Source organism: Fluviicola sp. (genome assembly GCF_029266855.1).
Lineage (GTDB): Bacteria > Bacteroidota > Bacteroidia > Flavobacteriales_D > Crocinitomicaceae > Fluviicola.
Genome location: NZ_JAQSWB010000006.1, coordinates 173,014 through 230,684, shown reverse-complemented (window position 1 = coordinate 230,684; position 57,671 = coordinate 173,014). Strand labels below are relative to the sequence as shown.

61 protein-coding genes (2 of these 61 only partly in view) are annotated in these 57,671 nt (G+C 39.8%); 50 read left to right on the top strand and 11 right to left on the bottom strand.

All coding sequences use genetic code 11. The annotated features are described in order from the left end of the window. Nucleotides 1-585, top strand: partial view of a helix-turn-helix transcriptional regulator gene (locus tag K0S23_RS13715; RefSeq protein WP_300358427.1) — the 3' portion only. 288 nt of this gene lie to the left of the window's left edge; 585 of the gene's 873 nt are visible here — the last part of the coding sequence; its start codon lies off the left edge, out of view; it ends in the stop codon at nucleotides 583-585. A 100-nt stretch (nucleotides 586-685) separates the two neighbouring features. Here K0S23_RS13715 and K0S23_RS13710 read toward each other — a convergent pair whose 3' ends face one another. After that, complete coding sequence (locus K0S23_RS13710) at nucleotides 686-1,675, bottom strand: NAD(P)H-dependent glycerol-3-phosphate dehydrogenase (protein WP_300358424.1); 990 nt, start codon at nucleotides 1,673-1,675, stop codon at nucleotides 686-688. Nucleotides 1,676-1,803: 128 nt separating this feature from the next. Here K0S23_RS13710 and K0S23_RS13705 point away from each other — a divergent pair, with 128 nt between their 5' ends. From K0S23_RS13705 to K0S23_RS13695, 3 genes are read left to right on the top strand one after another with little or no spacing between them, the layout of a single operon-like run. Continuing rightward, entirely contained in the window at nucleotides 1,804-2,238 is a 435-nt protein-coding gene (locus K0S23_RS13705) for a Rid family hydrolase (protein WP_300358421.1), read from the top strand. A gap of 8 nt (nucleotides 2,239-2,246) precedes the next feature. Continuing rightward, nucleotides 2,247-2,828 (top strand): DUF2892 domain-containing protein, encoded by a 582-nt coding sequence (locus K0S23_RS13700; protein WP_300358419.1) that lies wholly within the window; start codon nucleotides 2,247-2,249, stop codon nucleotides 2,826-2,828. Nucleotides 2,829-2,836: 8 nt separating this feature from the next. Continuing rightward, complete coding sequence (locus K0S23_RS13695; protein WP_300358417.1) at nucleotides 2,837-3,688, top strand: class I SAM-dependent methyltransferase; 852 nt, start codon at nucleotides 2,837-2,839, stop codon at nucleotides 3,686-3,688. Between the two features lie 7 nt (nucleotides 3,689-3,695). Here K0S23_RS13695 and K0S23_RS13690 read toward each other — a convergent pair whose 3' ends face one another. From K0S23_RS13690 to K0S23_RS13670, 5 genes are all read right to left on the bottom strand, one after another. Then, nucleotides 3,696-3,899: a LuxR C-terminal-related transcriptional regulator gene (locus tag K0S23_RS13690; protein WP_300358414.1), complete on the bottom strand. Its 204-nt coding sequence runs from the start codon at nucleotides 3,897-3,899 to the stop codon at nucleotides 3,696-3,698. Nucleotides 3,900-4,449: 550 nt separating this feature from the next. Continuing rightward, nucleotides 4,450-5,133 (bottom strand): response regulator transcription factor, encoded by a 684-nt coding sequence (locus tag K0S23_RS13685; protein WP_300358412.1) that lies wholly within the window; start codon nucleotides 5,131-5,133, stop codon nucleotides 4,450-4,452. Further along, nucleotides 5,109-5,903 (bottom strand): ATP-binding protein, encoded by a 795-nt coding sequence (locus K0S23_RS13680; RefSeq protein ID WP_300358410.1) that lies wholly within the window; start codon nucleotides 5,901-5,903, stop codon nucleotides 5,109-5,111. Before K0S23_RS13680 ends, K0S23_RS13685 begins: the two co-directional genes overlap by 25 nt. Continuing rightward, nucleotides 5,876-6,523 carry a hypothetical protein gene (locus K0S23_RS13675; protein ID WP_300358407.1) on the bottom strand — a complete coding sequence of 216 codons (648 nt, stop codon included), beginning with the start codon at nucleotides 6,521-6,523 and terminating at the stop codon, nucleotides 5,876-5,878. Before K0S23_RS13675 ends, K0S23_RS13680 begins: the two co-directional genes overlap by 28 nt. 2 nt (nucleotides 6,524-6,525) lie before the next feature. Next, the gene (locus tag K0S23_RS13670; RefSeq protein ID WP_300358405.1) at nucleotides 6,526-6,846 is read right to left on the bottom strand and encodes a hypothetical protein; all 321 of its coding nucleotides are present in this window, start codon (nucleotides 6,844-6,846) and stop codon (nucleotides 6,526-6,528) included. Nucleotides 6,847-7,074: 228 nt separating this feature from the next. On the opposite strand from K0S23_RS13670, the gene K0S23_RS18575 reads away from it, so the two are divergent. Next, on the top strand, nucleotides 7,075-7,278 hold the full coding sequence (locus K0S23_RS18575; protein WP_366944317.1) for a DUF3606 domain-containing protein: 204 nt from the start codon (nucleotides 7,075-7,077) through the stop codon (nucleotides 7,276-7,278). 82 nt (nucleotides 7,279-7,360) lie between these two features. On the opposite strand, the gene K0S23_RS13665 is transcribed toward K0S23_RS18575, so the two are convergent. Then, nucleotides 7,361-9,289 carry a YgiQ family radical SAM protein gene (locus K0S23_RS13665; RefSeq protein ID WP_300358404.1) on the bottom strand — a complete coding sequence of 643 codons (1,929 nt, stop codon included), beginning with the start codon at nucleotides 9,287-9,289 and terminating at the stop codon, nucleotides 7,361-7,363. A gap of 266 nt (nucleotides 9,290-9,555) precedes the next feature. Between K0S23_RS13665 and K0S23_RS13660 the strand changes: the two genes are divergently transcribed. The 13 genes from K0S23_RS13660 (at nucleotide 9,556) to K0S23_RS13600 (ending at nucleotide 25,818) form a co-directional block, all read left to right on the top strand. Beyond that, a complete protein-coding gene (locus K0S23_RS13660; protein WP_300358402.1) occupies nucleotides 9,556-10,509 on the top strand; it encodes a hypothetical protein in 954 nt (317 codons plus the stop codon). Nucleotides 10,510-10,631: 122 nt separating this feature from the next. After that, nucleotides 10,632-14,525 carry a hypothetical protein gene (locus tag K0S23_RS13655; protein ID WP_300358401.1) on the top strand — a complete coding sequence of 1,298 codons (3,894 nt, stop codon included), beginning with the start codon at nucleotides 10,632-10,634 and terminating at the stop codon, nucleotides 14,523-14,525. Nucleotides 14,526-14,684: 159 nt separating this feature from the next. Continuing rightward, the gene (locus K0S23_RS13650) at nucleotides 14,685-15,143 is read left to right on the top strand and encodes a MarR family transcriptional regulator (protein ID WP_300358398.1); all 459 of its coding nucleotides are present in this window, start codon (nucleotides 14,685-14,687) and stop codon (nucleotides 15,141-15,143) included. A gap of 67 nt (nucleotides 15,144-15,210) precedes the next feature. Further along, nucleotides 15,211-16,056 carry a DUF4349 domain-containing protein gene (locus K0S23_RS13645; RefSeq protein ID WP_300358395.1) on the top strand — a complete coding sequence of 282 codons (846 nt, stop codon included), beginning with the start codon at nucleotides 15,211-15,213 and terminating at the stop codon, nucleotides 16,054-16,056. Nucleotides 16,057-16,316: 260 nt separating this feature from the next. After that, complete coding sequence (locus tag K0S23_RS13640; protein WP_300358394.1) at nucleotides 16,317-17,714, top strand: M17 family metallopeptidase; 1,398 nt, start codon at nucleotides 16,317-16,319, stop codon at nucleotides 17,712-17,714. Between the two features lies 1 nt (nucleotide 17,715). Next, on the top strand, nucleotides 17,716-18,834 hold the full coding sequence (gene pdxA, locus K0S23_RS13635; RefSeq protein WP_300358391.1) for a 4-hydroxythreonine-4-phosphate dehydrogenase PdxA: 1,119 nt from the start codon (nucleotides 17,716-17,718) through the stop codon (nucleotides 18,832-18,834). Nucleotides 18,835-19,016: 182 nt separating this feature from the next. Further along, nucleotides 19,017-19,646, top strand: a complete 630-nt coding sequence (locus tag K0S23_RS13630) for a YceD family protein (RefSeq protein ID WP_300358388.1) — start codon at nucleotides 19,017-19,019, stop codon at nucleotides 19,644-19,646. A 21-nt stretch (nucleotides 19,647-19,667) separates the two neighbouring features. Next, the gene (gene rpmF / locus K0S23_RS13625; RefSeq protein ID WP_013686016.1) at nucleotides 19,668-19,859 is read left to right on the top strand and encodes a 50S ribosomal protein L32; all 192 of its coding nucleotides are present in this window, start codon (nucleotides 19,668-19,670) and stop codon (nucleotides 19,857-19,859) included. A 33-nt stretch (nucleotides 19,860-19,892) separates the two neighbouring features. Continuing rightward, complete coding sequence (gene plsX / locus K0S23_RS13620; protein ID WP_300358385.1) at nucleotides 19,893-20,834, top strand: phosphate acyltransferase PlsX; 942 nt, start codon at nucleotides 19,893-19,895, stop codon at nucleotides 20,832-20,834. Nucleotide 20,835: 1 nt separating this feature from the next. After that, entirely contained in the window at nucleotides 20,836-21,825 is a 990-nt protein-coding gene (locus tag K0S23_RS13615; protein WP_300358382.1) for a beta-ketoacyl-ACP synthase III, read from the top strand. Between the two features lie 33 nt (nucleotides 21,826-21,858). Further along, the gene (gene accB / locus K0S23_RS13610; RefSeq protein WP_300358380.1) at nucleotides 21,859-22,341 is read left to right on the top strand and encodes an acetyl-CoA carboxylase biotin carboxyl carrier protein; all 483 of its coding nucleotides are present in this window, start codon (nucleotides 21,859-21,861) and stop codon (nucleotides 22,339-22,341) included. Between the two features lie 52 nt (nucleotides 22,342-22,393). Then, nucleotides 22,394-23,728 (top strand): acetyl-CoA carboxylase biotin carboxylase subunit, encoded by a 1,335-nt coding sequence (gene accC, locus K0S23_RS13605; RefSeq protein WP_300358378.1) that lies wholly within the window; start codon nucleotides 22,394-22,396, stop codon nucleotides 23,726-23,728. A gap of 140 nt (nucleotides 23,729-23,868) precedes the next feature. After that, nucleotides 23,869-25,818 carry a SpoIIE family protein phosphatase gene (locus K0S23_RS13600; RefSeq protein WP_300358376.1) on the top strand — a complete coding sequence of 650 codons (1,950 nt, stop codon included), beginning with the start codon at nucleotides 23,869-23,871 and terminating at the stop codon, nucleotides 25,816-25,818. On the opposite strand, the gene K0S23_RS13595 is transcribed toward K0S23_RS13600, so the two are convergent. The 3 genes from K0S23_RS13595 to K0S23_RS13585 form a co-directional block, all read right to left on the bottom strand. After that, nucleotides 25,808-26,239 (bottom strand): energy transducer TonB, encoded by a 432-nt coding sequence (locus K0S23_RS13595; protein WP_300358373.1) that lies wholly within the window; start codon nucleotides 26,237-26,239, stop codon nucleotides 25,808-25,810. The genes K0S23_RS13600 and K0S23_RS13595 overlap by 11 nt on opposite strands. A 29-nt stretch (nucleotides 26,240-26,268) precedes the next feature. Further along, entirely contained in the window at nucleotides 26,269-26,730 is a 462-nt protein-coding gene (locus K0S23_RS13590) for an energy transducer TonB (RefSeq protein ID WP_300358370.1), read from the bottom strand. A 327-nt stretch (nucleotides 26,731-27,057) separates the two neighbouring features. After that, entirely contained in the window at nucleotides 27,058-27,504 is a 447-nt protein-coding gene (locus K0S23_RS13585; RefSeq protein WP_300358368.1) for a hypothetical protein, read from the bottom strand. Between the two features lie 138 nt (nucleotides 27,505-27,642). Between K0S23_RS13585 and K0S23_RS13580 the strand changes: the two genes are divergently transcribed. The 10 genes from K0S23_RS13580 to K0S23_RS13535 all read left to right on the top strand — a co-directional run bounded on the left by K0S23_RS13580 (nucleotide 27,643) and on the right by K0S23_RS13535 (nucleotide 40,367). After that, a complete protein-coding gene (locus K0S23_RS13580) occupies nucleotides 27,643-28,128 on the top strand; it encodes an RNA polymerase sigma factor (protein ID WP_300358365.1) in 486 nt (161 codons plus the stop codon). Continuing rightward, nucleotides 28,125-29,174, top strand: coding sequence for a hypothetical protein (locus tag K0S23_RS13575; protein ID WP_300358364.1), 1,050 nt, complete (start codon nucleotides 28,125-28,127; stop codon nucleotides 29,172-29,174). The genes K0S23_RS13580 and K0S23_RS13575 overlap by 4 nt, the downstream gene beginning before the upstream one ends. 193 nt (nucleotides 29,175-29,367) lie before the next feature. Continuing rightward, complete coding sequence (locus K0S23_RS13570; protein ID WP_300358361.1) at nucleotides 29,368-31,290, top strand: stage II sporulation protein M; 1,923 nt, start codon at nucleotides 29,368-29,370, stop codon at nucleotides 31,288-31,290. Next, complete coding sequence (locus K0S23_RS13565; RefSeq protein WP_300358359.1) at nucleotides 31,283-32,158, top strand: hypothetical protein; 876 nt, start codon at nucleotides 31,283-31,285, stop codon at nucleotides 32,156-32,158. Before K0S23_RS13570 ends, K0S23_RS13565 begins: the two co-directional genes overlap by 8 nt. Continuing rightward, a complete protein-coding gene (locus K0S23_RS13560) occupies nucleotides 32,158-33,846 on the top strand; it encodes a hypothetical protein (protein WP_300358356.1) in 1,689 nt (562 codons plus the stop codon). Before K0S23_RS13565 ends, K0S23_RS13560 begins: the two co-directional genes overlap by 1 nt. Further along, nucleotides 33,843-34,961, top strand: a complete 1,119-nt coding sequence (locus tag K0S23_RS13555) for a MoxR family ATPase (protein WP_300358355.1) — start codon at nucleotides 33,843-33,845, stop codon at nucleotides 34,959-34,961. The genes K0S23_RS13560 and K0S23_RS13555 overlap by 4 nt, the downstream gene beginning before the upstream one ends. After that, nucleotides 34,961-36,292: a DUF58 domain-containing protein gene (locus K0S23_RS13550; protein WP_300358353.1), complete on the top strand. Its 1,332-nt coding sequence runs from the start codon at nucleotides 34,961-34,963 to the stop codon at nucleotides 36,290-36,292. Before K0S23_RS13555 ends, K0S23_RS13550 begins: the two co-directional genes overlap by 1 nt. Before the next feature lie 50 nt (nucleotides 36,293-36,342). Beyond that, entirely contained in the window at nucleotides 36,343-36,891 is a 549-nt protein-coding gene (locus tag K0S23_RS13545; RefSeq protein WP_300358352.1) for a hypothetical protein, read from the top strand. Between the two features lie 171 nt (nucleotides 36,892-37,062). Next, nucleotides 37,063-39,081 carry a Piwi domain-containing protein gene (locus tag K0S23_RS13540; protein WP_300358350.1) on the top strand — a complete coding sequence of 673 codons (2,019 nt, stop codon included), beginning with the start codon at nucleotides 37,063-37,065 and terminating at the stop codon, nucleotides 39,079-39,081. Next, nucleotides 39,081-40,367: an SIR2 family protein gene (locus K0S23_RS13535; protein WP_300358348.1), complete on the top strand. Its 1,287-nt coding sequence runs from the start codon at nucleotides 39,081-39,083 to the stop codon at nucleotides 40,365-40,367. The genes K0S23_RS13540 and K0S23_RS13535 overlap by 1 nt, the downstream gene beginning before the upstream one ends. A 50-nt stretch (nucleotides 40,368-40,417) precedes the next feature. On the opposite strand, the gene K0S23_RS13530 is transcribed toward K0S23_RS13535, so the two are convergent. Continuing rightward, nucleotides 40,418-40,687 (bottom strand): hypothetical protein, encoded by a 270-nt coding sequence (locus tag K0S23_RS13530; protein WP_300358345.1) that lies wholly within the window; start codon nucleotides 40,685-40,687, stop codon nucleotides 40,418-40,420. 82 nt (nucleotides 40,688-40,769) lie between these two features. Between K0S23_RS13530 and K0S23_RS13525 the strand changes: the two genes are divergently transcribed. The 22 genes from K0S23_RS13525 to K0S23_RS13425 all read left to right on the top strand — a co-directional run. Next, on the top strand, nucleotides 40,770-40,985 hold the full coding sequence (locus tag K0S23_RS13525) for a helix-turn-helix transcriptional regulator (RefSeq protein WP_300358343.1): 216 nt from the start codon (nucleotides 40,770-40,772) through the stop codon (nucleotides 40,983-40,985). A gap of 110 nt (nucleotides 40,986-41,095) precedes the next feature. Beyond that, nucleotides 41,096-41,554, top strand: coding sequence for a DUF2750 domain-containing protein (locus K0S23_RS13520; RefSeq protein WP_300358340.1), 459 nt, complete (start codon nucleotides 41,096-41,098; stop codon nucleotides 41,552-41,554). A gap of 449 nt (nucleotides 41,555-42,003) precedes the next feature. Continuing rightward, on the top strand, nucleotides 42,004-42,492 hold the full coding sequence (locus K0S23_RS13515; protein WP_300358338.1) for a hypothetical protein: 489 nt from the start codon (nucleotides 42,004-42,006) through the stop codon (nucleotides 42,490-42,492). 135 nt (nucleotides 42,493-42,627) lie between these two features. Then, nucleotides 42,628-42,915 (top strand): hypothetical protein, encoded by a 288-nt coding sequence (locus K0S23_RS13510; RefSeq protein WP_300358335.1) that lies wholly within the window; start codon nucleotides 42,628-42,630, stop codon nucleotides 42,913-42,915. A 1-nt stretch (nucleotide 42,916) separates the two neighbouring features. Then, nucleotides 42,917-43,168 carry a type II toxin-antitoxin system RelE/ParE family toxin gene (locus K0S23_RS18570; protein WP_366944318.1) on the top strand — a complete coding sequence of 84 codons (252 nt, stop codon included), beginning with the start codon at nucleotides 42,917-42,919 and terminating at the stop codon, nucleotides 43,166-43,168. A gap of 182 nt (nucleotides 43,169-43,350) precedes the next feature. After that, nucleotides 43,351-44,304, top strand: coding sequence for a gliding motility-associated C-terminal domain-containing protein (locus K0S23_RS13505; protein WP_300358332.1), 954 nt, complete (start codon nucleotides 43,351-43,353; stop codon nucleotides 44,302-44,304). 202 nt (nucleotides 44,305-44,506) lie between these two features. Then, nucleotides 44,507-44,917, top strand: a complete 411-nt coding sequence (locus K0S23_RS13500; protein ID WP_300358331.1) for a hypothetical protein — start codon at nucleotides 44,507-44,509, stop codon at nucleotides 44,915-44,917. Between the two features lie 445 nt (nucleotides 44,918-45,362). Then, nucleotides 45,363-46,079, top strand: coding sequence for a hypothetical protein (locus K0S23_RS13495; RefSeq protein ID WP_300358329.1), 717 nt, complete (start codon nucleotides 45,363-45,365; stop codon nucleotides 46,077-46,079). Nucleotides 46,080-46,511: 432 nt separating this feature from the next. Further along, complete coding sequence (locus tag K0S23_RS13490) at nucleotides 46,512-47,084, top strand: hypothetical protein (RefSeq protein WP_300358327.1); 573 nt, start codon at nucleotides 46,512-46,514, stop codon at nucleotides 47,082-47,084. A 252-nt stretch (nucleotides 47,085-47,336) separates the two neighbouring features. Next, on the top strand, nucleotides 47,337-47,876 hold the full coding sequence (locus tag K0S23_RS13485) for a hypothetical protein (RefSeq protein WP_300358325.1): 540 nt from the start codon (nucleotides 47,337-47,339) through the stop codon (nucleotides 47,874-47,876). A 120-nt stretch (nucleotides 47,877-47,996) separates the two neighbouring features. Beyond that, entirely contained in the window at nucleotides 47,997-48,599 is a 603-nt protein-coding gene (locus tag K0S23_RS13480) for a hypothetical protein (RefSeq protein ID WP_300358323.1), read from the top strand. Nucleotides 48,600-48,637: 38 nt separating this feature from the next. Continuing rightward, the gene (locus K0S23_RS13475; RefSeq protein WP_300358321.1) at nucleotides 48,638-49,150 is read left to right on the top strand and encodes a GNAT family protein; all 513 of its coding nucleotides are present in this window, start codon (nucleotides 48,638-48,640) and stop codon (nucleotides 49,148-49,150) included. Nucleotides 49,151-49,455: 305 nt separating this feature from the next. Next, the gene (locus K0S23_RS13470) at nucleotides 49,456-50,424 is read left to right on the top strand and encodes an NAD(P)-dependent alcohol dehydrogenase (RefSeq protein ID WP_300358318.1); all 969 of its coding nucleotides are present in this window, start codon (nucleotides 49,456-49,458) and stop codon (nucleotides 50,422-50,424) included. Between the two features lie 103 nt (nucleotides 50,425-50,527). Continuing rightward, nucleotides 50,528-51,268, top strand: coding sequence for a hypothetical protein (locus tag K0S23_RS13465; protein ID WP_300358315.1), 741 nt, complete (start codon nucleotides 50,528-50,530; stop codon nucleotides 51,266-51,268). A gap of 219 nt (nucleotides 51,269-51,487) precedes the next feature. Then, a complete protein-coding gene (locus K0S23_RS13460; RefSeq protein ID WP_300358313.1) occupies nucleotides 51,488-51,880 on the top strand; it encodes a DoxX-like family protein in 393 nt (130 codons plus the stop codon). After that, nucleotides 51,877-52,611: a DUF2071 domain-containing protein gene (locus tag K0S23_RS13455; protein WP_300358311.1), complete on the top strand. Its 735-nt coding sequence runs from the start codon at nucleotides 51,877-51,879 to the stop codon at nucleotides 52,609-52,611. Before K0S23_RS13460 ends, K0S23_RS13455 begins: the two co-directional genes overlap by 4 nt. After that, nucleotides 52,602-53,354 (top strand): methyltransferase domain-containing protein, encoded by a 753-nt coding sequence (locus tag K0S23_RS13450; RefSeq protein ID WP_300358309.1) that lies wholly within the window; start codon nucleotides 52,602-52,604, stop codon nucleotides 53,352-53,354. The genes K0S23_RS13455 and K0S23_RS13450 overlap by 10 nt, the downstream gene beginning before the upstream one ends. After that, nucleotides 53,354-53,749: a hypothetical protein gene (locus K0S23_RS13445; protein ID WP_300358306.1), complete on the top strand. Its 396-nt coding sequence runs from the start codon at nucleotides 53,354-53,356 to the stop codon at nucleotides 53,747-53,749. Before K0S23_RS13450 ends, K0S23_RS13445 begins: the two co-directional genes overlap by 1 nt. A 131-nt stretch (nucleotides 53,750-53,880) precedes the next feature. After that, on the top strand, nucleotides 53,881-54,618 hold the full coding sequence (locus tag K0S23_RS13440) for a hypothetical protein (RefSeq protein WP_300358303.1): 738 nt from the start codon (nucleotides 53,881-53,883) through the stop codon (nucleotides 54,616-54,618). A gap of 44 nt (nucleotides 54,619-54,662) precedes the next feature. After that, the gene (locus K0S23_RS13435) at nucleotides 54,663-56,138 is read left to right on the top strand and encodes a hypothetical protein (RefSeq protein WP_300358301.1); all 1,476 of its coding nucleotides are present in this window, start codon (nucleotides 54,663-54,665) and stop codon (nucleotides 56,136-56,138) included. 14 nt (nucleotides 56,139-56,152) lie between these two features. Beyond that, nucleotides 56,153-56,641, top strand: coding sequence for a hypothetical protein (locus K0S23_RS13430; protein WP_300358298.1), 489 nt, complete (start codon nucleotides 56,153-56,155; stop codon nucleotides 56,639-56,641). Nucleotides 56,642-56,716: 75 nt separating this feature from the next. Further along, nucleotides 56,717-57,671 carry the 5' portion of an aldehyde dehydrogenase family protein gene (locus tag K0S23_RS13425; RefSeq protein ID WP_300358295.1) on the top strand. The gene runs 602 nt beyond the window's last position, so only the first 955 of its 1,557 coding nucleotides appear in the window; its start codon is at nucleotides 56,717-56,719; its stop codon lies beyond the right edge, outside the window.

Genomic DNA, 57,671 nt, shown 5'->3' with positions numbered 1-57,671 from the left:
GAAGATTTTTACAAGTTATATGTCACCCATTTCGAATTGTACCAATGGCCCTTTTTCCAATCAAGGGATTCCAATCCGAAACTGGATATTCCGGAAGAAGCCGCCCGCATGCTGCAACAGCGTTTTCAGGAAATGATGATCGAGTATAAACAAAATACAAGACATTCATTTTTGAAGATCGCCAGCCTAAGTCAGCTTGTTTACGCGGACCTCTCCAGGATTTACGCCGAACAAACCACAACTTTTACTCAAAAAAACACCTTATACCAGGATCATTTTCACCGCTTCGCAAAATTGCTGGATGAAAATTATACGCTGCAAAAAAATGCCTCGTTCTATGCATCAGAAATGGCAATGAGCACAAAGCACCTACACCGGATCTGTTTATCATGCACAGGGAAAAGCACCACTCAGCTTATTGCCGAACGCCTGATCCTGGAAGTAAAGCGAAAATTAGTCAGTGACTCGAAAAGTATCCAGGAAATTGCAGATGAGCTGGGATTTGAGAATTATCCTTATTTCCATTTGTTCTTTAAGAAACATGCCGGGGAAACGCCGAAACAGTTTAGGAAGAGAAACTTTTAATATAAGTTCAACAAGGGATTATTCCTTATTCCGGTTGCAAGTTCGCGATATCGCAAACAGCCTCTATTCTTATTGGGTTTCAATGTAAAAATGCGATGGATTAAGTCAACTTATCACAAAGAATTTTCATCTCAATCACCGGAGATATTTTCTCGTACAAGATATTGTAAACCGCTTCCAAAATCGGCATTTCAACCTGGAATTTCTTGTTGATCTCCTTGACACATTTCGTTGCGTAATATCCTTCGGCGATCATCTCCATTTCAAGCTGGGCCGTTTTCACCGAATACCCCTTCCCGATCATAAAACCGAAAGTTCTGTTCCGCGAAAATTTAGAATAGGCAGTCACCAATAAATCGCCCAAATAAGCAGATGATTTCACATCCCGGTGGATCGGACTTACTTCATCGATAAAGTTTTCAATCTCCTGGATAGCATTTGCAATCAAAACCGACTGAAAATTATCTCCATAGCCTAACCCAGAGCAGATCCCGGATGCGAGTGCATACACATTCTTTAAAACCGCCGAAAGTTCCGTCCCGAATAAATCGTCTGAAGTAGTCGTTTTAATATAACGGCATGCCAGCATACGGGCCATTTCCGCTGCAATTGCTTCGTATTGACAGGCAACCGTAAGATAAGACAGACGCTCCAATGCCACTTCTTCCGCATGACACGGTCCGCAGATGATTCCGATATCCTTGTAAGGAGTTCCGAAGGTCTTATGAAAAAAACGGGCAGGAATAGCATTGTATTCCGGAACAATTCCCTTTACAGCAGAGAAAACAATTTTCCCTTTGAATAGTTCCGGAGTTGTGTCCTTAAACAGATCAACTAAAAAAGCTGATGGTGTTGCAACAATTAAGACATCACATCTACTGATAATTGCTTCCAGATCATTGGAAACATGGATCTTATTCAGGTCAAACTCAACCGACTGTAAATAAGTCGGATTGTGTTTGTATCTCAGAATGTGAGCTACCTGATCTTCCCTGCGAACAAACCAATTTACCTGTGCAAAATTATTACACAATATCTTCACCAAAGCAGTAGCCCAGCTACCTCCTCCAATGACACCAACGGTTTTCATTCGCTTATTCATAGACTTGGCAAATGTACATATAATTCTCTTCGTTGCATTCAAAGCTCCTCTTTCGGATCCTGAAAATAATTCGTTATGCAATCTAACAGAAAGCACTATCTTTGCTAAAAAAATTTATGGCAGAAGTTTCACGTATTTCTACAAACAAGGCTCCGAAACCGGTTGGAATGTATCCTCATGCACGCAAAGTTGGCAATCTTCTCTTTTTATCGGGAGTTGGACCAAGAGTAGCAGGCTCTGACGATATTGATTCGGCAGTTCCGGGACTAAAGTTGGATAAAAACGGGAATTTTATTGAGTTTGATTTTGAAGCGCAGTGCCGAAGTGTATTCGACAATGTGCGCGTTATTTTGGAGGAATCCGGATCAAGCTGGGACCAACTTGTAGATGTTACCGTATTCTTGGTAAATATGAAACGTGATTTCCACGTTTACAATCGTGTTTATGCAGAATACTTCAAAGACAACCTGCCTTGCAGAACAACGGTTGAGATCAATTCGCTTCCAACTCCTATCGCCATTGAATTAAAGTGTATCGCAACAATTGACTAAATAAAATTATGATCGGATTTGCTATTCGCAGTTTAATCGCTGCAGGTATGTTATTCTTAACAGTTTATTCTTTTTACACCGGATACTGGGGTTGGGGAATTTCCCTTATTATCCCACTGGCCCTGGTAATTCTTTCTTTCATTTACAATGAAAACCTGGCTTTCACACTGAATCACATGCGCAGTGGAAACCAGGATAAAGCTCAGCGGGCAATTAACCGGATTACATCTCCGCAATTCTTGCCAAAACGTCAGAGAGCGTACGTCATTTATATGCAGGCTCTTTTGAATGCGCAGGCGCTTCCTCATGCGAAGGTAGAAGGAATGTTACGCCAGGCAATTCAACTTGGATTGAAAAGAGGTCATGACAAAGCAATGGCGCGAATGCACCTAGCTGGTATCTGTGTTCAAACCGGCAGAAGACAAGAAGCCGTAACACTTTTGGCGGAAGCAAAGAAAATGGATGACAGCGGTATGCTGAAAGACCAGATCAAAATGATGCAGGGCCAAATGCAGAATGCTCCTTCCAAGAATCAGATGCGCATGGCACAAATGATGGGTGGACGCAAGAAGATGCCTAAAATGCGTTAATTCAACGGATGAAATTATTTGCCGATTTTCCGGAAAACTACGAGCTCATTGATGCAGGTGGCGGAAGAAAATTGGAACGCTGGGGAACTGTAACAACGATTCGCCCGGAACACCAGGCATATTTCGGAGCTGTCCTATCCAAAAAGGAGTGGCATGACTCCGCCGACTGGGAATTCATTCCAAAGTCAGAAGGTTCACTTCAGGGTGCCTGGAAAAAATTAAAGCCACAAGCACCGGAAGAATGGCTTTTCTCATCTGCCGGACTGGTATTCAATTTAAGAATCACAAACAACAAACACCTCGGATTATTTCCCGAGCAACAAATCAATTGGGAATTTCTTTCTGCGAATCTGAATGCTTCAAAACGTTTCCTGAATGCCTTCGCTTATACCGGAGCTGCTTCATTATTCGGCAGGAAAACAGGAGCTGAGGTTATCCATTGTGACAGCGTAAAACCAATGCTCGACTGGGGAAGACAAAACCAACTGGAATCCGGTTTAGATGGAATTAAATGGGTTCATGAGGACGCTTTAAAGTTTATCCGGCGAGAGGTTAAAAGAGGAAACAAATACGATATTCTTCAACTCGATCCACCAGCCTGGGGCCTTGGAGCAAAAGGCGAAAAATGGAAACTGGAAGAGTTATTGGGAACTTTAATCTCAGAAGCTGTTCAGTTATTGAATAAGCAAGGAGTTCTGATCTTAAACACCTACTCACCAAAGGTCGACAGTAATTTTATTCGGAAAATCACTTCGGAACTGGAAATTCCAAACAAACAGGTGGAGAATTCCGAATTGTGGTTTAAAACAAGCAGCGGAAAAGAACTGTACTACGGGATCCTAACAAGGATCTATAAATAAATTTAAGCTACTTTGTTTTTTGATTGACCATTCCATTCTGAATAGCATACATTACCAAACCTACAACATTTCGTGCCCCGATCTTGTTCATCATCATTGTCCGTGCACTTTCAATGGTACGTGGGCTTTTAAACAATTTGTCGGCAATTTCCTGCGTGGTCATTTCGTTGCAGATCAATTCCAGAATCACCAGTTCGTTTTCACTAAACATACTCGTGGAATTCGTTTCAAAAACCGGTTGAATCTTTCCTCGATGAACCATTTTAGCAATGCGTTATAATTTGCTATCTCTTTTTTTTACAAAGTTGATTGCTTCAATCGACATAGCTCATTCTTCTTTGTCCCAAATAACTATATTATTCAGACATTTTTATATTTTTAATCATGAATTTTCCACGGTTTCCAATTGATGAATTTGATGAAAATGGCTTATTAAAGGCTTTTACGTGAATCGCTTTCCGCAACATTTAAAAAATATCATTCAGACATTACCCATCCTCACAACATGATTTCTATCTGACAGTATTTTTTGAAAAGGGGAAAACACCTATTCCCCCAAAAGTTGACAGTACGTTCATTCAAAAGATCACGAAGGAATTAGCTATTCCAAACAAATTGAGAATTCCGAATTGTGGTTTAAAACCACTAGCGGTAAGAACTCTATTACGGGATAGTGACAAGGATTTATAAGTAAGTTCAAACAAGGTTCAAAGGTGTTTAAGTAAATCTATATTGAACTATTGAATCCACTGCGGCGGAAACTATTGAACTTTTTTCTGGTTCACCATTCCATTCTGAATAGCATACATTACCAAACCAACTACATTTCGTGCCCCGATCTTGTTCATCATCATTGTCCGTGCACTTTCAATGGTCCGTCTGCTTTTAAACAATTTATCCGCGATTTCCTGGGTTGTCATTTCATTACAGATTAACTCCAAGATCACCATTTCATTGTCATTGAAAATCTGGGTGGAATTCATTTCGAAAACAGGCTGGATCTTCCCGGAATGCACCATTTTCGCAATAAACATCTTAGAAGTCCGGTCATTCAGATAATACCCTGTTTCCACTGCAGACTTGATTGCCAATTGAATTTCCTCCGCATCGTCATCTTTAGACAGATACCCGTTAGCCCCGTTTTCAATTGCCAACTCAACAAATTCCACATCGTCATACATGGAAAGCAGCAATACTTTTACATCCGGAAATTTCTCACGAACCTCCTTTGTAGCCTCAATTCCGTTTTTCACGGGCATTCGAAAATCGATCAGTGCCAGGTCAACCGGTGTGGTTTCCAGCGCATCGATCAGTAATTGGCCATTTTCAACTGCTAAAACCACTTCAAATCCCTGGATGTCATTGAGCAATTTTGTCAATCCGTTTCTAAAAATAGACTGATCTTCCGCAATTGCAATTCTTATACCTGTTCCTTCGGCTCCCATACTAAAATAACTTTTGTTCCAGGATCCATTAACTGATATTCGATTTTTGCATCAATTTGCTGGCTCCTGCTTTCAATATTTTTCAATCCCAAACTCTGGGATTTCAGCTTGTCTTCTTTCGTTGGGACAAAACCATTCCCATCATCAATTATAATTAACCGGATCCCACCCTCATTCTGCTCCAGTGTAATTTGAATGCTGGTTGCTTCCGCATATTTCAGAATATTGTTTACCAATTCCTGCAATATACGATAAACCGCCAAACTTACCTCCCTGGTTTGAGATTCATGTTTCGGATCATTAACAGCAATGATGGAAAAACGGATATAATGAATTTGCTGAGCCAGGGTATTGATCAGGCTTTTAACTGCCGGAACAAGTCCGAGTTCTTCCAAAATACTTGGCAATAAACGGTTAGATAAACTACGCACTTTTCCGATCGTGATTTGCACCCCCTCATTTAATAGCTTCCGGTCTTCTTCTCCTATTGGAAGCGAGGCAAAGGAAAGCTTTAATGCGGTAAGTGAAGACCCTATATCATCATGTAATTCGATGGCGATCCTGCGCTGTTCAATTTCTTTGGCTTCCAAAGTAGCCTGGACCATTTCATTTTTGTAATTCAGTTCCAGCTGGATCATTTCCTGCTTCTTGCGGCGCATTTTTTGCTGATACAACACCGCAAACATAATGATGCTTAACGACATGATAAACATTACCAGAGTGGCAATGATCAATAATAGTCCTAAGCTTGATGGGGTCTGCTGATCCATAGTGCGTATGAATATAATACATTATAAAATACAATCAAGCCCATATTTACTCCGTCTAAAATATGATTCAATTCTAATCCAAAATACCCCATAATTACATAATCATAAAGCACATTATATAACAAGGTTGAGGAATAACCCAATAGCAATACCCCTCCAACTACAAAATATACATCCTTAAAGGGATTAAAAACTTTCTCTAGTTGAAACATTTCCACAAAATAACTAATGATAATGAATGCAATACAAGCAAATGTGATCACTGTTTGTATAGAAGCATAGCTTTGCCAATTATCAAATATATTTGTAAGAGTAGTTAGTATAATTGCAGATATAGATACAATTAAAAGTGAAACCTTGCTTTTTCTTTTCGAAAACCGGTTAAAGAAAAAAATGACTGGGAATACCAATTCGGAATACAAATATATGCGGTACAACCATAGATTATTAACTCCTTTGAAAGCTAAAATTGTACCTCCAATTTCAATAGAGAGGGTAAACAATAAAAAAGACCATAACAATAGTCCAGAGAAAGAAAGGCGCTTTTGTTTCAAAAGCGCCCCTCCAATTCCTATAGGTATTATGTAGGATGAAAGAACAAAATACCTCCAGATTCCCATTACTATCTTTTCAAATCACTATTCAGTGGATTGGTACTTCCACATACATCAGGACACTTAGTTAGTCTTTCGAAAATCATATTCAGCATATCGTTCTGATTTGAGTCGGCACCAGCTACTACAAGTGTCGCACTTCCATCCGCCTCTTCTGCAAAATACATCCGTAACCCTTTACAATCACTTTGTGCTAAAATTGCTTCAATGTGATTTCTCCCCAAAAAAACACCCTTTACAGCATCAGGGTTTTTGGAGCGATATCTTAAGGTATATTCTCCTCCTTCTGTTAAGGTAATCTGTTCGCCTTCGTTTCCGTTAAATGACATAATATATAGTTTAAGTTATGCCGCCAATATTAAATGGAATTAATTGAACTTCCAAACACAAAAAAAAATGAAAGCAAGTACACCCTTGATTTTAATGAATTTATAGATCAAAAAAAATGAAAAAAATGTGGTTTTCCGCAATGCATTTTCAGTAAAAATACGGTTGTTTAGATCAAATTCAGGACATACATTTGTCTTAACAAAAAGAAATTAAATTCATTATTTGAGATGTTACATGATATAAACAAACCAAGAGTAGATATTCATTGCAAGACGAATATTTCGCATTGGAGTAGTGAATTGAAATGTTCGGAAGAAGAGTTGCTTTACTGTATATCGAAGGTTGGTTCCTCGATTACTGCTATTGAAAGCTACTTACATATGAACAAATCACTGCTTCAAATTTGGTCGACACGTGATATAGCAATATAAAGGAAATAGATAACATAATTAAAGCAACAGGTCGTTAAGAAATTACCGCTTCCACTTTCACTGAGTTTTCGCGGCCTGTTGCTTACTTTTTTTTCCTCCGTTCACTAAGCCACGATGGCATATTTTCCGGAGTGTTACCACTATTTTTTTTACCACTACTCACAGATGGACCTTGTTGATCTCCCAGTAATTGGGAGATTAGCTCAGGTCTTTTTGCTTTCGTAAGTCGATCCTTTATCCAATCCCTGTTTTCGCGCTTGTACCAAAAGAAAAACCTGTTTTGATTCTTCTTTTCGTCAGCTCCTTTCGCAGTATAGATCGGTTTCAGTGTATACGGATGAACGCCGGTGTAATAGATTACTTCCGAAACAGTCATCGGGGTCGGAGTAAAATCCTGCACCTGCTCCAACTGGAAGCCCATATCTTTTGTTTCCGCAGCCAAATTAGCCATGTCTGCTTCCTCACAACCAGGGTGAGAAGAAATAAAATAAGGAATTAAAGGCTGATTCAAATTGTTCTTTTCGGAGATCCGGTCGTACTTTTCTTTGAATTTGTGAAAATATTTAAATGACGGTTTCCGCATCACACGCAGTGTGGCATCGGAAGTATGTTCCGGAGCAACTTTTAGTCGACCACTAACGTGTCTGGTGATCAATTGCTCGATATACTCATCGTGATTTCCATCCAGGTTGTTCTTGTTAAAATCATCTACCAGCAAATCATAACGGATTCCCGAACCCACAAAGGCTTTTTTAATCTTCGGATGTGCGTCGATCTTACGGTACAAATCCGTCATTGCCGTATGCGAGGTATCCAGGTTATTGCAAATAACCGGGTGAATACAACTTGGGCTTGAGCAACGTTCACAAATTGCTTCGTCTTTCCCTTTCATGCGATACATGTTCGCTGACGGACCACCAATATCCGATAAGTATCCTTTAAATTCCGGGTGTTTTACCACCTCATCAATTTCGTTCAGGATGCTCCTTTCAGAGCGGGACGAAATGAATTTTCCCTGGTGGGCAGAAATGGTACAAAAACTACATCCTCCAAAACAACCGCGGTGCAGGTTGATGGAAAATTTAATCATTTCATATGCCGGGATCGCACCTCTTTTCTTGTATTTAGGATGCGGCAAGCGCGTATAAGGCAAATCAAATGACTGATCCATTTCCTTTTCGGTCATGGTGCGATATGGCGGATTGATGATCAGTGTCTTCGAACCAACTTGTTGAATAATCCGGTTCGCTTTCAATTTGTTTGACTCAACTTCTACAATTTTAAAATTTGCAGCATAAGCCAGTTTATCTTTCTGACACGTTTCGTGGCTTGATAATTCAACCGTTTCCCACTGTTTGTTTTTCGGAAGTTCTTTGGATGAATCCTGGATAAATGCAACCTGATTTACCGTCGTTAAAGAACTGAAAGGAACTCCTTTTTTCAGCAAGCGAAGCACATCCCTCAAAGGTTGCTCACCCATACCATAAACCAACAAATCGGCCTGAGAATCCATCAAAATGGAAGGCATCAATTCATTCTTCCAATAATCATAATGGGTAACTCTTCTAAGCGAAGCTTCAATTCCTCCAATCAAAACAGGAACATCCGGATAAAGATCTTTGAGGATATTTGTGTAAACCGTTGTTGCATAATCCGGTCTGAACCCGGAAACTCCACCCGGAGTATATGCGTCAGTAGAACGCAAACGCTTTCCTGCCGTGTAATGATTTACCATGGAATCCATACAACCTGCCGTAACTCCGAAAAAGTACTTCGGTTTCCCAAGTTTTTTGAAATCACGTAAATCATCTCTCCAATTGGGCTGTGCGATTATCCCGATTTTAAAGCCTTCACTTTCAATGATCCTGCCAATAACTGCCGTACCAAAAGCCGGGTGATCCACATAAGCATCACCTGAAATCAGAATGACATCCAGTTCATCCCAACCTCTTTTTTCAACCTCCTTTTTGGTAAGCGGCAACCAGTCTGTTATTGGTCTTTCAATATCCATGTGGCAAATTTAAGGAAAAAGACCCGTTCAGGCCTTATAAATGAGGGTTTTGTATTACATTAACAGCGGCGGAGGCAAGTTCAAAAGCTTGAAACAGTTAAAGAGTTCAAAAGTTTAAGAGGTTCATTATGAACATTTGACCTTCGGAACTTTAGGATCCGCTCTTGCCGGAAAACATTTTAGGCCCGAGTATATGAACATTTTGCGCCTAAAAACTTCAAGCTCCTTAGTTTTAGATCAAAACAAAATATATTACCTTTAAATGGATGAAACGATACATTGTTTACCTATTAATCTTATCAGGATTCCTGCTTTCCTATTGCACTCAAAAAAAGAAAGTGAAAGTCAAACAGACAGAAATTGCAGCTGATCTGATTCATCCCCTTTATTTCCAGGAAGAGATTTCATCTCTGATCAATTTTCCATTCTGGTTTAACGACAGTATTGTTTCAAAGCAAAAAATTCAGCAATTAACCGTTACCTCTTTTAAAGGAGTTATTTCAGATACCAGCGCCTATAATCCTGAATCCGAAGACGAAACCTTTCCAAAAAGAACCCTCATTTACACATTCAACCGGGAAGGGAGACTGATCCAGCTTCAAATCACTGATTTTTCAGAGGGCATTGTCATTTCGAATCAATCCTTCCGAATCACTCAATCCGGACGACTGAATTACTGCGAAGCCATTCAAAAAGACAATTTATACGGTGTTGAGAACAATACCTTTACCTATAAACCCAGTAAAGTTTCGGCGAGCTATGCTTCCTATGAAGCATCCAATGATATGGATCTGATCCATTTTATTTTGGATACCAATTATTTCGGACCGCTTTCCGTAGATTCCATTGCAAGTCCGCTGCCAAATGACTGGATTGTTTTAGGCTACCCTGACCGGCCTGTGAAACGCTACAAAGTAAAGAACACGGTAAAAGAAACTTCTATCTCGAACTATGAGTATTACAGCAAAAATTTCCCAAGACTAATTACAAATGAAGAGTATCCTTTCTTTAAAAAACGCTACTTCAATTATCAAAACGGGCACTTCAACGGGTATATTGACTCGACCTTTATAGACGAAACATTTGTAACTTCTGTGAAAACACTCATTTACTATGATAAAAAACGCTTGCCGATAAAGATCATTCACAAGAAAGAACATGCTGAAGCCGTAAACAACTATCAAACACATGAATTGTTTAGCTATACCTTCTATCCATAATTATCCTAAATCACTTTTGTTCTAGCATTTACCTACGGTGCATATTCATGAGTGTTGTTATTTACTCTTCAAAAGCTAACGCTTTTTCTTATTTTCGCTAAAAATTAAATCAATACAATTCCATGGCCAACAATCCTTTAGGAAGTAAAACGATCCTTACTTTCATCCTTTCAATCATATCACTTTTCGGGTACACTCAAACGGACAAGGTCATTATTGAAGGCAAAAGCTATTATGTTTATCCCCATCAACAAGCTGTTGTGGGAATACAGGAATATTACATGAATTTTGCCGATTTCAAGGAGGTTATCAAAAGAGATGACCGAAACGAGAAAATAGTTTCCATTGCGGAAGAACCGGTAACTGAAATTGAAAAGAAAGCCGCCATCAAATTCCCAAAATCGTATAAAAAGTACATTAAAGATTTTGAAGAGATTCTTGAACACTATCCCTACTTCATGGTAACTTCCGAGAATGGTATAGCTATTGATCCAACTCCGGCACTCGTTAGTATCCCTGACGGGGATTACGTTTTATTTTACCGCGACATTCCCTACATTTCCAAACGTGTTCTGCGCTATAAGAACGATATCGTCGCTGCTTTTTTTTCCGTTAAAAACAACATGATCGAAGGCAAAAGCACCTGGTTTTCCCCAGAAGGAAAAATTGTGAAAACCGGGAATTACTTAAACAGTGAAAAAACCGGCCGCTGGCAAGTCTTCGAGTATGCACAGAAATTTGATGAAAGTTATACCTACGATCCCAAAGAATCAATAGAAAACCGCCTGAAAAAAGTCGTTTATGATACCACGAAAACAAGCATTACTTTTTTAAACGGTTTGAAAAACGGCCCATTCACCATTTATGAAAATCAAGAACTGCTTACTTCCGGGAACTTCCTGAACGATCAGGCTTCCGGTTCCTGGGAAATCTATGAATTTAAAACAAGTGTTTCCGTCGACAAAAAAGGAAAACTTACAGTCACAAAAGGAAAAGAAAAGATACTGATCGACCGCTATACTTTGCGAAGTGATAAAAAAAGAGGGAAATCACCTATTATGCGCCATTCGGTAATCCCTTACGATTTTATGAATTACGACAGGGCAGATACCTTAGTATTGAAAAACAGTTCCTCACCAAATCCGGGTGATTATGAATTGGGATACGAATTGGATTTCCCCGATTTCAACACTTTCCTGAGCATTCTCGAAACCGAAACCAACACGATGGAGTTACCGGAGGAAAACCTGACAAGCTATGAGGGGGAAGAGGAAATGTATGAAGACGAGTACTATAATGGCGAAATGGAATTCAAACCTGGAACAAACTATAACCCGAATGAATATTACGAATTCGTCAACGGAAAGAGGTATACACTCAATGATCTGATCGATTCAGCAGGTTATTTGTATGCTTATGAAGGAATTGTGGAGCATTATTATCAAAACGGGCAGCTGCAGTACCGCTTTGAGATCAAAGATGGCACCCTTTTGAAAGAAGCACCGGTTTATTGGGACAATGGAAATATTGCAAACGAAGTTGTTTTCATAAGTGATTCAAATAAATATGTCCAGCGTTTCTATGACTACAACGGCATTCTTTATCATGAAACATGGCATGATTCAAAAGGAAATATCTTAAATGATTCCAAAAAGAACAACTACGCCTACATTACAGTTAATCAGAAAGAATACGATCGGAATTATGGAAATCCAACGATGATCTATTCGGAAGACAAGGAACTGAAAATGGGTGAAATGCCGGAAAAGATCTTACTCATCGAAGAACTTTTCAAAGCAGATTCTTCACTTGCCAAGCAAGTTTATTTTTATCCGAAAATTCGGACTCTGAATGTGCTGCAACGAAACCTGATGGGTGATACCGTTTCCACACAGGAAGTTGTTTTTTCAGAAGATTACCTGAATGCAAATGCCGTTAAGACCTGGAAATTCAAAAACCTGGAGTTAAGAACCATTCAGAACGGAATCCTGGATGAATATTGGAAATCAAGCCTGTCTGATACCGTTCCCCGTGAGAAACTTGCTTTTTACTGGGAATACAAATATTCCATAGAGAAAGATGACGAGTTACTCGTTAATGGGAAACCATTTACAGGCAACTTTAAATTAACTGATAAAAAAGGCAATTTCAGTGTAAAGGCAAGCAATGAAACGATTCAATTGTCCCTGCCGAACGGTAAAACAGATTTGAAACTTTATCAGGCGGCCATGAAATCATATATGAAATCCAGAAAAAGAAATGATCTGCTTCAAGGTTATATTTCCGAATTCGGCGGGTCAAGCCAACTTTCTCACACTGTAACAGGTCTGTTTCCAAATCTTTACGGAGTATTTTTAGCACTTTATGAGCGCCAGGAATATGAGTTGGACGGAAAAATAGCCGAACGGGAAGATTACTACAGGGACGCTGTTACTTCTTCGAACAAAGAATCTGCATTTATCTCTGTTGAAGGGAAATACCTGGATGGAAAACCGGAAGGTATCTGGACTTACAAAGATCAATACGGAAAAGTCAGATCAACGATCGGTTATAAGAGCGGAGAAGCTCACGGAGATAATTTAGACTACGGAGTAGCAAACCCAAAACCGAAAGTGAGGCAAGAAGATGAAAGGATGATGGGTTATGAAAATCCATTAGGCAAATACGAAGAATATCCTTTAAAGAAAACTTATTACCTGCAATCAAAATGCTCTTTCAAAAACGGAGTTCTAAACGGTCCATATACTACTTTAGGGTGGAAAGGAGACACTTTAACTTACGTAAACTTTATTGAGGGAGCAAAAGAAGGTGTTGAGTTCAAAAGAAATAAACTGTTCTATAATGAATCTTTTTATAGAAGCGGCTTTATTGATGGCAACGTCAAAACATACTTCACTAATCCCGGAAAGGATTCGGTACTTATCTTTGATCTTGGGTTCAAAAACGGGATGCTCCAGGGAGAATCAGTCGCATATCATTCCAACGGAAAACTTGCCAAGAAGGGGTTTTTCTTAGGCGGACAACCGATCGACGATTATGAAGCTTACGATACACTTGGTTTCAAATATCAATACGTGAAGTTTCTGTATAATCAACCGGTAGAGGAAAAGATCTGGGAAGAAAACGAATTGAGCGTTCGCTACGAATTTGATTGGAGAGACTCCATCCCTTTCAACTTTGCGGATATCACAGCGAGTTCAAGTATTGATCAATTGATTTATCAGGCAGGTTATTCGGATTACGGGCTCTATGAACCTTATTATGGAAGACCAAGCCTGGTGAACAAATCCGGGATTGATTATTACATTACGAAATATTACCCGAATGACACCATCGCACGTGTCGGGGCGATCTCAAAAGGAATCAAAACGGGTTGCTGGAAATACTTTAATTATTTCGGGAAGAAACTCATGGAAGTAGAGTATTTCGACACCATTATTTCTATCAATGACAGCATCAAATTCAAATCAAAAGGAATTCTTTATTACCTCGATGAAAACGACAACCCATTGAGCAAAAACTGGATTATTGAGAAATTCGAAAAGTACGACTGTTCACACACGGATCACAACGAAGAGCGCATGCTTTACTGTTTCTGGGAAAAAGACACGACTCAACACCGTAGAAACGGATATGTTAAGAACTATTACGACAACGGATCCATTCAAAACGAAGGCTGGGTAAAAGATGGTTTGCCAACCGGGATCTGGAAGCTGTATGACGTAAACGGCAATCTGAACCAAGTAGGTGAATACGTACTTGGAAAACGGAACGGAAGATGGCTCAAAGGTGACCTAGGAAGTGTAAAAAACATGAGTGAGATCTGCTTAAATCCAAATTTGGAAAACCTGGATGCAATCTTAAGTTACCAGGAAAAACTATTGGATGTGAGTGTCATCACGTATCAGGTCGGGAAAGAACTGAAACGAAAATATTATGGCATCAATATGAATAGCGAAGAGGCTCCGGAAGGTTACTACGGAGAAGACGAAATTTACATGAATTACGAAGAATAAATAGAAAGAATTTGACCAACTAAGTATTAAGGGGTTGTTATTTCAGCCCCTTGAATACCAATCAATAAACAAGTCATACACTTCACTAATTTCCCGGGTATTAGTTACTTTGCATAACTGTTTAGTCCTTAACTTTACAGGAATCAACTGAAGTGAAATATGATTGAGATCGAAAATACGAATATGGCTAAATTGGTAGAACTCATTGACTCTATTAAAGACATTCGTTTTGTCATTCAGGCCTACTTCAAAAAGCAATTGAAAAACAATGATTTGGGGATAACAGTTGAAATGCTGGAAGTCCTGATGGTCCTGTCCAGAAATAAACAAATTAACCAGCAGCAAATTGCAGACCGCGTTAGAAAAAACAAGGCCAATCTCACACCGATCATAGACAAACTTTCAGCCAAAGACCTGGTATTGCGCCAGGAAGACTTCACCGATCGCAGAAACAAACTTATCACCTTAACAGAGAAAGGCCAAAAGCTCTGTAAAACATATTCCAGGATGTTTGAAGAGTTTTACACCAACTTTTTAAAGGATGTTGATATTCAAAACCTGAATAAAACCATCAGTATGCTTAAAAAAATCGGACAGCAGGTTACAATCTCGAATTAATGTTTTCCCACCCAACCTGAACCTTATTAGTTAACGTTTGTATTATACGTTACTAAAACCCTGGACAATGAAAAAACTAATCACCGCATCTCTTTTAACCGGAACCTTTTTGATCCCGGTCTGTTTACTCTCGTGCTCTTACGAACAGAAAGAAATGGAAAATTCTTCTATTGAAAACACCAGTTTCGAAGAAAAAAAATCAAGCCTGGTATCGGCCAATTCAAGTGATGAGGAGCAAAAATCGGTTCCAAAACAAAGAAAAAAGCTAATTAAAACAGGAACCCTTTCTCTAAAATCGAAGCATATCGAGAATAGTAAACGACGATTGGATCAGGCGCTTCGATCACTTGACGGATACTATGACAACGATCATTTCAGCAAATCCGCATATGAACACCGCTATTCCCTAAAAATCCGGGTTCCAGCAAAAAACTTCGAACAGCTGCTCCAGGTTATTAATAATGGAACGGACGAAATTGTTTCAAAAGATCTTCAAACAGAGGATGTAAGCGGAGAATACCTGGACCTTCAAATAAGACTGAACAGTAAAAAAGCATACCTGAAACGCTATGAAGAATTATTGAAAAAAGCCAGCAGCATTGAAGAAATGATCCGAATTGAAGATCAGATCCGTGAATTGATCGAAGAAATTGAAAGTCAGGAAGGAAGATTGACATTTCTGGACGACCAGGTCGGTTACAGTACGCTGGATATCGAATTATATAAAGTAATCCCACATCCTCAGACAGCAAATGAATCAAGTTTTTCGGAAGATGCAGGAAATGCTTTTTCAAAAGGCTGGACTGGGATTGTAACCTTTGCTTTATGGCTTCTTTCTATTTGGCCGCTTCTTTTGATCCTGATTCCCGCAGGTATTTTTGGCTATCGAAAACTCAAAAAGCTGAACAAATAAAACGAGTCTTCAAAAATTACGTATTAGCACCTTTTTAGTTAGTGAGAAACCGAAAGATGGAAACCAATAATTAGATCTGCTTTCGAGTCAAAAAAAGATTTGACTAATACTGAATTCAAAGAACTATTTAACAATTAAAATCCTGATAATCAATCGTATCCCAATATTGGGACATTGGGTTTTTGGGAAATTGCAAATTTCAATTTTCTGAGCCATTCGATCGTGGAAAATAGTACCTTTACCTCACAAATTTGATTTATATGAATTTTAATACATCAGCTGTGTTCGACCAGCAGGAAGGCCTCGTTGTCCTTGTTGGAAAAAAAACAGAAACACAAACCAAACTACCGAAAGTGGTAGCGGAAGAATTGGACTTATTTCTCAAGAACGCAGATTCACAATTTCTGCATCTGCCCCTGAAAGGAAAACACTTTGTGTTTATTAAAGACCAGGCAACAGATGAAAAACAACGCATTATGGGACACAAACTTCGCGGAGTTTTACCCAAAGAAATCAAAAGCGTTTTGATCGACGGTGGAAAATCCATGAGCTTATTGCTTGCGGAAGGTCTTGCACTTTCTTCTTATCAATACCTGAAATACCGGAAAGAAGCCAAAAAAGAGAAATATGCTTTAGAGAACATCGATTTCTCCGCGAAAATAACGTCATCCACGATTGATGAGCTTTCTGCTACATTGAAAGCGGTTTACTGGGCACGCGACCTGGTAAACGAACCTGTTTCAGGATTAAATGCAACACAACTTGCGGAAGCGATCGAAGCAAAAGGAAAAGAAGGAAACTTTTCAGTGACTATTCTCGAGAAATCCAAAATCGAGGCATTGAAGATGGGCGGGCTTTTGGCAGTAAACAAAGGCTCCGTTGATCCGCCGACATTTACCATCATCGAATACAAACCAAAAAAGGCAAGCAATAAGAAACCAATTGTTTTGGTTGGAAAGGGAGTAGTTTACGATACGGGTGGTTTGAGCCTAAAACCAACTGCTGGTTCCATGGACGCAATGAAATCCGACATGGCCGGTGCGGCAATGATGGCCGGAACTATTTATGCTGCAGCAATGATGGAACTTCCTGTTCATTTGATTGGATTAATTCCTGCTACGGATAATCGTCCGGGATTGAATGCTTACACACCTGGTGATATCATCACGATGTTCGATGGAACAACAGTTGAAGTTTTGAATACGGATGCAGAAGGACGGATGATCCTGGCAGATGCATTGGCTTATTCGGATAAATACAAACCTGAATTGGTTATTGATGCAGCAACGCTCACAGGAGCCGCTGCACGTGCAATTGGTACCCGCGCATCCATTATCATGGGAAATGCAGACAAGAAGTATTTCAACATGCTGAATGAAGCCGGAATGGAAACTTATGAACGCGTAGTTGAATTTCCGTTTTGGGACGATTACTACGATGACATGAAGTCTAAAATTGCCGACTTGAATAATATTGGAAACGGTTATGCCGGAATGATCACTGCAGGAAAATTCCTGGAACATTTCGTAAAGGCTCCTTATATCCACATGGATATTGCAGGTCCCGCATTTCTTGACAGACCACAGGATTACAGAGGTTTTGGAGGAACCGGAACCGGAATCCGCTTAATGATCAATTTCTTAAAACGACTTTCATAAGATGGAAAAAGAGAAAGAAAAAATCAAAGAAGAAGGTCGTGCTATTCCTATCCGTGTAGGAATTTCGATCGGTGATATTAACGGCATCGGACCGGAAGTTGTGATCAAGGCATTGCTGGACAATCGTTTACTATTGGATTGTACTCCAATTATTTACGCATCCTCCAAAACCATTTCTTTTCATAAGAAAGCCCTCAACGAACCGGAATTCAATTATCAAAGTATTAAAACCGCAACCGAAGCAATTAACCGCAAGATCAATATCATCAACGTTTGGAACGAAGAGGTTCAGTTTGAATTGGGAAAAGGAACCGAAGCAAGCGGAAAATACGCTTTCCTTTCTTTGGAAAAAGCAACTGAAGACCTTGCTTCCGGGAAAATTGATGTTTTGGTAACGGCACCGATTTCGAAAGAAGCAATCGGGAAAGCAGGGTTTCAATTCCCGGGTCACACAGAATACCTGGCACATTTGGCAGGTATGGACGAAGCCCTGATGATGATGGTTAGCGGTTCACTTCGCGTGGCCTTGGTAACGACACATCTTCCCCTAAAAGACGTTTCAGGCACCCTGACACGTGAAAAAATCCTGACAAAAATCAAAGAATTAGACAATAGTCTGAAAAAAGATTTTGGAATTCAACGTCCGAAAATTGCTGTTTTTGGTTTAAATCCGCATGCCAGCGAGAATGGAAAAATGGGAACTGAAGAAGCAGAAATCATCACTCCGGCAATCAATATGGCACGAAATGAAGATATTTTTGCAATCGGTCCTTTCCCTGCTGACGGCTTTTTCGGAAGTCCGAATCGCGGGCAATATGACGCTGTTTTAGCCATGTACCACGACCAGGGATTAGCCGCTTTTAAAGCCCTTGCTTTTGAAGACGGAGTGAATTATACTGCTGGATTACCCATTGTCAGAACTTCCCCGGATCATGGGACTGCATTCGATATAGCAGGTAAAAACGAAGCCAATTCGCAATCCATGAGAAGTGCAATTTATCTGGCCATTGACATTTTCAATACCCGGAAATTTTTGAAGGAAATTGCTGCAAATCCATTACAAATCCAGGAGTCGGCACACCACAGAAAAAGAGGTGACCGGCAACATGAAATTGAGTAAGAGAAAGCATTTTTTCGAAAAAATATCCGCGATGTCGGATAATGTGAAGTTAAACGATAAGAGTCTGTCGTGATAGAGTCAAACTCAAAGCAGGCATAAAATAAAGGGTGAAAAATAAAATTAAATGAATTTAAATTGATAATGATTTATTTTTTCTACCTTTGCCCTCCAATTTTTGTGTAGTGAAGAAATCTACGAATGAGTTCATAATCCCTTTTGTCGGATTAAATATAGGGACGCATCGCTATGAGTTCAACATAGACAAATCGTTCTTTGAAGGTGTTGAAGACACGCTGATTGAAGATGCAAATGTTCTTGTAGAACTTGCATTTGAAAAGAAGGAAACAATGATGGTAGCGGAATTTTCCCTGTCAGGAACTGTTGACACTCCGTGCGATCGATGTAACGATCCCATGGAAGTAAACATTCACGGCGATTACCGCATTGTTTACAAATTTGGTACGGATGTATCCGAAGATGAGAATTTAATTATTCTTCACCCGGAAACATTTGAACTGGATCTTTCGGCACCGATCTATGAGTTGTTGGTTATTTCATTACCTGCCCGGAAAATTCACCCTGAGGGAGAATGCAACGAGGAAGTGATGAATTTGTATAACAAGTATATTGTTAATGCAAACGAACCGGAAAACGACGAATGGGATGAGGACGATGAAGACTGGGAAGATGATGAGGACAATGACGAGGATTGGGATGACGAAGAAGGAGAAGACGATGATGATGATTCGGATGACCCTGATACCGACAAACCGATAGACCCCAGATGGTCCGCATTAAAAAATTTGAATTAACGATTGAAATAAATAAGTAAAATGGCACATCCAAAGCGCAGAATCTCCACAACACGACGTGATAAGAGAAGAACTCACGTCAAAGCAATCGCAAAGAACATTGCTACTTGTCCTACAACCGGGCAACCGCATTTGTTCCACCATGCACACTGGCATGAAGGCAAATTGTACTACAAAGGAAGAGTTGTAGCTGAGAAAGAAGTAGCGATTTAATTCGCTCTTGTTTAGTAGTAAACATTCCTCCTGATGAAGATAGGAATAGATATTTTGGGCGGTGATTTTGCACCTGAGGCCAATATAGCCGGTGCTGTACTTGCTAGAAAAGAACTTCCTCAGGACGTGCGTCTCGTGTTGATCGGCGACCAAGAACAAATCTTGAGTGGCCTAAACGCGTTGAATGAAGATTCGGCGGCGTATGACATTGTTCATGCCCCTGATCTCATTACGATGCATGACCATCCTACCCGGGCAATTCCAAACAAACCGAATAGCAGTATTGCTGTTGGTTTTGACTTGCTCGCAAAAAAGGAAATAGACATCTTTGCTGGTACGGGAAATACCGGTGCAATGCTGGTTGGTGCGATCTACAAGATCAATACCATTGCCGGCATTATCCGTCCGTGTATAACTTCTGTATTGCCAACAGTGGATGGGAAAAATTCCATCTTACTGGATGTTGGTGCAAATGCCGATTGCAAACCCGATGTTCTTTATCAATTTGCCGTTCTGGGAAGTCTTTACGCCAAAAGTGTTTATGGTGTGGAAAAACCCCGAATCGGTTTGTTGAATATTGGTGAAGAAGATACCAAAGGGAACTTATTGACGATTGCTGCTCATAAACTAATGGCTGAATCGGATGAAATAAATTTCATTGGCAACATAGAAGGTCGCGATTTATTTACCGGCATGGCAGACGTAATTGTCTGTGACGGATTTACCGGAAACATTGCTTTAAAGCAGGCGGAAGGAATCTATACCCTCATGCGTAAAAGAGGTATTCGCGATGAGTACTTTGATCGTTTCAATTATGAAAATTACGGTGGAACTCCTATTCTCGGGGTGAAGGGTAATGTCATTATCGGTCATGGGATCTCCAACGAAAAAGCTGTAAGAAGTATGCTTCTTCACTCCTACGAAGTTGCAAAATCGGATCTTACAAAAAACATTAACGAAGCTTTTAATCATTAAAATGAGTAAAATCACCGCAGCAATAACAGGCATTTGTGGCTATCTTCCAGAGGAAGTGGTAACTAATGACGACTTAGCTAAAATTGTTGATACTTCTGATGAATGGATTACAACAAGAACCGGGATTAAAGAAAGACGCATTCTTCGTGAAGGTGCTTGTTCTGATATCGCTGCAGCTGCAGTAAAAGGACTACTCGAGAAAACAAACACCGATCCATTAGACATTGAGCTGGTGATTTTGGCTACTGTTACTCCCGATTATCCTTTCCCTTCAACTGCTAATATTGTTTGTGATAAAATCGGAATGAAGAATGCCTGGGGTTATGATCTGATCGCAGCGTGTTCAGGTTTCATTTATGGCTTACAAACAGGGGCGAGTTTCATAGAATCCGGAAAACATAAAAAAGTAATCGTAATCGGCGTTGATAAAATGAGCGCTATTCTTGATTACGAAGACCGTACAACTTGTGTCATTTTTGGTGATGGAGGTGGTGCTGTATTATTGGAACCAAACACGGAAGGACTCGGTATCCAGGATGCAATTTTGAAATCAGACGGTGGAGGAAGACAATATTTGTACCAACCCGCTGGTGGTTCGGCAAATCCTCCTACTCATGAAACAATTGATCAGCGTTTACATTTTGTGAAGCAAGAAGGAAAGCAAGTGTTCAAATTTGCGGTAACCAACATGGCTGAAGTATCTGCTGAGATCATGGAACGCAATAATTTGACTGCTGAAGATGTGGATTGGTTAGTACCGCATCAGGCAAACCTGCGAATCATTGATGCAACTGCCGACAGAATGGGTGTTCCGAAAGAAAAAGTAATGGTGAACATTCACCGTTACGGAAATACAACTGCCGGTACTTTACCACTTTGTTTGTGGGACTGGGAAAAACAGTTAAAGAAAGGCGACAACCTGATTTTATCCGCCTTTGGTGGTGGATTTACCTGGGGAGCCGTCTACATAAAATGGGCTTATAATTCTTAAATAAATCGAAAACAACTATTAAATTATACTGATATGAATCTGAACGAAATCCAAGACTTAATTAAGTTTGTAGCAAAATCAGGTGTTACGGAAGTAGAAATTGAGCAAAAAGACTTTAAAATCACGATTAAATCAGAGAAAAAATCTGATTCCCAAATCATCGTGCAAGCAGCTGCTCCGGTTGTTCCTCAAATGGCAGCTCCGATCGCAGCTCCACAAGCTGCAGCTCCTGCTACTGAGTCGGCAGCTCCTGTAGCTTCAAGCGAGGATTCAAAATACATCACTGTGAAATCTCCAATGATCGGTACATTCTACCGCTCTTCAGGTCCGGACAAAGAACCTTTCGTTAGCGTTGGACAATCAGTTAACAAAGGTGAAACAGTTTGTATCATTGAAGCAATGAAATTGTTCAATGAGATCGAGGCTGAGTTTTCCGGTAAAATCGTGAAAGTATTAGTTGACGATGCTACACCGGTAGAATATGATCAACCATTATTCCTGGTAGATCCTGCTTAATTGATAGTTGTCTTCCAAAGAAAACAGCTAGTTACTCATTAAACACGATTTTATGTTCAAAAAAATACTAATTGCCAACCGTGGCGAAATTGCTTTGCGTATCATTCGTACGTGTAAGGAAATGGGAATCAAAACGGTTGCAGTATATTCTACTGCTGACAAAGAAAGTTTACCAGTTCGTTTTGCGGACGAAGCGGTTTGTATCGGGCCTCCCCCGAGTAACAAATCTTATTTGTCTATCGCAAACATTATAGCTGCAGCGGAAATTACCAACGCAGATGCGATTCACCCGGGATACGGATTTCTTTCTGAAAACGAAAAATTCTCCCGTGTTTGTCAAGAACACAATATTAAATTCATTGGAGCCTTGCCTGAGCAAATTGCCGGGATGGGTGACAAAGCAACTGCCAAAGCAACCATGATTGCAGCAGGCGTACCTTGTATTCCCGGATCTAAAGGCTTGCTAAAAGACCTGGATGATGCACGTGAAACTGCGAAAGTTGTTGTTTATCCGATCATTCTGAAAGCAACTGCCGGTGGTGGTGGAAAAGGAATGCGCATTGTTTGGAAAGAAGAAGAGCTGGAAGCAGCTTGGGATTCTGCTCGCCAGGAAGCTGGTGCGGCGTTCGGTAACGACGGTATCTACATGGAGAAATACATTGAGGAACCACGTCACATTGAGATCCAGATCGCAGGTGACCAATTCGGAAACGCATGTCACTTATCGGAGCGTGATTGTTCCATCCAACGTCGTCACCAAAAATTGGTAGAGGAAACTCCTTCTCCATTTATGACTGACGAATTGCGTGAGAAAATGGGTCAGGCGGCTATCAAAGCTGCAAAGGCTGTGAACTATGAAGGTGTTGGAACAGTGGAATTCCTGGTTGACAAAAACCGCGATTTCTACTTCATGGAAATGAACACACGTATCCAGGTAGAACATACAATTACGGAGGAAGTAATCAATTACGACCTGATCAAAGAGCAAATCAAAATTGCATTCGGAGAAAAGATCTCAGGAAAGAACTATTATCCTCAAATGCATGCGATCCAGTGTCGTATCAATGCCGAGGATCCGTATGCTGATTTCCGTCCTTCTCCGGGGAAAATTACAAGTTACCATTCACCGGGTGGGCATGGTGTGAGAATCGATACACATGCATACGCAGGTTACACGATTCCTCCAAACTATGACTCGATGATCGGAAAACTGATCGTAGTTGCTCAAACACGCGAAGAAGCAATCCTTAAAATGAAACGCGCCTTGGATGAATACATCATCGAAGGAATCAAGACAACGATCCCATTCCACCAGAAATTGATGGAAGACCCTCAGTTCAACGAAGGAAACTTCACGACGAAGTTCATGGAAACGTTTGAGTTTTAAGAATTAAAGTATATATATAACACGTAGGGACGCGATTAATTCGCGTCCCTACGTGTTTTAACCTAACGCATTTGCCGTATTTATTCCATCTAAACCCACTCTAATCGTTTTCTCTTAAACTATTTCCATAAATTCACCCCGTGAAAACGAAACAAAGTATCCTGCGGCAACTACTGGTGAACATTCTTGTCCCCGTATTACTGATCTTTTCCATTGTTTTCTACCTGACTTACCAGTATAACCTGGACAAAGTTGAAAACGACATCGACCATCAAAAGAAAAGCATCGTTGCAGAAACGAAGAATTTGATCGAATACTACGATTTCTCCATGCGTACTCACGAACAATCGCTTATTGAACGCATGCAGGACGCTTCCAGGGAGATTCAATTCGTTTTAGCGAAACAACCTGCAAAATCAATCGACTTACTTGCTTTGAGATCTTCTTTAGGATTGGATTCTTCGCGGGAAGACATCTACCTCATCGACCGGAACCTGAAGATTGTCAATACCACTTTCAAACCGGATATGGGTTTTGACTTTAAAAAGCTCAATAAAACGTTCATTTCCTTCTTCTCTAAAATCTTTCAATCCAAAACCTTCAAAGAAGACCGCTTTGGTTTGGAGATCAAAACCGGGAAGATCAAGAAATACAGCTACCAAACTTCGCTTGATGGCAAACACATCATTGAATTGGGTTTCTATTCCAAATCGGCAGATGAATTCAAGGAATTATTGCTTTCCAAAATCCGCAGCCTGGAAAAACGCTTTGAAGCAATCGGTCATGTGAAATTGTACCTGGGAGTAAAGCACATCACAGATAACAGCATCAAAGACCCTGAACTCCAAAAAGCTTACCTGAAATGCCTCGACCTGGAAAAACACATGATCGTAAATACCGATGATCCGGCTTCAAGAGGAAAAGAATTGACCGAATACATCTTCCTTCCGGTATTGGAGTCGAAATTGTATTCCGGCTATGTATTGGAACTGGGAACAAACGATTTACCATATCAAAATCTGGTAGCTGATTTGTTGTGGCGTTTTGGAGTTATTTTCTTGCTGACACTCGTTATCCTGACTGTTATTGTTTATTTCCGTTCGCGAAAACTGACCAGGCCAATCCAGGAATTAGCACGTAAGACCGCAACCATTTCTACCGACAACCTTGACCAAACGATTGAAATAAGTGGTAGCCTGGAGCTCAACCTGCTCTCCAAAAACTTCAATTCCATGATGCAGAAATTGCGTCATTCCTATGAAAACCTGGAAGACAAAGTCATTGAACGAACCCAGGAATTGCAGGAACAAAAACTGATCGTGGAATCCAAGAACCATGAGATCGTGGAAAGTATTCAGTATGCCCGATTTATCCAGCAGGCTTTGTTACCGCTTGAAAGTGAGATCCAGGCAAGTTTTGATGAAAATGCCTTTGTTTATTACGCTCCGAAAGACATTATTGCCGGAGATTTCTTCTGGTTCGAGAAACGGAACGATGTAAGTTGGTTTGCCGTAGCAGATTGCACTGGTCATGGAGTTCCGGGAGCATTAGTGAGTGTGCTTTGCATCAACGCACTGAATCAATCGCTGGCTGTAAATGAAAACCAGGATACGGGAGAACTGTTAGACCATGTCCGTGAGTTGGTCGTTCAGACACTGACGAAAGAAGCGCGTTCGGTAAAAGACGGAATGGATATTTCTTTGGCCTGCTTCAATCACAAGACAAAGACTCTTCAATGGACAGGAGCCAACAATCCGTTGTGGATCTTCCGCGGAGACGAAATACTCGTTACCAGCCCGGACAAACAACCGGTGGGACAATTCGACGGAGCGAAACCCTTCACAACACACGAAATCCAATTGGAGAAAAATGACTGGATCATTCTTTTTTCAGATGGCTATGCGGATCAATTCGGGGGACCGAAAAACAAGAAATACAAATACGCTACCTTCAAGGATTTCATTCAAAAACACAAGGACCGGAATGGTACCGAATTAAAAGCATCTTTGAAAGAAGAATTTGAAAGCTGGAAAGGCCCTCACGAACAAACAGACGATGTCTGCGTGATGGGGATAAAAATTATGGTTTAAAGGAAACAGGAAGCGTATAAGTCATATTCACATTTTTACCATCTTTCTGTCCCGGCTTCCATTTCGGCATCGCTTTGACAACACGAACGGCTTCCAAATCACATTCTTTGCAATCTACAACACCTTTCTTGACTTTTATGTTACTTACTTGTCCGGTTTCCGAAACAATAAACTGCAAATAACATTTTCCCTGAATTCCTTTTTCTTTCGCCGTTTCCGGGTATTTGAGATTTTCAGCAATAAATTTATTCATGGCTGCCATACCTCCGGGATATTCAGCTGGTTGATCAACAATGTCGTAAATCTGTGGTGGTTCGGGGTTGGTAGTTGGTTTAGGAGCTGGTACTTCCTGAGCAAAAGTGCTTCCGCAAATGAAATGCAGTGAAGTGATAAAAAGGATTTTCTTGAAGTTGAATTTCATAAGATGGTTTTTTTCAAAGATAGAAAACTTTACTGAAGCCCAAAAGTCACAGGAAGCCTAAACCACGAGGAAACAGGTTTGCCTTCAACTAACCCGGGTTTCCATTTTGGCATCAACTGTAGCACGCGAAGAACTTCTTTATCGCATCCAAGACACTCATTGATCACTTTGATAATTGTAAAATTCCTGCAAGTACCATCTTTGTCAACGATAAACTTAACGTAATACTTTCTTTTGGACCCATCACCGATCATTCCTTCCGAAAAAACCAAATTGTCCGCAAGAAACACTCTTAAAGCCGAGACTCCTCCGGGGAAACTTGCCGGTTCATCTACAATATCGTAAATACCTCCTTGTTGTATTTCCTTCTCTATTGCCGGGCCGCAAGAAGTTACCTCCTCTTCAACTTGGCCAAATGACTGAATAGAAATGAATACACAGTTAAAACTAAGTTCGGCAATTAAAATGAGGATTTTAAAGTTGAATTGCATACGCTGACATTTAAATTAGAGTATCCGTATTTGTACTAAAAGACCCTGATTCACTCTTTGAAATCTGCGTCATCTGCGAAATCCGCGTGAAAATCCAGTACTGGACTTCAAGTGGCTCGCAGATTTGATAGATTTACGCAGATTTTGAAGCAACAAGAACTGTTAATATACTTTTTGAGTCTAACGAATCGTGCTGAAAGCACAAAGAAAACAAACAGAACCTCATCAATCTTTTTAATATCTGATAATACTAATGTTTTCATCAAAGTACTTCCAGAGAAAACCCCGAAGTGTAGTAATCATTTATTAAATGTCTTCCTTATGCTATTATTCTATTCCCATTAAACTCTTTATCTGAGCCCAGGCATCATCCCTGTTGGTATTGTATCTGAGCTGGGAAGCTTCATTGCCCGTGATGGCATAGTAACTCAAACCATCCGCTTCGCCTTTTAGAGATTCCAAACAAGCTATCAGGTCTTTTACGTAGAGTACATCCTCCGCATCTAATCCGTTACTTTTTACTACCAGGCATTTTTCAAGCGACTCAATCACTGTTTGAAGCATCGAAATCTGTTCATCCATTAATGCTTTTACACGCTCGGCATCATACACCTCACTCACATGCGCATCTGCGATTGCCCCGATTGTAAGATAGGTATTGTAAATCATTATGGAAGAAACTCCTCCGAAAGCTGCACGTACATCCGTGTCACATTGAGCGTTCAGATTAGAAAATCCCGAAAAAGTTAAAAGAAGTGCAGCTATAAGTTTCATAAGTCATTATTAAATCATCACAATAATACAGCTTATAAAACAGTATAAACCAAGGCATTTTGAAATAATTTCAAAAAAAATCATTTTCCGCTGTAACTTTATAGACATGAACCAGTCTTACGATTGTTAAACGACTACATGACCAGGAAAGAATACAATGAGGCGGTTGAATTGTATGCTGATAATATTTATCGGTTCGTAGTCAAGCACACCCAAAACCGTATGCTGTCCGAAGACATTGTCCAGGAGACTTTTGCAAAGGTTTGGGAAAAACACGAAAGCATTGAAGCTTCGAAAGCGAAGTCGTATTTGTTTACAACAGCTTACCATCAAATGGTGGATACGCTGAAAAAGGAAAAGCGCACAACAAGCTTTGAAGGAGAAGATGTCAGGCAGGATGATCCTTTAAGTCACTTGTTCGACGTTCAGAAAACACTACAGGAAGCAGTCAACAAGTTGCCCGAAATTCAAAAGACCGTAATTCTCTTAAGGGATTACGAAGGATATAATTACAATGAAATAGCGGAGATTACCGCTCTGAACGAATCACAAGTAAAAGTGTATATCTTTAGAGCTCGTCAAACGCTAAAGAACTACCTCAAATCAACGGAATTAGTAGCATGAAAAAACTCATTCATATCGACAATTACGAATCCTTTTACCTGGATTACCTGGAAGGAACTCTTTCGGAAGAGGAGCGTATTGCGTTTGAAGAATTCCTGGCTGCACATCCTGAATTACGGGTTGATGAAGAATTATTGATCCTGGATGAAGCTCCTGAAAAGTTAGACCCGCTTCAAAAACTACTTTTAAAAAAGGAAGATTTAACCTTCGTTTCAGGTGAAAACCTGGACTATTTCGCCATTGGCAGAATCGAACAGGTTCTTTCAGCTAAAGAAGACACATTATTTGATACATACTTAGCTGCGAACCCGGAAGCTCAAAAACTTCTTGCCGCTTACCGCGAAACGCGTTTGCAGGCTTCAGTTGTTTCTTATCCGAATAAAGAGGATCTGAAAGAAAAAGAAATCAGACTTGTTCCCTGGAAACTGATCGCAGGAATCACCAGTGCTGCTGCTGTTTTGCTGTTATTCTTCCAGTTGGGATTAGGAACAGGAACCACCGAGAAAGATCCGACGGTTATGGCCCAGCACCGTAAATTAAATTCGAATACACATTCCGCAGATAAAAAATCAGTGGAACTTGAACCTGCAACGAATTCAATTCCTGAAAACAACACGGTTGTTGCACAAAGAAGCAAGCCGGATTCAAATCAAAATCCGCCAATTCACAGCGAACGTGATCCGAAGCAAAAAGTAAAAAACACAGAAGATCGGATTCTTCCGGTACAGCCTGAAACAGATAAAAATCTGATCGGTGAAAAATCACCGCATCACCCAACGATTTTACCCCAGGTGAAAGACAACAAACAACCGGTTGCCCCAACCCTTGACGAGGAAGTAAACAAAGCACCGAGTAAAGATCTTGCTTCAAATGCGGGTGGTTCCAATATGAAGAACCCGATTCCGATCATCACCAACACGATCTCGGAGAAAACAAAAACACCGGTGGATTTCAAAACCGGGAAAGCAACTGAAACAGAAAAAGGCGGTTTCTTCATCAAAATCGGGAAATTCGAAGTTTCGCATAAGTCTTCGAAGAGAAAGTGACTTCGGCATCTCGACTCCCATTGACGCTTCGGTTAAGGTTTTCAACACTCAATGACCGAAATTCAGTCACCTTATCAAAATTAAACACTAAAATATGTTGAGGTAGCTAAGCTTAGTTGAAGCACCGAACTTCAAAATAAATTTCAGAAGCGGCTTTCCAGATTCAATAAAACAACTATTTTTATCGGACCGCATGAAAGAAACCTCCTTCATAGAACAGAACAAAGAAAAATGGAAGAAATTCCAGTCTTTGACTTCAAATCAAACAAGTGATCCTGAAGAAATAGCAGATTTATATTCTGATATCACAGATGATTTAAGTTATGCTCAAACGTTCTATAACAAGCGGACAGTTCGTGTTTACCTGAATCAAATTGCACAGGGGGTTCACAACCTGGTACACAAGCAGCGAAAAGATTCGTTTAAAAAACTGTTTACTGTCTGGAGGGTTTCGATTCCACTGGAAATTTACAGATCGCGCAAAAATTTACTCTTTGCACTTTTCGTATTTCTTTTCTGGACTCTTGTCGGGGTGATTTCAACCCACTTCAACCCGGATTTTCCGCGGATGATCCTGGGAGATGATTATGTTGAAATGACCCTGAAAAACATTGAAAAGGGCGATCCCCTGGGTGTCTATCACAGCGGATCCCAAGTCAGTATGTTTCTGGAGATCACACTCAACAATATCACAGTTTCCTTCTACACCTTTATTTTAGGGATATTCTTTACGATCGGTACGCACATCATGATTTTCAATAACTCGATCATGCTGGGTGCGTTTCAGTATTTCTTCCATTTGAAAGGTCTACTGATCGTTTCTTTCCTTGGGATCTGGATCCACGGGGCATTTGAGATCAGTTCCATTGCCATTGCCGGTGGAGCGGGAATTACACTGGGCAACGGTTTGCTATTTCCCGGTTCCTATACCCGCCTGCAAAGTCTCCAGCTCTCGGCCAAAAGAGGCTTGAAAATCATGATGTCGCTTATTCCGTTCCTGATCGCTGCCGGCTTTCTGGAAAGTTACGTCACACATAATTACCAGGAACTGGCTGATTGGTCCAAATGGACGATCATTTCCATTTCCTTTGCTATCATCATTTTCTATTACATCATTTTCCCGATCGTTGTTGCACGACGTCATCCTGAACTGGTACATGAAAGCGACCCGCCGATCAAAACCTATGTAAATAGTTTCGATCTGCATAAGATCCGTACTTTCGGGCAGATCTTCTCAGACAGCTTCTCATTCTACCGCGTACACATCGGTAAGATCATGCGCTACAACCTGGCACTTACAGTTCCGATTATTATTGCCATTGTTATCTTCCAGGATCTGATGCGTTACGAAGATCTGACACACCAGTATGAATATGACTGGGCTTCGCAACTGGGCATCATCATGGGATTTGATATTCGGTCTTTCAGTGATTTTGTGGTCACCTTACTTTGGACCATTATTCTTTCCATTTTCACTCTTTCTATCCTGTATCATTTCAGAAACCAGGAGCAAAAAGCAAGTTTGAAACTGTTTGTACCCTTCATGCTTCAAAAACTGCCCGGCATCTGGCTTGGTTTAAGTTTCCTCTTCCTGATCCTTTTTTATGTTCCATGGTACTGGATGTTCCTGGTATTGTTCCTCATACCATTCTTCTGGCTTCAGGGAGCATCCATCATCCTGGGGGAAGAGCGTTTCGGAAGACGATTCGGGAACGGCTTCAGATTCGGAGCAAAGAACTATGGAACCGTTTTGCTCGGCATTTCTTTAATGGGATTGGTCCTTTTCATCTTTGCACAACCAATCGCTTGTGTGCTCAGTTACCAGGAAGTCAATTTCATGAAAGAACCCGCATTGGAAGATTTCCTGGATAAGTTTGCAGATTTCGTCAAGAATGTTTCGCGTTATTACACTTCAGACTTTTTGGTGCCGGCGAATATTGCCCGGCAAATCGTATATGTTATTTTCATCTTGTTCTCACTTCCTTTCTTTGTGATCATGATGGGATTCATGTTCTATACATTCCAGGAACAAACACAGTCAACCGGGTTGAAAAAACAATTTGCCAACTTCGGAAAGCGCAAACGTTATCAAGAAACTTCACTCGACTTTGATTAAGTTCATCCTACATATCGTTGTATGCGTCCTGCTAAGTGCCGGGATTCCGTTTTCCACTTTGGCACAAAAGAAGGAGAAAGAAATCAGCACCCGCGAAAAGTGGAATCAAATCCGGGAAGCACATGGTTACAAACGCTCGGATAAGTACAAAGGCCCGGAATCTGATTATTATCAAAGTCCGACTTCGATCAACGAATCCTATTCCAGCGGTTCGGGAAGCCCGAACGGAACGACAAAACCTTACCAGGGAACTCCTTATTCACCCAAAGACCTTGAAAACGGGAAAGGTGGAAAAAACGGCGATGGCGGAACCGGGAGCATTGAAGAAGATCCGAATATTGAACCTGCCGAATCCGTGGATATCCCGGATTTTGATGCCCCGAAAGGACCGAATGTGGATGCCCCGGATATTTCCATTAACTTCTGGAAATGGCTGGGAATCATTTTACTGGTAGTCGCTTTGGCAATCCTGATCTATTACATTATCAAAAACAGAAGTCCGCGAATCAAAACCATTCCTTTTGAAGCTTTGGTAGAAGATCTGAATCCTGCCGAGATCAGTAAAACAGAATTGGAATTGCGTTTGGAAGAAGCCACGGCTTCCGGGAATTACAAGGAATGCGTACGGATTTACTTCCTGTTTGCAATGAAAGAACTCATCCAGCGCAGATGGATCTTCTGGAAAAAGGAAAAAACCAATATGCATTACATCATTGAAGTGCAGGGCAAAGCGATTTCCAGGGAGTTCGAACAGATCGTTTCGATCTATGACCTGGTTTGGTACGGAGATTACAACATTGATTCCCAAAGTTATCAACTCATTGAACCGCAGCTGAAAGCCGCTTTCCAAAAAATTGAAAAAGCATAATGAATAGAAAAGTCATCATATCATTCTTGGGCTTTGCGCTATTCATTGGTTTTGTGATCTGGCTACTCGACGGAGCAGGCAGTGAATCCACAAAACACATTCAGAAAAAATACAGTTCGGACTGGAAAAAAGTCTATGATCTGAAAGACGAAAACCCACGAAACATTTCATTCTTCATGGAACTCCTCGACGTACATGTCAAAGATTCCATCTACAACCTGCAGTACTGGGCGGAACTGGACACTGTTCCGAACCACGAGGAAGCTACTTACCTGTTTATCGGCAATGAATTCGGAGCACCGGACGAGTATTACGATTCCATCATGCATTATGCAGACAGCGGAGCAACTGTTTACCTCAGCTTCAATCACCTGACAAGCAATATCTACGAACGGCATTTTGAAGAAGGCGCTTTTTACTGGGATTACAGCAAAGTACTTTTCGCCTGGATCGGTGATACCACGGTTCCTTTTTACCATGTTTACGAAAACGACACGATCAATGAGGATTGGTATTCCTTTTCGGAAACCGAAATAATTGATACGAATTACCGCTCCTACCTGTTTGCATTGAAGCATCCTTTTGCATTCTATGAGAAACACGCCAAAGGAAAAGTTCACTTTCACAGTATCCCGAATTTATTTGAAAACTACCAGGTCATCCAACCCAACGGATATGCGCATGCCCGGGTCGTATTGAACAAAATCCCGAAAGACAAACCGGTGATTTTCTTAAGTTCCGGGATCAATGATTCCAGTCAGCCCATCTCAACACCTGATAAAGACGAGGATTCGGAAGGTGCTGAAAAAGAAGATAATTCCCTGATCCAGTTTATTCTCAAGAACCCCATTTTGCGCCTGGCTTTCCTGCTGATGATCGTTTTGTTGTTGCTGTATTTGTTCTTCCGGGCGAAAAGAAGAGAAGAAATTCTTCCGGGATACAGCCAGAAAAGAAACATGTCACTGGCTTTCGTGGAAACCCTCAGTTCTATTTACATTTCGCGTAATTCACCGATTGGTGTGTTACAAGTCATGCGCAAGAACTTCTACTCTGCCATCAACAGGCATTTCTACATTGACCTGTCGCGAAAAGAAAACCTGGAACAAAATTTACAGAAGCTCATTGCAAAAGTTCCGTATGATCCGGACAAAATTGTTGATATCGTTCAAAGCCTGGATTCCAGAAAAAACACTGTCGACAACCGGCACCTGGCGGCAGTTAATGCAAAGATCCGGGCATTTTACATTGAAACCGGGATTCTTCATCCTACCGAAAAGTTTGTTGCTTCGGATAAAGAAGTGAATTTGGATAAATCCCTTCTGATGGGAGCCTTCATTTTATTAATGGGAATACTGACACTGATTCGCGGCTTGTATCTATTATCATTAGGCGGAAGCATCGGGATGTTCTTCGTGATCCCGGCCATTATCCTGATTTACTTTGCATCGCGGTATATTCGGATTCCGGTAGCAACCATCAAAGCAAATGAGATCGTTCTCTATGGTCTTGTTGCTGGAAAACGCGTAATTTCATTGAATCAAACCATCCGTTGCACTGTGGAGAAAACGCGGGTTGTTTTTGAATGCGAGGATGGAAATATTTTTATAATACGTCGGGCACTGCTTTCAAAAAGAGCAAAGTCGGCATTGAATCAATTTGTAGAATTCATTAAACTTCATAAATCATGATCCAAGAAGGAAATGACGATTTAGCGGCATACATGCCAAATGATGAAAGCCAGTCAAACGATTCGGCTTCAAACAATCCTGGTCCGGAAGAGCAGCCAAGTGCTTTGTCACAAGCCGATGAAACTCCGGAAACGGTACCTTCTGCTTTCGTTCAGAGAGATCAGAGCGAATTGCTTTGGGTTGCGGAAAAAGTGAACCGCGTGCGCGAAGAGATGCGAAAGTATGTCATCGGACAGGCGGAAATGATCGAATTATTGCTAGCGGGGATTTTCTCCAACGGCCATATCTTATTGGAAGGGGTTCCGGGTGTTGCGAAGACCTTGTCTTCAAAAGCCTTGTCAAAAGTGCTTCACGTTGACTTTTCGCGGATCCAGTTTACTCCCGATCTGATGCCTTCCGATGTTATCGGTACTTCGGTTTTCAGTATGAAGGAAAGTTCGTTCAATTTTAAGAAAGGCCCGATCTTCTCCAATATCGTATTGATCGATGAGATCAACCGTGCTCCTGCAAAAACACAGGCGGCTTTGTTCGAGGTCATGGAAGAGCGTCAAATTACTTATGACGGAACACAATACACCATGTCTTTCCCTTTCCTGGTAATTGCCACGCAAAACCCGGTTGAGCAGGAAGGAACGTATAATTTGCCTGAAGCACAGCTGGATCGTTTCTTGTTTAAGATCAAACTGGACTACCCGACATTGGAGGAAGAAACCATGATCTTAACGCGTTACAAAGAGCAGATCAAAGCTCCCGACCTGGAAAGCATTGTTGCGGTATTTACGGCAGATGAATTGCGTAAAGTACAATCGGTAGTTGAGAAAATCATTATTGAAGACCGCCTGATCCAGTACATTGCACAGATCGTCAATAAAACGAGAAATCATTCCAAAATATACCTGGGCGGATCTCCACGTGCTTCGCTTTCCATCTTGAAAGCAGCTAAAGCCTTTGCAGCAATTCGTGGAAGAGATTTCGTTACCCCGGACGATATCCAGTTCGTAACAATCCCGGTATTGAATCACCGTTTGATCTTAACCCCGGAGGCTGAAATGGAAGGAACACAAATGGAAGAAGTGATCCGTGAAATCGTACAAACAATCGAAGTTCCGCGTTAATGAAGTTATTGGCAAGCATCCATCTCACCCGTTTCTTTTTCCTCGCTGCAGGAATTGGAATTGCGTTGATCGGAGGAGCATTTTTTGTTCCCTTCCTGGGCATTATTGGTAAAACAGTTCTGTTTGTCCTGTTATTTGCCCTGATCCTGGATGTATTGCTTGTAAACCTTTTCAAAGAACCGATCCGCGTGCAGCGCAAATATTTGGAACGCATGAACCTGGGCGATGAAAACAAAGTAGTCGTTTCCGTATTGAACCAAACTGCACAACCGCTGCAGGTAGGAATTTACGAAGGTTACCCGGTCTTTATGCAGAAACGCGCGGCCGTTTGGAACACGATCCTACTACCCAAAAAGACGAAAGATTTCCATTACTCTTTTACACCGACAGAACGCGGCGAATACGAATTCCGGGATGTGGTCATTTTTGTCCGCTCTACCCTCTTTCTTGCCCAGCGACGCATTATCATCCCGATGGTGCAGCGAATCGAAGTATATCCTTCCGTTCTTCAAATGAAAAAGTACGAACTAAAGGTCTTCAATCAGCAATCACTTTCCCAGGGAATCAAAAAGGTTCGAAGAATAGGAAACACCAGTGAATTTGAACAGATCCGCAATTACGTCCAGGGCGATGACCTGCGCACCGTAAACTGGAAAGCAACCAGCCGCAAGAACGAACTGATGGTAAACCAATACCAGGAGGAACGTTCGCAGCCTGTTTACTGTGTTATCGACAAAAGCCGCCCGATGCAACTGGCATTTCACAAAATGACCATGCTGGATTACGCGATCAACTCTACTTTGGTCTTTACCAATATTGCTTTGCGCAAAGGCGACCGCGCCGGTTTAATTACCTTCTCCGACAAAATGGGTTCCATTGTTCCAGCAGAACGCAACCAGGGGCAATTGAAACGCATTTTAGAGAACCTCTACAATCAGAAAACCCTGTTCAAGGAAGCGAACTACGAATTGCTCTACCAAACGATCCGCAAACAGGTCAAAACGCGCTCCCTCCTATTGTTGTTCACCAACTTTGAAAGCGAATTTGCCATGCGCCGTGCCTTGCCGATGATGCAACGCCTGAACAAACGCCACGTATTGGTCGTTATCTTCTTCCAGAACAACGAATTGCAGGAATTGGCCCAACAGCCCGTGCACACCCACAAAGAATTGATCGAAGCCACCGTAGCCGAGAAAATGTCGAACGTGAAGTGGAGCATTGCCCGCGAGCTGCGCCAAAACGGAATCCAAACCATTCTTTCCAAACCGGAAGATCTGTCGATCAATTCCATTAATAAATATTTGGAATTGAAGGCGAAGGGGGTGATATAGGGAATTGCCAGCGATTTACTCTCAAAATTTTTGTTGCTAAAAAGTTTAAAATGATACTACAAATTGACTCATTGAATGTTGGAATCAATCCTTCAGTCATTGAAACAACATTCACTGCTTCAAATATTATTGGATGGATTGTTAGTTCCTTTATTTGTATAATATTAACGGTAATAATTTATCCATATCTTGACGAAAAATTTCAAGCCTTTGTTGTAAGAAAATTTAATTTTCTACACATATCAACAGGACATAAGATAGCTGGAAGTTGGACACATAAATGGTATGTAACTAGTACCAACTTTCCACCAATAAATGAAATTAAGAATGTTCAAATAAAACAATTCAGAAAAAGAATATTTGCGCAATACAACGTTACTGATAAGAACGGCAAAACATATACATATCAAATGCTTGGGAATGTGGATAAAGATCAAGTTATTACTGGTGTATGGCGTGATATTGAACAAGGATATCGCTATCATGGTTGCTTTCAAATATATATTGATATTAATGAGCAGACTATGACTGGATATTGGACTGGGCTATCGAAAGAGAAGAACATTAAAAGTGATAAGTGGGAATGGATAAGAGAATAATCATATCAAACAACATCGGAGAAAGAGATGGGTGACGCGTTGATAAATATTGATGTGCATAATAATCCAAAAAGGAATTCTGATTATTTTACAGAAAATTTAGTGTTAAAGATTTCTTCCTTGAAGAAAAATTAATTGTTCATAGCAAACTAGATTATATAATTTTATGATATGCAAAACCTCATTATAAATAGAGTAAATTATATTCTGCCGGACGAACGACCAAATTTATATATATCAAAAACTGATAATTTAGTTTTCAGAATACGATTAGAGTTTTTTAAAAAATTTGTTTCAAACATTAATCAAAATGTAGACCTCATTCAATGGATAGGTAAATTGGCTGATGAAGACTACATTTATTATAGCTTTACCAAACCTAATGCTCAAGATACGTTTATAATCAAAGCGGAAAATTATATATATAATTATTTCAAGCCAAAATTCGTTCGTGAACAATTAATCAATTATTTCAAGGAGAAAAAATTTATTATTGAGCCTTTTCCAAAAGGTAATGACTTAAGTATTTATGAAAAAACAAGTGATTTTAATAATGAATGGAGTATTTATAGAAGATTTGATTTATTAATACGAGAACATAGAAAGGAAATTGCGTTTAATATAGGAAGTGAAAATACGTTAATAAGCAATCAAACACAATATTTTAAACAAAGTGATCGAATCACTATTTTAGATACTAACGACAACTTTATTAAACCGCTTGCAGGCAAGGAAAACATAAATAATTGCAGAATAATTGCAAATCGAGAAAAGCGAATAGAATTAGGAGTTAATAATGATCCCCGGAAATTAAATTATAAAAATTTATTTGATCAATTAACTACATTTTATAACTCTCAACTTCTCAATCTGAACAAGGATACCTTCAAAATTGAAGCTGGTGGTATGAAAAATGTTGAACAACTCGATTTGAATAGGGTAAACATTAATGAAAATCAAATGCTCTTCGGAAAAGAAAGAACAGATATAAATGCTGTTACCGGAATGAGAGATTATGGTATTTATAAACCCTCACCTAAAGCTACTGATGTTAAGTTCATTTTTATATATGAAAACAGTGACGACGCCAATCAATTATTTCTTTATTTAAAAAATGGATTAAAACATTACCCTGGGCTTTGGAGCTATATTGGTATTCCAATTCGTTTGTCCGATTTAAAACTTAAATATACCGGTGTAGATGATTTAAAAAATAATATAGATTCTTTTATACAAGAGAATCTACCAAATGATTATTATAGTGACCTTTTTGCAGTAATAATTAATCCTAATAGTAGTCAAGAAAAGGAGGAAATAGATGAAGATGAAAGTCCAATGTATTATAGTGTCAAGAAGAAGTTTTTAGAAAAAGGTATTCCGACTCAATTTATTCAAGACAAGAATATACATTCAGGAAACTTTCATTATTTTTTACCAAATATTTCTATTGGAATCTTAGCTAAACTTGGAGGGATTCCTTGGCGATTAAAAACTAAAAAAAATAAGGAATTGGTTGTCGGTTTTAACCAAAAGAAAATTGGTGAAAACCGATTTATTGGAAGCGCCGTCTTCTTTTCTAATGACGGCGAACTTGGAAAAACTTTCGGTTTTCCTGAAGCAGCTTCCGAAACAACCTTGATAGGTAATCTTAAACTTTCTATTGAAAAATATATTAGTCAAAATCAATCACCGCCGGAAAGACTAGTTATTCATTATTATAAACCACAGAGTGGAAAGGAACAAAAATCTATAGAAGATCTAATCCAAAAAGAATTGAGGTTGAATATCCCATTTGCAATAATTGAAATTAATGATAGCAAATCTCAAATTGACATTTGTTTTGACAAAGATTATAATATGGGAATGCCAGAAAGTGGTACATATGTTCGAGTTAGTAAAACTGAATATTTGCTTTTCAATAACACACGGTATGAAAAAAATCCATTGAGAAGTGTAAATGAAGAGCTACCTATTAAAATTGCCATACATTTCGCTGATTCAGGAGGGTTTTCTCACAAAGACTTGATAAGTCAAGTTTATGAATTTTCCAGACTGTACTGGAAAGGCCTAAAGCAAAGAAGTCAACCTGCAACTACTATTTATGCTAAACTAATTGCAGAGTTTACCGCCAATTGCAACGGTAATTTGCCAAATAATGAGACTGTTAATACCACACCTTGGTTTTTGTAATGAATGTAACCGAAGCTATAAATAAAAGTGTATTTTTCCTAGGTGCTGGAGCATCTTACGATTCTGGCTGTAAGTTGTCCTCAGGTATGTTAGAGGATCTTAAAAGAAAAATCGTTAGTTCAAATGATGAAACCTTTAATACCCCAGAAAAAGAAGCTTTAAAATTCCTACTTTCCTGCCTAGAATACCATAGTGAATGGCGAACTCTTGAAACCTCTGAAAACTTTAAGTTTACACCTAATATAGAGGAATTGGCTCTTCTAATAAGAAGAGTAAAAAATAGAGAAAACTTTCTCCCGTATCCAATAACTGGTAATTGGGCGGATAAACTTGTTCTTTTAGAATCCCAATTTGAATCTCTCCCAAATGAAGATAAATACGGAAACACACTTTTTAGTTCACTTGACAAGAAAATAAAATCCAAACTTTTAAAAGAATGGCTCAAGCCCGGTGACTGCTCTTTTCTTAGTCCTTTAAAGGATTTTTTTCAGCACTATCCAAATAATCCCTTTAGAATGGATATTTTTTCGCTGAATAACGATATGGTTATAGAAAACTATTTTTCTGAAAATCTAAATAAGCCGTGGAGAGGTTTTGCAAATGGAAATTGGGTCGGTTGCGAAGAAGAAAAATTCCCAAATGATTTTGGCAGAATTAATTTATATAAATTACATGGATCATTAGATTGGGTAAGACTTGAAACAGGCGAATTCAAAGAGGAGGAAAATATAGGGGAAAATGAAAAAGAACATATTGAATCAGAGCATTCACCTTATTTGATTTTTGGGCAAGGAACTAAAACCTTTTCTGTAGAACCTTTTTTTACTTTAATTAATCATTTAAAGAAAAAACTAAAGGAAAAGGACTACGTCTTTATTATAGGTTATAGTTTTTTTGATCCATACGTTAATAATCTTTTAATTGACGCCGTAAAAGGGACTTCTAAAAAACTAATAATCGTAAATCCTGCATTTGGCCCGGAACAACTAAAGATAGTTGGAGAGAAAGGAAAAGAATTAAAAACCAAAGACGAATTTCTAAGAATATTATATCCAGATGGCGTTACAGATAAGAATCTTGCAAATTACATTGAAGATATTCAAAAGAACTCCTTCTACTCTGAATTGCCAGAATTCAACATAAAACAAATAAATGCTGAATCCTTAGAATTTCTACCAATAGGAACAAAGGACTTTTTAAATACATATTTCAAAAATGGGGCAGAAATATTTATTAAACTAATTACGGAATATGAAGATAAAAGAGCGAAAGAGCTTCCTTTTTAAAAAGAAAATGCCCTCAATTCAACTACATCAATATATCCAGACAACCACTATCACACCCCCATCAACTGCCTAAAAATCCCTTCTGCTAATTCGGCTATCTTTTCATTCGAATCGCATCGTTCCAAATCTGCTCCCTGTTCAATGAGCTTGTAGTAGATTTCAAAGTTATGTTCCTCTTCAGGGATTCCCATTAAAGAAAAAATCACTTTTGCATTGCCTAAGGGATAGTGGTTCGCCGGAACATGTAGGCGATCCAGAGTGTTTGTCAAGCGGGAGATCTTGATATCGTCTTTAATCAAGCACATAATGTTTGTTTTCATATCTTGACGGATTTGTCACAAATATATAAAACTTGACAAATCCGTTACATTGTTTGCGGGATTTTTTCTCGACACTTGTTAGATGGAAAAGAATCCTGATTTAATTTCTTTGGGTGCTCGAATAAAAGAGGTTCGTTTAGCTAAAGGAATGACACAATTTGAACTGGCTTCTGCATTGGGAAAAGACCATAGCTCTATTGCCAGAATAGAAGCAGGTAGAATTAATCCAAGTTATTTATATCTGAAAGAATTAGCTAAGGGTTTGGAGGTTCCTTTGACGACTTTGCTTGATTATTAAATTGATTCCGAATTGACGTAAATAGCTTGTACCAGTACTTTGGGTCTTCCTAATGTTAGCGCAAATAGCAGGGAAAGGAACTCCAACCATCCTAAAAACATCAAAAATAAATGTTGCAAAATTCTTTAGCCATTCAAAATCGACATGAAAGATTCATCAGAACAGTTTGTGAAACAGAAATTGTCTATGGATTGGAAAACGAGGAAGGATTTGCTTCTTCAAGTTCGGTGCATTTCGAAGATGAGGAAGAAAATCCAATTAGAATTATTTGTTTCTGGGCAGAGGAAGTATTGGCAAAATCTTGTATAAAAAGTGATTGGTCCGATTATAAAATTGCTAAAATAACTTTATCCGATTTTATTGAGAATTGGTGCGTTGGAATGGAGGAAGACGGTCTGATTGTGGGAACTGAATTTGATCAAAACATGTTCGGATACGAGGCAGATCCCTTAGAATTAATCCTTGATTTAATCATTGAACTCGAACGCACCAACAAAGAATTGCATTTTAAAAAATTTATAGATCTTGTGGATATAAAAGATCAGGTCAAAAGGATACTAGAAGAATGAAACCCCTGGTTAGCACGAGCCTCAAAGTCGGTGATCAATATCTTGGAAATCGATTTGACAGGAATATGATTTCCGTTAATTTAGCACAGCACGAGCCAGAGGCTCGCGCTAACTAGGGGGGTGTATAAACAAGTTATACTCAATTACAGAAAGTAGAGAAATATGATAAATAAAGAAAACCATAAAAAGATTTCCAAAATAGTTTTGACGCTCTGTTTAACGGGTACTATTGTACTTACATTCATATGGTTGGCTAATTTGTATTGTATTATCTGTGACCATTCACCAAAATGGATCGTAATTTGGTTTGCAGTATCTATAACAATGTACATAGGTTTTAAAATTTATGGGAAAAAGCTTTGAGAATATTAAGAATGTCCCCAAGCTGGTTCCGGATTGCGCTAGATATTGTATTTTAGGTACGCATGTAAATAAGTTAGCAACCCCCGATGAAACGAATTAGATACTATATCATCTTGATTCCTATACTAACGGCTTGCTTAAGTCCACGGTATAAAGTCACTGAAAACAGGTTTAAAAGTAACCGGGAATTATGGGCCTTGACACTATCGGAATTGAAGGTGGATTCGATCAACCAAAAAGGGTTTCCCGCTAAATATTCTGTTTTAAGAGAATTTGACGCAAGACAAATGGGTGACCACAAATACGACGATACCATTAAGGAGTATGGATATAATTGGAAACCCCAAAAAGAAATCTCATTTAATAAAAAAAGCAACTACTATTGCTGGTATGATTCATCTAAATCTAAAAAAGTTGATACGTTACCCATTACTTTTTTTCAAAAGGACACCTGGTATCTTTTGACAAATTGGCAACCAGCTTCTGCGGGAGGAGGAATCTATCATTTATTTGTGTATGTCAATGAAAAAGGAGCATTTGAAAAACACTTTGACATTCAGACAGGATCCTGGTAACGAATCCGGCAGACTGGAAATACATTTTAAATTAATTTAGCACGAGCCAGAGGCTCGCATTAGCTTGGAAAAACAAGCTGCCAGCCAAGCGCAGCGTATTTGGAAAAAATAGACTGAAATAGTACTTTAATAAAAATGAAAGAAGAAATGGCTCAGGTTGATATAATCAGAAACGGAATTATTGACAAACTTCTCACCATATCAGATAAAGAGTATTTGATGGCTTTGCTTCGTTTGGTTAATAACAGTGCTGTACCGAACGAGAAAATCAAATTAACCAAAGAGCAAAAGCTGATGCTTGAAATGAGCGAAACGGACATTCAGCAGGGTCGAATGATCTCTCAAAGTGATTTGGACAAAAATGACCTTGAATGGCTAAAAGGAAGTAGTCTGGACCGAAACCGCTGCAAAACAACGTCGTGAGATCTTAAGATACTGGACTGAAAGAAATCAAAGCACCAGTTATGCGGAGAAATTAATTGAAATTACCGCAAAACATCTAAAAGTGATCACCAAAAACCCGGAAGCATTTAAGGAAAGTGAACTAAATAACATTCGCGAATCTGCAATGGGTCACTTCAGTCTATACTACAAAATTACACCTGATCAACTAATCGTTATGGCATTCTGGGATAATCGGCAAGATCCAAAGAAATTATTGAAGGCCATTAAGTAATCCCCCTTGGCGCGAGCGTGTGACCAAACTGTTTGTAAAATCTATTTGACAGGAACATGATTTAGATTAATTTAGCACGAGTCAGACCCCGAATGGTCGGGACAGGAGAACTCGCGCTAACTTGTAAATCTGAGCGATCAGCCTTCGAATACGATAACCACAATACAGACAATACCTACCCCATGATAAAAAGGAGTATTACACTATTATTAATCATACTGTCTTCTCTGGATGCAAGAAGTCAGAACACACTAATTTTGGAAGCATCAAAAGACACATACATCAATACAGTAATTGCTGACCAATACCAGGGACAAGTCCAAAGCCTTATTGCAGCAGGCTGGACATATGGAGGCGTTTATGGCCAGGGACGCAGCCTTTTAGGATTTGAATTATGCCCATTACCTGATAATTTCGTTTTAGTCAGCGCTACTTTATATTTATCCCATGATTATTCAGCTTCGCATGCCGGTCATACTACTGACGGCTTAAATAGCGCAAAACTTTATCAAATAACGAGCTACTGGGATGAATCAACTACCTGGTCAAGCCAACCCTCGTACAACGCGGCATCCTTTTCCAGTATTCCCGGTTCGACCTCTTCAACTCAGAACTACGCTATCGACGTAACCGGAATTGTTAGTAATGAAATCAGTTCATCCAACGAAGTTGATTTCTACTTTGCACTCGATGAAGAAATTACCTATAGAAGTCTTGTTTTTGCCTCCAAAGATCATCCTGATTCAAATGTCAGACCTAAATTGGAACTTGTCTATTACACAGATACTACATGGTGCAACAACCCTCCAAGTATACCAGACACAACAGATTCTACCATTCATGTTACAAATTGTATGGATAATTTTACCATCCCGAATATATTCACACCAAATGGAGATTTGGTAAATGACTATCTGGAATTGAATTCAGAGTGTCAGCCATCTTCATTTCACATAGACATATTAAACCGTTGGGGGAATTCAGTTTTTGAATCCGATGATTATGGGTTTACCTGGAATGGTAAAAACAAAAATACCGATGCTGATTTATCTGAAGGAGTTTATTTCTATCGAATAATTGTATCTGATGAACAAGGTGAGATTGTTAAAAATGGATTTGTTACCTTGTTAAGATGACGTCCAAGCTCGCCCAAAAGCTGGCGCGTGTATGTAAGACTCATAAGAATTGAAATTCAATCAACTAAAATTGAACTTATACTTATAAACTGATGAATAAACTTATAACAATATTGTCTATAGTAGTTTTGATCTCTTGTGCGCAAAATGAAAGTAAGGTGAAAAATCAATTATTCAAAAATACAAGGAGATTGATTTTGAAATGCTACCGTCTATTTCGGGAATCGACACAATTGAATTTAATAAAAACATTGTAGCAGTTGGAACTAACAAAAAGATAAATTCACTTGCAAATTGGATTAAAATAGATGATGATGGAAAAATGCTGCACTATTTAGTGGAACAAAAGAAAGTACGTGGTTTTAAGATCCATGAATTAAAGATTTTTAATGCTAAAAAAGATTTGATTGCGAGTAAAATACTTGAAGACACGAACTATGTATTTAAAGCACCCGAACGACGCACGAGTATTGCATATCGAATTTCAAACTGGTTTTATATTGAAACAGGACTAAAATCAGCGGACTCAACTATTCTAATTAAATCCGAAAAATTTGAAGTTCATAGTTTACTTGATAAGAGCTATGATGAGCTTTACATGAAAATCGAATAATTAAAATATGCATAACAGTAACACAAGCTGTTAACCAGGAGATTCACCGGCAGGTGCGCGATTAATCGGGAATTAATCACAATTCACACCCAGACTTAATTTCTACCACAAATGCACAAATTTTGGCTCGGCTACCGCACTCGGTTTTTGAACCGTTCAAACGCAATTTATCCGTGTTTACTGGGTAAAGAGGCGACTGGTAAGCGCCTCCGATATTTGCGCATTTGTGGGAAAATATAACACCGTTTGTATTATAAAATGGTTTGGGTGCGAATAATACATATATCCCGATTAATCGCGCACCTGCTAGTTTGTAAATCAATTTGATGGGAACATGATTTCCGTTAATTTAGCACAGCACGAGCCTGAGCCTCGCGCTAACTTGGGGCGCCTGTCCGAAAAAAAAGAAAGTAACCTTTCAGCAATTAAACGTTATGCGGTTCTTATGAAAGGATTTACTTCACTCTGTTATTGCTTATTGGTTCTTCCGGTATTTTCTCAAAATAAGATTTCAGAACAGGAATTGAAACGATACGAATGGATTGTTTACAACAAGAGCATTGACGATTCATCCGAAATTTTTAGTGCTGACACACTATTGCTAGCCAAAGCTTATGAATTGGAATCATTGGAACAAATAAGCGGGGAAGATGGTCAGCGTATTGACGAACTGTATTCTAGAAGCTGGCGAATAGATTTCGTTCAGGATGAATTAGATGTAAACGATCAGATCAACGAATTTTACGTCTTTTTTATTGACCTGCGTAAAGCTGCAATTCGCCGGAGTATGGAAGTTGACAGCATAACCTATCAGTTGCTGCTTCAAGACCCAAATACCGTAACATCCAGAACGGCTCCCGTTTTATTGGAACTGGAGCAAATGCAGAACGGCGATGTAATTCAGATGGTGGATCCGTTTCACAATCAATTCTATTACATCGAAAAAACTGGGAATAAATTACACGTGCTAAAAAACCTGGCCAGACGTTATATCCATGAACCAAGAGGCCTAAACAGCGGATTCTGGACTTTCTCGAAAAGAAACCAGCTGATGACTTTTAGCGATGAGGCCGGAAAAATTCATTTTCTTTTTCGGGTAGAACGCATCGATCACATTCGAATTCGACTGATTCATACACTTCATCCAACAAAAAAACAATAAGGTATAACAAACCTTCAAAAGGCTCGTAGATACGTGAGATTATCTTGTAAGGACCTTCACATGACTTTGTAATCCCGCGAGATTGCTTTGTAAGTTCAAGAGATTGACTTGTAAACCCGTGAGATCGTCTTGTAAACGCCGGAGATGGCTTTGTAAGTCCGCGAGATTACCTTGTAAGCCCACGAGATTGCTTTGTAAGCCTGTGAGATTGTTATGTAAAGCGCGAAGATGGCTTTGTAAGCACAAAAGATTGACTTGCAACAGCTTCACACGTCTTTGTATATGCGGGAGACTGAATGGGATGACCGAAAGATCGCTTTGTAAGTTCGTGAGAACCTATTCCGACAGTTTGAGATTGGTTCCGGATTGCCCTATAAATTGTATTTTAGGTGCGCACATCTAAATAAGTTAGCACTCATCTTAAAAACCACCATGAAACAGATAATTTACATATTGCCTTTTTTGATTTTAACAGCTTGCGGACAATCAAAATCCGAACGGGTTTCGAATCGTGTCTCGAATACCTCTCCTGCCCCTGTTCCAGATACAACAGCTGTTAATACTCAACAAAACCCGGCAGAAGAAGATCCCGGTGAAGATTACAGGAACCAAGCTTTAAGTGAATTTGAAAAAGCAAGAGTATACAAATTGACAGACACACTGGTTGCAGACTATAACGGAGACGGATTTTCAGACAAAGCTTTTTATCAAAAAGAAAAAGAAACTTCCGGTATAATAATCAAACATGGTAAGACAAACGAAGAAGTTAGAATTGGTTTTGGTAAACCATTCGCACATTTCACAGAATTTGGCTGGGTTGATTATTGGGGGATTGTAGAAGACAAAGAAACCAGCGAGGCAACATTTACAGAGGAAGGTGATATTTTAGGAAGTAAAGACATTAAACTTCAAAATCCTTCAATCGCTTTAGGCGCAAACGAAATTGGTGGCGGATTAATAACCTTTTTGAATGGAAAATATGTGTGGATACATCAAACTTGTTAATCCTTAATAGCGTGAGCACTTGTTCCCAAACTTCCCGATCAAGCTATTAATTGTATTTTATATTAAGTTTGCGGGCATTGCATAAGCACACAATAAGATGAACGAAATTATAGAGTATACAAACAGGGTTTCCCTTTGTTAGCGCGAACGTCTCGTTCGTGCTACTCTATTCAACACTCCCGGATTAGTTCCGGATTGCGCTATAAATTGTATTTTAGGTAGGTATAAATAAGTTGAAATAATTAACCTCCCATGGATATAGCATCAAAGAACCTAAAGAAATTAAAAACTGAAAAATCATTTGTAGACATTTTTACCGATTTGTTTAATGAATCTTTTTATGGTTTCATTCGACAATTTAATGACCATTTTCTTCTTCTTGAACATTACAATGATGATGGATTATTCAATGGAATTGTTGTTTTCAAACGGGAGGATATCACAAGAATCAAGTGGGCAAATAATGACCTGACTAGTGTCCACAAGATCATCAATAAACACGATCAGGAAAAAAATATCAAGTCAATTAAAATAGATTCCATTGAAGTAATTTTAAAATCAGTTAATAAAACATTTAAACACGTCAATTTACATATTCAAAATATTGATAATGGAATGTGCATCATTGGAGAAATTGAAGAGATGGATGCTAATTCTATTGTTATCAAAGAATTTGGCACCCGCAGTTCATTAGACCGAGGAAGAATCCTATTTGCAATTGAAGACATAACCAGAATTGATGCCGGTGGATTATATGAAAATGGATTAATGAAAGTTCATAAAAAGATTTAGCACAGCACGAGCCAAAGGCTCGCGCTAACTTGGGGACAGTTTGAGATCGGTTCAGGATTACTACGTATCAACATTGAACTCGAAGAAAAACTGTAATATTGCAGTTAATTACTAAAGTCAATGTCTAGAAATATCAACCACCAGGAGTCCATGCGTATTGCAGCTGAAAAAATGCGGCTAAAAAAAGAAAAAGAAGCACGCGAGGACAAAGAATTTTACGAACGAATTACCTCAGGGTGGCAATGGATCATCTTCAAACTGGTTGTCGTATTTTGTGCGGCGATGTTAGTGATTTCCATTATCGAGTTTTTCGTTGACGGCCCGACCAAAAGAATATCGGAAAAAGCCTGGAAAGTTGACCGGAACTGGGAATATACCTGGCACAAAGTACTGGACGTGGAAGGATATCAATTCACACCATCATTAGATGACTGGAGCGACCGGGTGGAAAACACGATGAAACTTACCTATTCTCCTGTTTTTCGAACGGGGAAGATGTTGAGCTACGATATTCAAGTCGGTGAATCCGGAATAAGAAAGCACGAAGAAATCAGGCAGCGGTCCACCTTTACCTGGTTTCCGGCATTTCAGCTTTTTCTGCTGATTCCAATACTCACCTTCCTATTCAGACGACAAAGCGCCTGGTTTAACTTTGCACGGGTTGCGTCCCTGATCATCGTGTTTCCCGGAACGCTGCTGATAATGTACTTTACGATGATGTGATAGTTCCTTTTGTTAACGTAAATGAGCAGGAAAATAAAATGAACATTAAGCTTAGACCCTGGACTTTATCGGACTTAGACAGTTTGGTCAAGTATGCCAACAATTGGAATGTTGCAAAAAATTTGACTGACAAATTTCCTTTTCCATATTCTGAAAGAAATGGACAGGCATTTATTGAGTTCGCAACCAAGGACGACCCTATTCATATTTTTGCTATTGACCTTGACGGACAAGTGGTAGGTGGAATTGGTATACACCCGCAAGACGACATCTATAGAAAAAATGCTGAACTTGGTTATTGGTTAGCAGAACCATTTTGGGGACAGGGTATAATTAGTAGCGCAATAAAACTTGCCGTTGACTTTGCCTTTGCGAACTATGCTATTGACCGCGTATTTGCAAGACCATTCGGGACAAATACCGCTTCGCAAAAAGTGTTGGAAAAGAACAACTTTATTTTAGAAGGACGTTTTGAAAAAGTGCTCATAAAGAATAACGAATATTTGGATGAGCTTATTTATGCTGTAAGGCGTGAAAATTGGCTGCGATAGTAAAAGCCAATGAATTCCCTAAGTTAGAACGAGCACTTATCCCAACATTGGTGATCTTCTTCACGATGTCTTAATAATCAATAGGATGAACAATAAAAGTTGGATATTCTTTGCGTACTCAGCGCTCTTTGCGGTAAAAAAGAAATCACGAACCCGGAATTCCACTTTACAGCCTCTATCGACCGCCCGGCACGATTATCAGTGCTTTCCTCACAAGCACAAAATATCAAAAGACAAAAACCGCTAATTTCGATTCATGTTTCGCAGCATAAGAAACTTATCACAATAACGAATCAGAATGTTCCATGAAAGCGTACACCAAAACCAAATACGGAGGACCTGAAGTTCTTCGCTTAGAAGAGGTCGAACTTCCTGTTCCGAAGGATAACCAAGTGAAGATTAAAATCCTTGCAAACTCCGCTAACCCGGCAGACTGGCATATTATACGTGGAAAGCCTTTTTTTGCACGCTTCGTGTTCGGATTGTTCAAGCCCAAAGATAAAATCCCCGGAGCCGATTTTGCCGGAATTGTAACAGAAACGGGAAAGGATGTCACGGAATTCAAGATTGGTGACAAAGTATTTGGCGAATCACTTGCAGGCGGAGTTTTTGCCGAATATTCCTGCGTGAATGAAGCCGTTTGCGCCAAAATGCCTGAGGGAGCAAGCTTCCAGGAAATGGCATGTGTTCCCATTGCCGGATTGACTGCTTTACAGGCGCTCATCACTCACGGAGAACTGAAAAAAGGAGAAACCGTACTGATTAACGGCTCCTCCGGTGGTGTGGGCCATTTTGCTGTTCAGATCGCGAAAGCTTACGGTGCACATGTAACCGCGGTTTGTTCCGGGAAAAATGTGGATTTTGTACGATCTTTGGGTGCTGATAAAGTCATTGCCTATGATCAGGAAAACATTCATCGGCATACCGGGAAATATGATTTAGTTGTAGATACCAACGGAAACCTGTCTTTCAGCGATTACAAACGCATGGGCCGACGTGGTGTAGTGGTTGGTTTCACCACGATCGGACACATGATGTCTGTCTCATTGAAAAAAGCGTTCAGCAAATTTCCTCTAAGCCAGTTTACTGCCGAAGCCAATACAAAAGACCTGGAAATCCTGGCCGCTTTGGTCCGGGACAAGAAAATCGCTCCCCGGATAGAAAAAGTTTTCCCGTACCAGGAACTTCCCGAAGCAATAGGCTACATCGAAGCCATGCGGACAAGAGGAAAAGTTGCCATGAGCTGGGAAAACACGGATGGACATTTAAACTGATCAAAGCAAATTCCTCTTATTGACGCGAGCGTTTCACTTGTTTTATACATGCTATAAATTGTATTTTAGTAAACAGTATAAACAAATTAGCAGGGATTTGATCATGAACTTAGGAAAAAAAGCTGGGAATACTTTAATCAAATCGGCTTTGCTGATTATGTCTTGCTGCATAGTCCTTACAAGCTGCAGTGTTTTTCAAAAAAGCGCTAAAAAAGAATTGAATGACGGCTTCTACACCCAGCGCAACGACCATCAAAAAAAACGGGTTTATATCGACATCGTTGAGGATAACCTGCGCATTCACGCTACTAAAAGAGTAAACCGCCAGCTCATCGTAGACACCACCCTTAAAATGCTTGTCTTCCCGAAAGAAATGAAAGGTGCTTACGAGCAAATGGTGTCGTTTAATAAAGCATCGTTTGATATTGACTTTTTTACCATCCCTCTCAAACTCAGGCCCGGACAAAAAAGCGTTCCTGCGCAATTGAATGCGAACCTGAATGGCGCAGTGTATCTTGGTTTCAGAACAGACAAATATGTGTTGAATTATACCGCCAATCCTTTGGGGAAATCAAACAGGGATATCAATCATTTCGGGTTTTCAATCGGGGCCTTTACAGGTTTGGGGAACACCTTCATGTCGCCCACAAATACGGACAATGTATTGCAGCAGGAATATGACGGAATAGTTTGGAGTAAGGGTCTGGCAGGAATTTTTGCCATCAATCATTTTACAGTCGGGCTTGCTCTCGGTTTTGATAACCTCCTGGATAAGAATAACAACATTTGGATCTACGAATCAAAACCCTGGCTCGGGCTTGCATTGGGCTTGAACTTGAACTAAAAGCCCGCATAATAATCAAATACTCTTTGAAACAGCAGACTCGTTCCCCCAAAAGAAGTTGATCCGTAAGCTAGTGGAGACGATTTAATTCTCGGACTTCCATCGCTTAAGACGACAACGGATTCGTGATTCGCAATTAAGAATTAACTACCTTTACCCGATCCGCCGCTGCGGAATAATAATCAGGACGCTCATTTCAAAACAGCCAAATGCAAACCATTGAAAGCAGAAAATAAATATACTATATTCACTTTTCTAATTGCAGCAGTTTGGCTTGTAAACGGGCTTGTATGCAAAGTCCTGAATTTGGTCCCAAGACACGAACAAATAGTTGCACGAATTTTAGGTCCTGACTATTCCAGGACTTTCACAATTCTCATCGGACTCTCAGAAATTATAATGGCTATTTGGATTTTGACAAAGTTCCAATCAAGACTCAATGCACTTACTCAAATAATTGTGGTGGCAGTAATGAATAGTTTAGAGTTTATCTTAGCTCCCGACCTTTTACTTTGGGGCAGATTGAACTCCGTATTCGCTCTCTTATTCATTGGGTTTGTTTATTACAACGAATTTATATTGAACCCAAAAAAGAAAGGGAAAGTAAGATGAATTTCCTAAAGAATCACCCTTTTGCAGTGGAAGCCTGGTTTGACAGTTCGCTCGTTCTGACTTTTGCTGTTCCGAAAGAACAAATTCAATCCTTCATTCCCGAATGCCTGGAACTTGATACATTTCAGGATAAATGGGCTTTCATAGCAGTTGCAATGGTGCAAACAAAAAACCTACGTCCGAAAGGATTTCCCAAGTTTATGGGAAATGACTTCTTTCTGATCGGCTATCGCATTTTTGTGCGCTATACAAACAATGCCGGTAAGCGATTAAGAGGTTTATACATCCTGAAATCGGAGACAGATAAAAAGAAAATGGAATTACTGGGAAATGTATTCACGCATTACAACTACACCACAACCGATATTTCAAAAAGCACACAAGACAATTTAATCACGATCCGGTCCCAAAAATCAGACTTTGAATTGGTTCTGGAGCAAACAGAAAGTGAAATTCATATTCCGGAAGGCTCCCCTTTTACGGACTGGAAAGATGCGAGAAAATTTGCAGGACCTTTACCTCATACATTTACCTATAACAAGGAAGATAATACCGTATTGATTATTGAAGGTGTTCGCCAAAATTGGAAACCGGAACCTGTAAAAGTAAAAAGCTATCATTTTGATTTTTTAAATTCATTAAAGCTGCAGGATGTGTCTTTAGCAAACGCATTTGAAATCAAGAACATTCCGTATTATTGGAAAAAAGGTAAAATTGAACGATGGACTTAAAGAGACGAAAATTTCAAGGGGTTCTTAATATTTTAAGCTTTAACCGGCATTTTTATGTCTTAGGACTTACAACTCTTGTACTGATCATTGGAAGCCAATTCATTTTTCACTGGCCAGGCAGCTTATTGTGGGTAATTATACCAGCTTTCATTTACGGGCTTTTAATACCATTACTTGTTTCTGCGTACGTTTACGATTATTCCGGGTTTTACCAATTTGACTGGTTGGATCAATTGAAGATCGAAGACACAAAAGACAAATTTAATTTAAACATAAATGCCGGTTTTGATGAAACGAGTTATATCATCAAACAGGTACTTCCTCACTCTGAACTGCAAGTGTATGACTTTTACAACTCTAAACAACACACAGAACCTGCAATAGTGAGAGCCAGAAAAGTAAGTTTGACTTATCCCAATACGCAGCAAATAAGTTCAAAATCAATTCCATTAAATGATCATTCGGTTGATACTATTTTTTTATTGTCTGCGATACATGAAATTCGCAACCACGATGAGAAAGTGCTCTTTCTAAAGGAATGCCATAGGGTTTGTAAGCCCACAGGTAACGTAATAATGGTTGAACACTTGAGAGACCTTCCAAACTTTCTGGCATTTACTATTGGGTTTACACACTTTTTTTCAAAAGCCACCTGGAGAAAAGCATTTGCTGAAGCTGGATTTACTTCGTTTAAAGAAACAAAGTTTACTCCATTTATGTCGATTTTTAATGCACATACTTAATGGAGATCCACGTTAAAACAATCGGTATTATGCTTATTGTCCTGGCACTGGTTCATGGCTTTTTCCCAAAGTACTTTAACTGGAAAGAAGAATTGAAATCCATAAGTTTGATAAACAGGCAAATGATGATAGTTCACACGTTTTTTATCGCATTGGTGCTGCTTCTAATGGGTTTACTTTGTTTCACTTCAACAACAGAGCTATTGGAAACCAAATTGGGCAAAATCATTTCACTCGGATTCGGGATCTTTTGGTCAATGAGACTTTTCATTCAATTCTTCGGCTACTCAACTAAATTGTGGAAAGGAAAAGCGTTCGAAACGACAATACATATGTTGTTTTCCTTACTTTGGACATATCTTAGCCTGGTGTTTTTTTGGATAGCAATGCATTAGCATTCTCAAAGAATAAAGAAATTAAACTACCCAAACTTTCTCCTGCATAAACACCAATTCCCATGAAATCGTAACTTTACATTTCCGCCGCTGCGGAATAATAATCAGGACGCTCATATCAAAACGGCCAAATGAAAAAAGAAACTACAGCAAATAACACAACAGCGCTAGTCGAAGATGCGACACCGGACAGACATATAAAACCTGCCCATTTATCAGCGGAACCGCTATCACGTTTGGATACTCAGTCGGCGAAACCGCATCCCATCAGTAATTCCGATGTTCCTTATCGCGATCTGACGAATGCCGAAACCAAGCGGGCAAGCATCGAACAGCTTATCGATAAACTGGATGTGAAGCACAATCTGAGGTATCAACGAACAGCTGACGATACCTACTGCAATGTGTATGCCTATGACTTTTGCTATTTCGCACAAGCCTATTTGCCTACCGTTTGGTGGACAAAAGAATCCCTCGAAAAAATACTGGCCGGACAAGAGGTTGTGCCTGTGTATGACGAAACAGTTGCCCGTATCTACTCGAGTGCCATCCACGATTGGTTGTTACTGTGGGGAGCCAGTTTCGGTTGGAAAAGGATGACGGATCTCGATGAAATCCAACGGAAAGTAAACGAAGAAGGCGGGGTTGGGATCATTTGTGCCAAACGGAAAATCGTAGGCCTTTCCGGACATATTTCAGTTATTGTTCCTGAAACCCATGGTAAAAAAGCATACCGGGAAAATGGAGTGGTAATCTACCCTTTGCAGTCGCAGGCAGGAAAACTGAACTACAATTACTTTGCAAAAGCACGGAAAGACTGGTGGAGTCATGAGCGTTATTCTTCGTACGTCTTCTTTTACCATGATTAAACAAACAGTATCCATCCAAAACCCTTAATAATCCAAGACAATAAATGAACGCAAATCAGAAAAATAAATACTACTGGGGAATTGGATTGGAGAATGAAACCTACCTGCAATTCGAAGAATCACTCGTTGTTTCCGGTGCATTTATTCAGGAGAATATTGGCTGTGAACGCTACAGCATTGACTACAGAACCTGCTATAAATACGGAGTTCTGGCAAGTACCGTAGAAACTGCTTTCGATAAAAATAAAAAGTATACCGTAAGCCGGATGATCAATAGTCATTCACTGGATAAACTGGATCTGGAATACCAGCATAAGACTTTGGCAGGAACAACACCTCCGGAAGACAACCCGGAATATCTTGGAAAATCGGTCCTGGAGGCCTTTTTGGAGACCCAGCCTTACAATATCCAAAGTATGCTCACTCAAAAGAACAACCCGATGGGATCTGTGAACTTTGATGGCGACTCAATCGAATTCGTAACCAAGTACTTTGAAAACAGAACAGTATCGGATTCTTGTGATGAACTGAAAGCGACCAAGCAATTATTTATCGACAAACTGAACGAATCGGCTGTCCTTGACGGAAAACTGCATTTCCCCAATTACAACATCGGACTAAACATGTTCATGTCCAACCGGGAAAACCTGGTGCTGTTTAATAACGGTACCTACCATTTTCATCTTACATTGCCTACCCTGACAAAAAACAGCCGGATCGTGGATTACCCGGAATTTGACAGGATCCACGCCAATGCCATTTACCTGCTGCAATGGTTCGAGCCTTTGTTCATTGCAACATTAGGCAGCCCGGATATTATGGGAGTGATCAGCGAAAAGCATCACTTAAAAGAAAAATTCGCTTTGGGTTCCATGAGAAACGCCATGGCGCGCTATACCGGAGTTGGGACCTTCAACAAAGTCATGGCGAAAGGAAAAGTTTTGACTTACCCGGTAGAAGAATTCAGAAAGCTATTAAAGTTTACCAAAGAAGAAAACATTTGGTGGCGCGACCGGATTGAATCGGAGCTGGGCTATGAATTGCTTTCCGACGTCGGACTGGATTTCAACCAGGAAAAAATGTACCAGAGCGGGTTTGAGTTCAGAAGCTTTGACGAATTCCCTGCAAGCTATTTGAATGACGTGCTGCATGCCATTATTCTCATCTGTGAACACTCCTTACATCTCCCTGATGTAGCTTGGGGACATAACAGTGTGGTGTGGAACAGTTTAGTTTTCAAATCTTTGAAGAACGGCCATCTCACGGAAATTAACGAAGCAGAAAAGAAAGAGTTACTTGATTTATTACACCTGACTTCCCACCAGGCTGAATTTGCTGCAATCGGGAAGCTCGATGAATTTTTCTTTCAAATCCTTGCAGTACTGCATGAGAAATACAAAGACGAAAACGTATGCATCGATTCCATGGTCGGTGAAAAGACTACTGCGGCACCAAAATGGGATAATTTCAACAAATACCAGTCGGAGCAGCATCTGAAGCAGATTGAGGGGCTTGGATAAAGAATAGAATTTAAATGTTTGAGCGGTCGCAGTATATTTTCATACTTCTGGGTTTCTTTGTTCTATCCGGAATAGGAATGTGTTTTGGAAATCCCAAGGGGGTATCCTGGTTGGATTGGATTAACACAAACGGTCGATGGGCTTTACTTCTCGCTCCTTTATTATTTCTCTTCTTAGCCTTGCGTCAGTTGCGAATCTGGAACGTATCCGCAGGAGAAAACGAAATTTATCTCAAACGTTTTTTAGGCTCCAAAAAGATTATCCTTCAGAAAAAGGACATGATCTCATTCGATGTTGAATTGGACATCGATCCTTCGTGGATGAAAAATCCGCGCAATACCATTGTTGTAAAGCTTCAGACAACACAAGGAGAATTCACTTTTAATTCATCTGATTACAAGTTATTTGACAGCACCCTGAACAAATTATTCTCGCAAAACAAGGAAATGCGTACTCAATGCTTCGGGCAAATTTCAAGATTGAAAAACAAAGCGGGGATTTAACCTTTTTTGTCAGACACCACTTTAGCATTCGTCTGCTTTTTTTTGTGTAATTTTGCACAAACTAATCGAAAAGGAATGTCAGCAACAGCAACAGATCTTGGAATACAAGAAACATTAAAAACATTGGGAATCGAAGCGGTAAACCGCGGAGCTTCAACAGGAGGATATTGGTTTAATACACGTGGAGCTCAAATCGATTCGGTTTCGCCTGTAGACGGACAAGTAATTGCATCTGTTTCTTCGGCAACGGAAACAGAATACGAAGCAGTAGTTTTGAAAGCACAGGAAGCATTCAAATACTGGAGAATGATCCCGGCGCCTAAACGCGGTGAGGTGATTCGTCAGCTGGCTGAGAAAATTCGCGAGAAAAAACAGGCATTGGGTGAACTCGTTTCTTACGAAATGGGGAAATCATTGCAGGAAGGTTTAGGAGAAGTTCAGGAAATGATCGATATCTGTGATTTTGCAGTTGGTCTTTCCCGTCAGTTATATGGTCTTACCATGCACTCTGAGCGTCCGGGACACAGAATGTATGAGCAGTACCACCCACTGGGAATCGTAGGAATTATTTCCGCATTCAACTTCCCGGTTGCGGTTTGGAATTGGAATACAGCTTTGGCTTGGGTTTGTGGAGACGTTTGTATTTGGAAACCATCCGAAAAAACACCTTTGACAGCTATTGCATGTCAAAAACTGACACAGGAAGTTTTCGAAGCAAACGGAGTTCCTGAAGGAGTTTCCTGCTTGTTGATCGGGGATGCTGAAATCGGAAAATTGATGTCAAACGATACACGCATTCCGTTGGTTTCTGCAACAGGTTCTACCCGTATGGGGAAATTGGTTGGTGAAGCAGTTGGAAAACGTTTGGGTCGCCACTTATTGGAATTAGGAGGAAACAACGCAGTGATCATCACGGAAAGTGCTGATTTGAAAATTGTGGTTCCCGGAGCGGTATTCGGTGCAGTAGGAACTGCCGGACAACGTTGTACTTCCACTCGCCGTTTGATCATCCACGAATCTGTTTACGATA

What these genes read in the sequence shown, in the direction of transcription:
- K0S23_RS13710 (WP_300358424.1), bottom strand. Translation starts at nt 1,675, where the DNA reads ATGAAAACCGTTGGTGTCATTGGAGGAGGTAGCTGGGCTACTGCTTTG.
- K0S23_RS13705 (WP_300358421.1), top strand. Translation starts at nt 1,804, where the DNA reads ATGGCAGAAGTTTCACGTATTTCTACAAACAAGGCTCCGAAACCGGTT.
- K0S23_RS13700 (WP_300358419.1), top strand. Translation starts at nt 2,247, where the DNA reads ATGATCGGATTTGCTATTCGCAGTTTAATCGCTGCAGGTATGTTATTC.
- K0S23_RS13695 (WP_300358417.1), top strand. Translation starts at nt 2,837, where the DNA reads ATGAAATTATTTGCCGATTTTCCGGAAAACTACGAGCTCATTGATGCA.
- K0S23_RS13690 (WP_300358414.1), bottom strand. Translation starts at nt 3,899, where the DNA reads ATGTTTAGTGAAAACGAACTGGTGATTCTGGAATTGATCTGCAACGAA.
- K0S23_RS13685 (WP_300358412.1), bottom strand. Translation starts at nt 5,133, where the DNA reads ATGGGAGCCGAAGGAACAGGTATAAGAATTGCAATTGCGGAAGATCAG.
- K0S23_RS13680 (WP_300358410.1), bottom strand. Translation starts at nt 5,903, where the DNA reads ATGGATCAGCAGACCCCATCAAGCTTAGGACTATTATTGATCATTGCC.
- K0S23_RS13675 (WP_300358407.1), bottom strand. Translation starts at nt 6,523, where the DNA reads ATGGGAATCTGGAGGTATTTTGTTCTTTCATCCTACATAATACCTATA.
- K0S23_RS13670 (WP_300358405.1), bottom strand. Translation starts at nt 6,846, where the DNA reads ATGTCATTTAACGGAAACGAAGGCGAACAGATTACCTTAACAGAAGGA.
- K0S23_RS18575 (WP_366944317.1), top strand. Translation starts at nt 7,075, where the DNA reads ATGTTACATGATATAAACAAACCAAGAGTAGATATTCATTGCAAGACG.
- K0S23_RS13665 (WP_300358404.1), bottom strand. Translation starts at nt 9,289, where the DNA reads ATGGATATTGAAAGACCAATAACAGACTGGTTGCCGCTTACCAAAAAG.
- K0S23_RS13660 (WP_300358402.1), top strand. Translation starts at nt 9,556, where the DNA reads ATGAAACGATACATTGTTTACCTATTAATCTTATCAGGATTCCTGCTT.
- K0S23_RS13655 (WP_300358401.1), top strand. Translation starts at nt 10,632, where the DNA reads ATGGCCAACAATCCTTTAGGAAGTAAAACGATCCTTACTTTCATCCTT.
- K0S23_RS13650 (WP_300358398.1), top strand. Translation starts at nt 14,685, where the DNA reads ATGATTGAGATCGAAAATACGAATATGGCTAAATTGGTAGAACTCATT.
- K0S23_RS13645 (WP_300358395.1), top strand. Translation starts at nt 15,211, where the DNA reads ATGAAAAAACTAATCACCGCATCTCTTTTAACCGGAACCTTTTTGATC.
- K0S23_RS13640 (WP_300358394.1), top strand. Translation starts at nt 16,317, where the DNA reads ATGAATTTTAATACATCAGCTGTGTTCGACCAGCAGGAAGGCCTCGTT.
- pdxA (WP_300358391.1), top strand. Translation starts at nt 17,716, where the DNA reads ATGGAAAAAGAGAAAGAAAAAATCAAAGAAGAAGGTCGTGCTATTCCT.
- rpmF (WP_013686016.1), top strand. Translation starts at nt 19,668, where the DNA reads ATGGCACATCCAAAGCGCAGAATCTCCACAACACGACGTGATAAGAGA.
- plsX (WP_300358385.1), top strand. Translation starts at nt 19,893, where the DNA reads ATGAAGATAGGAATAGATATTTTGGGCGGTGATTTTGCACCTGAGGCC.
- K0S23_RS13615 (WP_300358382.1), top strand. Translation starts at nt 20,836, where the DNA reads ATGAGTAAAATCACCGCAGCAATAACAGGCATTTGTGGCTATCTTCCA.
- accB (WP_300358380.1), top strand. Translation starts at nt 21,859, where the DNA reads ATGAATCTGAACGAAATCCAAGACTTAATTAAGTTTGTAGCAAAATCA.
- accC (WP_300358378.1), top strand. Translation starts at nt 22,394, where the DNA reads ATGTTCAAAAAAATACTAATTGCCAACCGTGGCGAAATTGCTTTGCGT.
- K0S23_RS13595 (WP_300358373.1), bottom strand. Translation starts at nt 26,239, where the DNA reads ATGAAATTCAACTTCAAGAAAATCCTTTTTATCACTTCACTGCATTTC.
- K0S23_RS13590 (WP_300358370.1), bottom strand. Translation starts at nt 26,730, where the DNA reads ATGCAATTCAACTTTAAAATCCTCATTTTAATTGCCGAACTTAGTTTT.
- K0S23_RS13585 (WP_300358368.1), bottom strand. Translation starts at nt 27,504, where the DNA reads ATGAAACTTATAGCTGCACTTCTTTTAACTTTTTCGGGATTTTCTAAT.
- K0S23_RS13580 (WP_300358365.1), top strand. Translation starts at nt 27,643, where the DNA reads ATGACCAGGAAAGAATACAATGAGGCGGTTGAATTGTATGCTGATAAT.
- K0S23_RS13575 (WP_300358364.1), top strand. Translation starts at nt 28,125, where the DNA reads ATGAAAAAACTCATTCATATCGACAATTACGAATCCTTTTACCTGGAT.
- K0S23_RS13570 (WP_300358361.1), top strand. Translation starts at nt 29,368, where the DNA reads ATGAAAGAAACCTCCTTCATAGAACAGAACAAAGAAAAATGGAAGAAA.
- K0S23_RS13560 (WP_300358356.1), top strand. Translation starts at nt 32,158, where the DNA reads ATGAATAGAAAAGTCATCATATCATTCTTGGGCTTTGCGCTATTCATT.
- K0S23_RS13555 (WP_300358355.1), top strand. Translation starts at nt 33,843, where the DNA reads ATGATCCAAGAAGGAAATGACGATTTAGCGGCATACATGCCAAATGAT.
- K0S23_RS13550 (WP_300358353.1), top strand. Translation starts at nt 34,961, where the DNA reads ATGAAGTTATTGGCAAGCATCCATCTCACCCGTTTCTTTTTCCTCGCT.
- K0S23_RS13545 (WP_300358352.1), top strand. Translation starts at nt 36,343, where the DNA reads ATGATACTACAAATTGACTCATTGAATGTTGGAATCAATCCTTCAGTC.
- K0S23_RS13540 (WP_300358350.1), top strand. Translation starts at nt 37,063, where the DNA reads ATGCAAAACCTCATTATAAATAGAGTAAATTATATTCTGCCGGACGAA.
- K0S23_RS13535 (WP_300358348.1), top strand. Translation starts at nt 39,081, where the DNA reads ATGAATGTAACCGAAGCTATAAATAAAAGTGTATTTTTCCTAGGTGCT.
- K0S23_RS13530 (WP_300358345.1), bottom strand. Translation starts at nt 40,687, where the DNA reads ATGAAAACAAACATTATGTGCTTGATTAAAGACGATATCAAGATCTCC.
- K0S23_RS13525 (WP_300358343.1), top strand. Translation starts at nt 40,770, where the DNA reads ATGGAAAAGAATCCTGATTTAATTTCTTTGGGTGCTCGAATAAAAGAG.
- K0S23_RS13520 (WP_300358340.1), top strand. Translation starts at nt 41,096, where the DNA reads ATGTTGCAAAATTCTTTAGCCATTCAAAATCGACATGAAAGATTCATC.
- K0S23_RS13515 (WP_300358338.1), top strand. Translation starts at nt 42,004, where the DNA reads ATGAAACGAATTAGATACTATATCATCTTGATTCCTATACTAACGGCT.
- K0S23_RS13510 (WP_300358335.1), top strand. Translation starts at nt 42,628, where the DNA reads ATGAAAGAAGAAATGGCTCAGGTTGATATAATCAGAAACGGAATTATT.
- K0S23_RS13505 (WP_300358332.1), top strand. Translation starts at nt 43,351, where the DNA reads ATGATAAAAAGGAGTATTACACTATTATTAATCATACTGTCTTCTCTG.
- K0S23_RS13500 (WP_300358331.1), top strand. Translation starts at nt 44,507, where the DNA reads ATGCTACCGTCTATTTCGGGAATCGACACAATTGAATTTAATAAAAAC.
- K0S23_RS13495 (WP_300358329.1), top strand. Translation starts at nt 45,363, where the DNA reads ATGAAAGGATTTACTTCACTCTGTTATTGCTTATTGGTTCTTCCGGTA.
- K0S23_RS13490 (WP_300358327.1), top strand. Translation starts at nt 46,512, where the DNA reads ATGAAACAGATAATTTACATATTGCCTTTTTTGATTTTAACAGCTTGC.
- K0S23_RS13485 (WP_300358325.1), top strand. Translation starts at nt 47,337, where the DNA reads ATGGATATAGCATCAAAGAACCTAAAGAAATTAAAAACTGAAAAATCA.
- K0S23_RS13480 (WP_300358323.1), top strand. Translation starts at nt 47,997, where the DNA reads ATGTCTAGAAATATCAACCACCAGGAGTCCATGCGTATTGCAGCTGAA.
- K0S23_RS13475 (WP_300358321.1), top strand. Translation starts at nt 48,638, where the DNA reads ATGAACATTAAGCTTAGACCCTGGACTTTATCGGACTTAGACAGTTTG.
- K0S23_RS13470 (WP_300358318.1), top strand. Translation starts at nt 49,456, where the DNA reads ATGAAAGCGTACACCAAAACCAAATACGGAGGACCTGAAGTTCTTCGC.
- K0S23_RS13465 (WP_300358315.1), top strand. Translation starts at nt 50,528, where the DNA reads ATGAACTTAGGAAAAAAAGCTGGGAATACTTTAATCAAATCGGCTTTG.
- K0S23_RS13455 (WP_300358311.1), top strand. Translation starts at nt 51,877, where the DNA reads ATGAATTTCCTAAAGAATCACCCTTTTGCAGTGGAAGCCTGGTTTGAC.
- K0S23_RS13450 (WP_300358309.1), top strand. Translation starts at nt 52,602, where the DNA reads ATGGACTTAAAGAGACGAAAATTTCAAGGGGTTCTTAATATTTTAAGC.
- K0S23_RS13445 (WP_300358306.1), top strand. Translation starts at nt 53,354, where the DNA reads ATGGAGATCCACGTTAAAACAATCGGTATTATGCTTATTGTCCTGGCA.
- K0S23_RS13440 (WP_300358303.1), top strand. Translation starts at nt 53,881, where the DNA reads ATGAAAAAAGAAACTACAGCAAATAACACAACAGCGCTAGTCGAAGAT.
- K0S23_RS13435 (WP_300358301.1), top strand. Translation starts at nt 54,663, where the DNA reads ATGAACGCAAATCAGAAAAATAAATACTACTGGGGAATTGGATTGGAG.
- K0S23_RS13430 (WP_300358298.1), top strand. Translation starts at nt 56,153, where the DNA reads ATGTTTGAGCGGTCGCAGTATATTTTCATACTTCTGGGTTTCTTTGTT.